This window comes from Enterobacter cloacae complex sp. ESBL7, from assembly GCF_041679625.1.
Classification (GTDB): domain Bacteria; phylum Pseudomonadota; class Gammaproteobacteria; order Enterobacterales; family Enterobacteriaceae; genus Enterobacter; species Enterobacter asburiae_B.
On sequence record NZ_JBGORN010000014.1, the window covers coordinates 1 to 57,192 of the forward strand.

Genomic DNA, 57,192 nt, shown 5'->3' on the forward strand with positions numbered 1-57,192 from the left:
TTGCCTGGCGGCTTTAGCGCGGTGGTCCCACCTGACCCCATGCCGAACTCAGAAGTGAAACGCCGTAGCGCCGATGGTAGTGTGGGGTCTCCCCATGTGAGAGTAGGGAACTGCCAGGCATCAAATTAAGTAGTAAGCCGGTGCATAAATCCGGTGGTTACAGCAGTCTTCGGTGGAGCGGTAGTTCAGTCGGTTAGAATACCTGCCTGTCACGCAGGGGGTCGCGGGTTCGAGTCCCGTCCGTTCCGCCACTTATTAAGACATTAAGCCTGCCTTGTTGGCAGGCTTAATGGCAAAAAACTTTAGGGGCGTAGCTCAGTTGGTAGAGCACCGGTCTCCAAAACCGGGTGTCGCGAGTTCGAGTCTCTCCGCCCCTGCCATATAGAATCCTTTGCTTCGGCAAAGGATTTTTTTTGCCTGAAACACGGCAGATAATTCTCTTCTTAATTTCAGCCAGCATCCCTGCTGGCTGATGCATCAATCCATTACATTGATTTTTAAAAGATCTTTTATCTGTGATTGCTTATCACTGTTTTGCAGCCAAATTGCATACAGCGGCCTGGTAAGCGTGGTGGAATCCATCACGGTGTGCAGCCCTGCTTTAGCGTCTGCCCAGCGAACAGGTAACCAGGTACAACCTTTCAGCAGGGGCAGCTGCTGACAGGCGATCTCTGCCGAGCTGGTCGTTAACTGCGGAACATCATCAGGTGCAATCAGTCCCGTCTCGTGCTGCTGAAAATCCGGTCCCCATTCCAGGCGTAAATAGGTCAGGTCTGCCTTCATCATCGAAGGTTCGGACGCATAAAGTGCCAGGCCAAACTGGCCCACAATCTGGCTGCTAAATTCGTCCATCTTGGGGGCTTCGGTTGTGATCAGAAGATCAAGCTGGCGTTCATGAAGTTGCTTAACCAGCGACTGCCGTTGCGCAATCCTGGCTTCAAATTGCAGGTGGCCATGTGAATGATACAGCCGGGTAAGCCACTGACTTAGCATGCATTCCCACAGAGAAGCGCTGGCTCCTATCGAGAACTCATTATGCCTCGAAGTATGTGCCACCTCTTTACGTGCCGCCTGCCAGGTATTCATGAGCGTTTCTGCGTACGGCAGCAGTTTCTCACCGGCAGGCGTTAAGCGAATATTGTTGCGATGGCGGGTAAAAAGATTCACACCCAGTTGATTTTCCAGCTGTCGAATACGAAAACTGACTGCTGACTGCGTCAGGTAAAGGGCTTCAGCTGCTCGCCCAAAGTGACGTGTTCTGCTCACTTCAAGGAAAGTTTTAAGCAATTCCGTATCCACATCTTTCTCCGCAAAATTATTTGTCGTTATGATTTAAATGTTTTGTTTTACACTCTGTCAAGCGTAACTAATACTCCGCGCCATAAATAGCTCGGCCAAAGAATTAGGAGCGTGTAGGATGGCGGAAAGCTTTACGACGACTAATCGTTTTTTCGACAATAAACATTATCCGCGCGGGTTCTCTCGTCACGGCGATTTCACCATCAAAGAAGCTCAACTGCTTGAGCGCCATGGTTATGCCTTTAACGAGCTGGATCTGGGTAAGCGTGAACCTGCAACCGAAGACGAAAAACAGTTTGTTTCTGTTTGCCGTGGTGAGCGTGAGCCGGAGTCTGAAGCTGAACGCGTATGGATCAAGTACATGGCGCGCATTAAGCGTCCTAAGCGCTTCCATACGTTGTCTGGCGGCAAGCCGCAGATGGAAGGTGCAGAAGACTACACCGAGTCTGATGACTAAAATGAAGAGAAGGGGCTACGGCCCCTTTTTTTATGCCAGCAATTTCTGCAAATGCAGCAGCAAACGATCGATAGCGCGGTAGCTCAGCGCCTCCTGCAAATGTTTTCTCTCAATGTCAGTGCACCCTTCTACGTCAGCAATAGTTCTGGCCACCTTCAGCAAACGCTGCCACGCACGTATGGAAAGCCCGAACCGCGTTAACGTCTCCTCCAGCCATCCCGCATCCTCAACGTTAAGTGAACAAAACTGCCGGATCCCCGCATTATCCAGCCGTGCATTCAGCCTGTTCTGACGAGCGTACTGCCGTGTCTGGGCTGCAATCACCCGTTCGCGTACCTCCGCTGAGCTTTCACCCGTTATGCCCGTTTGCCTGAGCAGACCCGGCGGGGGAAGGGGAATTTCGAGGGATAAATCGAAACGGTCGAGGAACGGGCCGGATAACTTACCCAGATAGCGCAACGTCTGCTCTGGTGTACAGCGGTTATGGTTGCCCTGGTAGTGACCCGTCGGGCTGGGATTCATCGCCGCGACCAGCTGAAACTGTGCGGGATAGCTTATTTTGGCTCGCGTGCGTGAGATATGTATCTCACCGGATTCAATGGGCTCTCTTAGTGCATCCAGCACACGGCGCTCAAATTCAGGCAGTTCATCAAGAAACAGAATGCCATTGTGTGCCAGCGAGATCTCTCCCGGCCCCGGAATCGCCCCGCCGCCGACCATTGCCGTCAGTGAAGCGCTATGATGCGGGGAACGAAAAGGACGACGGCGCCACTGTTTTTGCAACGACGTCGAACTGATAAGGCTATATATGGCGGCGCTTTCCAGCGCTTCATGATTATTGAGCGGTGGAAGTAACCCACTCAACCTGCTTGCCAGCATGGTTTTACCCGTACCTGGCGGCCCAATTAACAGAAGATTGTGTCCACCTGCAGCCGTAATCTCCAGCGCCCGTTTCCCTTGCTCCTGTCCCATAATCTCGCTGAGATCCTCTGGTGCATCCGCTATAACATCATCACACTCCTCCGGCTCGGACAGTTCATGTCGCCCTTCCAGCCAGGCACAAACTTCCTGTAAATGCCCGGCGATGAGACACCCCTTCTCGGCGATAAGACTCACTTCTGATGCGTTTTCATTGGCGACAATGATTTGCCGCCCTGCTCGTATGGCTTCCAGCGCTCCCGATATCGCACCGGGAACGCCTCTTAACGCGCCTGTGAGCGCGAGTTCGCCAACGAACTCATACGAGCCTAGCCGTGTCGTATTAAGCTGCTCAGAAGCCGCGAGAAGGGCAATTGCGATAGGTAAATCGTATCGTCCCCCCTCTTTAGGCAAATCGGCGGGGGCAAGGTTGATGGTGATCTTCTTCGCGGGGAAGGTATAACCGCTATTTATTATTGCGCTGCGAACGCGATCCCTGGCCTCTTTAACCGTCGTTTCAGGTAACCCGACAAGCGTGAGTCCGGGTAGCCCATTGCTCAAATGAACCTCGACGGAAATAAGCGGTGCCTTTACCCCGAGAGCCGCACGCGTATAAACAACTGACAGTGACATTTGCACTACCTCCTGGCGTGACTATGCCAGCACCTGCTTTGTCTGTTTAGCGTCATTTTGCGAATTTACGCCGCCTGTTCAGGGATTTTAAGCGCACACTGAAACCCTTGCATAACCGTGGAAGCCTCCTCGCAGAATGTAAAAAGCCCCGTTTTGACGCTAAGAACCGCAGTGAAAAAATGAAAAATATTCATTTTCTAATTTCCGTATATAAAACAACGGTTTTAAGAAATATGATTCGCGGCCTAATCAAATCCGTCATAAATAAATCTTGTGTTTGATTTAAAAACTGTGATAACTCTTTAGGTATTCCTTCGAACAAGATGCAAAAAGAACTGAAAATGACAGCCCTTCTACGAGTGATTAGCCTGGTCGTGATTAGCGTGGTGGTGATTATTATCCCACCGTGCGGGGCTGCACTTGGACGAGGAAAGGCTTAGAAATCAAGCCTTAACGAACTAAGACCCCCGCACCGAAAGGTCCGGGGGTTTTTTTATGACTAAAAAATGTAAATGAGGAGCAGAGAATGACGACTAGCACAAAATTCTGTTTCTCCCGATTTATGACGGGGAACTAACTATGAATGGGGCACAGTGGGTAGTACATGCGTTGCGCGCGCAGGGAGTCGAAACCGTATTCGGTTATCCGGGTGGCGCAATTATGCCGATTTACGATGCACTGTATGACGGCGGCGTGGAACATCTCTTGTGCCGACACGAGCAGGGCGCAGCGATGGCAGCCATCGGTTATGCCCGCGCGACCGGTAAAACCGGCGTGTGTATGGCGACTTCAGGCCCGGGCGCAACGAACCTGATCACCGGCCTGGCTGACGCGCTGCTGGATTCCGTTCCCGTTGTTGCCATCACCGGGCAGGTGGCGTCTCCGTTCATCGGTACCGATGCTTTCCAGGAAGTTGACGTCCTCGGTTTATCGCTGGCCTGCACCAAACACAGCTTCCTCGTCCAGTCTCTGGAAGAGCTGCCGCGCGTAATGGCAGAAGCGTTCGACGTGGCAAGCTCCGGTCGTCCCGGTCCGGTTCTGGTTGATATCCCGAAAGATATCCAGGTGGCACTCGGCGATCTGGAACCGCACTTCTCTACCGTTGAAAGCGACGATGCGTTTCCGGAAGCGGAAGTTGAAGAGGCCCGTCAGATGCTGGCCCAGGCGAAACAGCCGATGCTGTACGTCGGCGGTGGCGTAGGCATGGCGCAGGCCGTTCCAGCCCTGCGCGAATTTATCGCAACAACGCAGATGCCTGCGACCTGCACGCTGAAAGGTCTCGGTGCAGTCGACGCGGATTACCCCTACTATCTGGGCATGCTGGGGATGCACGGCACCAAAGCGGCAAACCTGGCGGTGCAGGAGTGCGATCTGCTCATCGCCGTAGGGGCCCGTTTTGACGACCGCGTCACCGGCAAGCTGAATACCTTTGCGCCGAACGCCAAAGTCATCCATATGGATATCGACCCGGCGGAGATGAACAAGCTGCGTCAGGCGCATGTCGCCTTGCAGGGCGATCTCAACGCGCTCTTACCGGCATTGCAGCAGCCGCTGGATATCAACGCATGGCGTCAGCACACCGCTGATATGCGCGCCGAGCACGCCTGGCGTTACGACCACCCCGGCGAGGCCATCTACGCGCCGCTGCTGTTGAAGCAGTTGTCCGACCGTAAACCGGCTGACAGCGTCGTCACCACCGACGTAGGCCAGCACCAGATGTGGTCCGCGCAGCACATGACCTACACCCGCCCGGAAAACTTCATCACCTCCAGCGGGTTAGGGACGATGGGTTTCGGTCTGCCGGCAGCCGTTGGCGCGCAGGTTGCCCGCCCGAACGATACCGTTATCTGTATCTCCGGTGACGGCTCCTTCATGATGAACGTTCAGGAGCTCGGCACCGTTAAGCGCAAGCAGTTGCCGCTCAAGATCGTGTTGCTCGACAACCAGCGTTTAGGGATGGTTCGCCAGTGGCAACAGCTGTTCTTCCAGGAGCGCTACAGCGAAACGACTCTCACCGATAACCCCGATTTCCTCACCCTGGCCAGCGCCTTCGGCATCCCTGGTCAGCACATCACCCGTAAAGATCAGGTTGAAGCGGCGCTCGACACCATGCTGAACAGCGATGGGCCTTACCTGCTTCATGTCTCAATCGACGAACTCGAGAACGTCTGGCCGTTGGTACCGCCTGGTGCCAGTAACTCACAAATGATGGAGAAATTATCATGATGCAGCATCAGGTCGCCGTACAGGCTCGCTTCAACCCGGAAACCTTAGAACGCGTTTTGCGTGTGGTGCGTCATCGTGGTTTTCAGATTTGCTCTATGAATATGGAGACGGCCACTGACGCCCGGAATATCAGTATCGAATTAACCGTTGCCAGCCCGCGGTCGGTCGACTTACTGTTTAGTCAGTTATCAAAGCTGGTAGACGTTGCCCATGTTGCCATCTGCCAGAGCACAACCACATCACAACAAATCCGCGCTTAAGCGTGACAGGACGAAAAAAATGACGACAAAAAAAGCTGATTACATTTGGTTCAACGGTGAGATGGTTCGCTGGGAGGACGCGAAGGTCCACGTGATGTCCCACGCGCTGCACTACGGTACCTCCGTATTTGAAGGCATCCGCTGCTACGATTCTCACAAAGGGCCAGTGGTGTTCCGCCATCGCGAACACATGCAGCGTCTGCATGACTCAGCCAAAATTTATCGTTTCCCGGTTTCACAAAGCGTCGACGAGCTGATGGAAGCCTGCCGCGACGTGATTCGCAAGAACAACCTGACCAGCGCCTATATTCGTCCGCTGGTGTTCGTGGGCGACGTCGGTATGGGTGTGAACCCGCCAGCCGGCTATACCACCGATGTGATCATTGCCGCGTTCCCGTGGGGTGCCTACCTGGGTGCAGAAGCCCTGGAGCAGGGGATCGACGCAATGGTCTCTTCCTGGAACCGCGTGGCGCCAAACACTATTCCGACCGCCGCGAAAGCAGGCGGTAACTATCTCTCTTCTCTGTTGGTCGGTAGCGAAGCGCGCCGCCACGGCTATCAGGAAGGTATCGCCCTCGACGTAAATGGCTACATCTCAGAAGGTGCGGGTGAAAACCTGTTTGAAGTGAAAGACGGCATTCTGTTCACGCCGCCGTTCACCTCGTCCGCACTGCCGGGCATCACCCGTGACGCCATCATCAAGCTGGCGAAAGATCTGGGTATCGAAGTGCGCGAGCAGGTGCTGTCCCGCGAATCCCTGTATCTGGCGGATGAAGTGTTCATGTCCGGTACGGCGGCTGAAATCACGCCGGTACGCAGCGTGGACGGTATCCAGGTGGGCGAAGGCCGCTGTGGCCCGGTCACCAAACGTATTCAGCAAGCGTTCTTCGGCCTCTTCACCGGCGAGACAGAAGATAAATACGGCTGGTTGGATCAGGTTAATCACTAAGCATAAATTTGGGACGGCACGCACCGTCCCATTAAATAGTCAGACGGGAGTCAATAAAGCATGCCTAAGTATCGTTCAGCCACCACCACCCACGGCCGTAATATGGCGGGAGCCCGCGCCCTGTGGCGCGCCACCGGAATGACCGACGCCGATTTCGGCAAGCCGATTATCGCCGTGGTGAACTCCTTCACCCAGTTTGTACCGGGCCACGTGCACCTGCGCGATCTCGGTAAGCTGGTTGCCGAGCAAATCGAAGCCTCCGGCGGCGTGGCAAAAGAGTTCAACACCATTGCGGTGGATGACGGTATCGCGATGGGGCACGGGGGCATGCTCTATTCACTGCCGTCGCGCGAGCTGATCGCCGACTCCGTAGAGTATATGGTGAACGCCCACTGCGCCGATGCGATGGTCTGCATCTCCAACTGCGACAAAATCACCCCGGGGATGCTGATGGCCTCCCTGCGCCTGAACATTCCGGTGATCTTTGTCTCCGGTGGTCCAATGGAAGCGGGGAAAACCAAGCTCTCCGACAAAATCATCAAGCTCGACCTGGTCGATGCGATGATCCAGGGCGCGGACCCGAAAGTCTCTGACGAGCAGAGCGATCAGGTGGAACGCTCCGCGTGTCCGACCTGCGGCTCCTGTTCCGGTATGTTCACCGCCAACTCCATGAACTGCCTGACCGAAGCGCTGGGCCTGTCTCAGCCGGGCAACGGTTCGCTGCTGGCGACCCACGCCGACCGTAAGCAGCTGTTCCTCAACGCCGGTAAGCGCATCGTTGAGCTGACCAAACGCTACTACGAGCAGGACGACGCCAGCGCGCTGCCGCGCAACATTGCCAGTAAAGCCGCGTTCGAAAACGCCATGACGCTGGATATCGCCATGGGCGGTTCCACCAACACCGTACTGCACCTGCTGGCCGCCGCGCAGGAAGCCGAAATCGACTTCACCATGAGCGACATCGATAAGCTCTCCCGCAAAGTCCCGCAGCTGTGTAAGGTCGCGCCGAGTACCCAGAAGTACCATATGGAAGACGTACACCGCGCGGGCGGCGTGCTGGGCATTCTGGGTGAGCTGGATCGCGCCGGTCTGCTGAACCGTGACGTGAAAAACGTGCTCGGGCTGACGCTGCCTGAGTCGCTGGACCAGTACGACGTCATGCTGACCAAAGACGACGCGGTGAAAAAAATGTTCCGCGCCGGCCCTGCCGGTATTCGTACCACCCAGGCGTTCTCGCAGGATTGCCGCTGGGACACTCTGGACGACGACCGCGCCGAAGGCTGCATCCGCTCGCTGGAACATGCCTATAACAAAGACGGCGGTCTGGCCGTGCTGTACGGTAACTTCGCGGAAAACGGCTGCATCGTGAAAACCGCAGGCGTGGACGACAGCATCCTGAAATTCACCGGTCCGGCGAAGGTATACGAAAGCCAGGATGAAGCGGTAGATGCGATTCTTGGCGGCAAAGTGGTGGAAGGCGACGTGGTTGTCATTCGCTACGAAGGGCCGAAAGGCGGTCCCGGTATGCAGGAGATGCTCTACCCAACCACCTTCCTGAAATCCATGGGACTCGGTAAAGCGTGTGCGCTGATCACCGACGGGCGTTTCTCCGGCGGTACTTCCGGCCTCTCTATCGGCCACGTTTCGCCAGAAGCGGCAAGTGGCGGCAACATCGCCATCATCGAAGATGGCGACCTGATCGAAATCGACATTCCGAATCGCGGCATTCAGCTGAAGCTGAGCGACCAGGAAATTGCGGCCCGTCGTGAAGCGCAGGAAGCCCGCGGCGATAAAGCCTGGACGCCGAAAGACCGCCAGCGTGAAGTCTCCTTCGCCCTGCGCGCCTACGCGAGCCTTGCCACCAGTGCAGATAAAGGCGCGGTGCGCGATAAATCTAAACTTGGGGGCTAATGATGGCCGAGTCACAACCCTTATCCGCCGCCCCTGAGGGGGCGGAATACCTGAGAGCGGTGCTGCGGGCGCCGGTCTATGAAGCCGTGCAGGTTACGCCCCTGCAGAAAATGGAAAAACTCTCTTCGCGCCTCGACAACGTCATTCTGGTGAAGCGCGAAGACCGCCAGCCGGTGCACAGCTTTAAGCTGCGCGGCGCCTACGCGATGATGGCCGGGCTGACCGACGAGCAGAAAGCGCGCGGCGTCATTACCGCGTCTGCGGGCAACCACGCCCAGGGCGTGGCGTTCTCGTCTGCCCGTCTGGGGCTGAAAGCGCTGATCGTGATGCCGGTTGCGACCGCAGATATCAAAGTCGACGCGGTGCGCGGTTTCGGCGGCGAAGTGCTGCTTCACGGCGCCAACTTTGACGAAGCCAAAGCCAAAGCGATTGAGCTGGCGCAGCAGCAGGGCTTTACCTGGGTGCCGCCGTTCGATCACCCGATGGTGATTGCCGGGCAGGGCACGCTGGCGCTTGAACTGCTGCAGCAGGATGCCCATCTCGATCGCGTCTTCGTTCCGGTTGGCGGCGGTGGTCTGGCCGCAGGCGTGGCGGTGCTGATCAAACAGCTGATGCCGCAGATCAAAGTCATTGCCGTTGAAGCGGAAGATTCTGCCTGCCTGAAAGCGGCGCTGGATGCCGGGCATCCTGTGGACCTGCCGCGCGTCGGGCTGTTTGCCGAGGGCGTGGCGGTGAAGCGCATTGGGGACGAAACCTTCCGCCTGTGCCAGGAGTATCTCGACGATATCGTCACGGTTGATAGCGATGCTATCTGCGCGGCGATGAAAGATCTGTTCGAGGATGTGCGCGCGGTGGCGGAACCGTCAGGCGCGCTGGCGCTGGCGGGGATGAAAAAATACATCGCGCAGCACAACATTCGCGGCGAGCGCCTGGCGCACGTGCTGTCTGGAGCGAACGTGAACTTCCACGGTCTGCGCTACGTTTCCGAGCGCTGCGAGCTGGGTGAACAGCGGGAAGCGCTGCTGGCGGTGACGATTCCGGAAGAGAAGGGCAGCTTCCTGAAGTTCTGCCAGCTGCTGGGCGGTCGTTCGGTGACGGAGTTCAACTACCGTTTTGCCGATGCCAAAGACGCCTGCATTTTTGTCGGCGTGCGTCTGAGCCGCGGCGTGGAGGAGCGCAAAGAGATCCTCAACCTGCTGCATGAGGGCGGCTACAGCGTGGTCGATCTCTCTGACGATGAGATGGCGAAGCTGCACGTGCGCTACATGGTCGGCGGGCGTCCATCGAAGCCGCTCAAGGAACGTCTGTTTAGCTTCGAGTTCCCGGAATCACCGGGCGCGCTGCTCAAGTTCCTGCACACGCTGGGCACGCACTGGAACATCTCTCTGTTCCACTACCGCAGCCACGGCACCGACTACGGCCGCGTGCTGGCGGCGTTCGAACTGGGCGAGCACGAGCCGGATTTCGAAACGCGGCTGAACGAGCTGGGCTATGAGTGTCACGACGAAACCCATAACCCGGCGTTCCGCTTCTTCCTCGCAGGCTAAGGGTTGAGCTGCGTGTAGGCCGGGTAAGTGCAGCGCCACCCGGCTTTAGTGGTTCGGCAATATCGTCCAGAACGCATCAATAAGCGGCTCATGCAGCCGCTTTTTTTGTGCGCACACGCCAAGCTCAAACGGCGTCTTCTCGTCGCTGCGCTCCAGAATCATCACGCGATTGCGCACCGGTTCCGGGCTGTTCTCCAGCACCACTTCCGGCAGAAGCGCCACGCCGCAGCCCAGCGCCACCATCGACACCATCGCCTCATGGCCGCTAACCGTGGCGTAAATCGACGGATTGCTGATTTTCTGACGGCGGAACCACAGCTCTATGCGGCGGCGCACCGGCCCCTGATCGGCCATGATAAACGGCACCGTCGACCAGTCCGGTTTTTCCACCGACACCTGGTTACGCACCGGGCAGGGCAGCGCCGGGGCAATCAGTACCACCGCCAGATTCTCCAGCATTGAGAATGCCACCGCGCCCGGCAGGGTTTCGGGTTTCCCTGCTATGGCGAGATCCGCTTCGCCCGTCACCACTTTTTCCATTGCGTCGGAGGCGTCGCCGGTGGTGAGCTTAATTTCAACCGACGGATGCGCCGCGCGGAAGCGGTCAAGGATGGGCGGCAGATGGCTGTAGGCGGCGGTCACGGAGCAGAAAATATGCAGCTCGCCGGAAAGCGACGGCCCCTGCTGGTCAATTGAGTGTCGCAGCTGCTGGTACTGTAGCAGCGTCTGCTGGGCAAAAATGCGCAGCTCTTCACCCGCTTCCGTGAGGGTGACGGTGCGGTTATCGCGCACGAACAGCGGCTGGCCGAGGTCCTCCTCAAGGCGCTGGATCTGGCGTGAAAGCGTGGAGGGGCTAACGTGCATCGCCCGGGCGCTGCGGCCAAAATGGCGGCTTTCCGCCAGGTGCAGGAACATTTTCAGATCGCGTAAATCCACCGATTCCACTCCCTCTTTTTACATTGCAAAAATTGCAATATGACGTTGTGAATATATCAATTTCCGCAATAAATTTCCTGTTGTAATGTGGGTACATTCTCGCTGAAACGCGAACCGAACAATAAGACACACAACATCACGAGGTATCACCCATGGCTAACTACTTTAATACACTGAACTTGCGCCAGCAGCTGGCGCAGCTGGGCAAATGCCGCTTCATGGCGCGCGATGAATTTGCCGATGGCGCGAGCTACCTTCAGGGTAAAAAAGTGGTCATCGTCGGCTGTGGCGCACAGGGTCTGAACCAGGGCCTGAACATGCGTGACTCCGGTCTGGATATCTCCTACGCCCTGCGCAAAGAAGCAATTGCCGAGAAGCGTGCTTCCTGGCGCAAAGCGACCGAAAACGGCTTCAAAGTGGGCACCTACGAAGAGCTGATCCCGCAGGCGGATCTGGTGGTTAACCTGACCCCGGACAAACAGCACTCTGACGTAGTGCGTTCCGTACAGCCGCTGATGAAAGACGGCGCCGCGCTGGGTTACTCCCACGGCTTCAACATCGTTGAAGTGGGCGAGCAGATCCGTAAAGACATTACCGTGGTGATGGTGGCGCCGAAATGTCCGGGTACGGAAGTACGTGAAGAGTACAAACGTGGCTTCGGCGTGCCGACCCTGATCGCAGTTCACCCGGAAAACGATCCGAAAGGCGAAGGCATGGCGATTGCCAAAGCGTGGGCAGCGGCGACCGGCGGCCACCGTGCGGGCGTGCTGGAATCTTCCTTCGTTGCCGAAGTGAAATCTGACCTGATGGGCGAGCAGACCATTCTGTGCGGCATGCTGCAGGCCGGTTCTCTGCTGTGCTTCGACAAGCTGGTGGAAGAAGGCACCGACCCGGCCTACGCGGAAAAACTGATTCAGTTCGGCTGGGAAACCATCACCGAAGCGCTGAAGCAGGGCGGTATTACGCTGATGATGGACCGTCTGTCCAACCCGGCAAAACTGCGTGCTTACGCGCTGTCTGAACAGCTGAAAACCATCATGGCACCGCTTTTCCAGAAACACATGGACGACATCATCTCCGGCGAATTCTCTTCCGGCATGATGGCGGACTGGGCGAACGACGATAAAAACCTGCTGACCTGGCGTGAAGAGACCGGTAAAACCGCGTTCGAAACCGCGCCACAGTACGAAGGTAAAATCGGCGAGCAGGAGTACTTCGATAAAGGCGTATTGATGATCGCGATGGTGAAAGCAGGCGTTGAGCTGGCGTTCGAAACCATGGTGGATTCCGGCATCATCGAAGAGTCCGCGTACTACGAATCTCTGCACGAGCTGCCGCTGATCGCGAACACCATCGCCCGTAAGCGTCTGTACGAAATGAACGTGGTGATCTCTGATACCGCAGAATACGGTAACTACCTGTTCTCTTACGCCTGCGTACCGCTGCTGAAAGAGTTTATGACCACTCTGCAGACGGGCGATCTGGGTAAAGCGATTGCGGAAGGTGCCGTGGATAACGCGCAGCTGCGTGATGTGAACGAAGCGATTCGCAGCCACCAGATCGAGAAAGTGGGTCACAAACTGCGTGGCTACATGACCGATATGAAGCGTATCGCGGTAGCGGGTTAACACCTGATGCGGGCTGATGCCCTCACCCTGCCCCTCTCCCACTGGGAGAGGGTGAAACATTCAAGGCCTTCTCTTAGAGAAGGCCTTGCTGTTTATTTCCGATACAGTACTTTAATAATGTGGTAGCCGAACTGCGTGTGCAGCGGGCCGGTTGGCTCCAGCACCGGGCAGGAGAACACCACTTTATCGAACGCCGGAACCATCTGGCCCTGGCGGAACTCACCCAGATCGCCGCCGCGTTTGCCTGACGGGCAGATGGAGTGCTTCTTCGCCAGCTTGCCGAAGTCGGCACCGTTTTTAATCTGCTCCAGAAGATCTAAAGCCAGTTTCTCTTCTTTAACGAGGATGTGCACTGCTGCTGCTGTTTTTGCCATGATCGTGCCTTGAATAGGTTGAAATAAATCGGGGCGCAATATACCACGCGTCAGCGGCGATAAAGCACCTTAATGATATGGTAGCCAAATTTGGTTTTTACCGGGCCGTAGGGCTTCAGGAGAGGGCAGCTAAAGACCGCCCGATCGAACGGGCCGACCATCGCACCTTGTTGAAACTCGCCGAGATCCCCGCCATTGCGCCCGGATGGGCATTTAGAGTAACGCTTCGCCAGATGATCAAAGCTGATGCCGCGCTCCAGCTTGGCCAGGATCTCCTGGGCCAGTTTCTCTTCTTTGACCAGAATATGCAGGGCTGCTGCGGTCTTTTTCATGGTTCTGCTCTACGGGTTAAACGCGATTTCTCCACTTTATCATTAGCCGGTAAATCTGCGCCCGGCTTTCTGCTACAATCCACACCCCGTTCGAAGATTGAGCAACACTCCCATGCGTTTAAACCCTGGACAACAACAAGCGGTCGAATTCGTTACTGGACCATGCCTGGTGCTGGCAGGGGCCGGTTCGGGTAAAACCCGCGTGATCACCAACAAAATCGCCCATCTGATCCACAACTGCGGGTATCAGGCGCGACACATTGCGGCGGTCACCTTTACCAATAAAGCGGCGCGCGAGATGAAAGAGCGCGTCGGTCAGACGCTGGGTCGTAAAGAGGCGCGCGGCCTGATGATCTCCACCTTCCACACGCTGGGGCTGGATATCATCAAACGCGAGTATGCGGCGCTGGGAATGAAGTCCAACTTCTCGCTTTTTGACGATACCGATCAGGTGGCGCTGCTCAAAGAGCTCACCGAGGGGCTGATCGAAGATGATAAAGTGCTGTTGCAGCAGCTGATCTCGACGATCTCGAACTGGAAAAACGATCTGATGACGCCGGCCCAGGCCGCGGCGATCGCCAAAGGCGAACGGGATCGGATTTTCGCCCACTGCTACGGTCTGTACGATGCGCATATGAAAGCGTGTAACGTGCTGGACTTTGACGATCTGATCCTGCTGCCCACGCTGCTGCTGCAGCGCAATGAAGAGGTGCGCGAGCGCTGGCAGAATAAAATCCGCTACCTGCTGGTGGATGAATATCAGGACACCAACACCAGCCAGTACGAGCTGGTGAAGCTGCTGGTGGGGCAGCGCGCGCGTTTCACCGTGGTAGGCGACGACGACCAGTCAATTTACTCCTGGCGCGGTGCACGCCCACAAAACCTGGTGCTGCTGAGCAAAGATTTCCCCGCCCTGCAGGTGATTAAGCTGGAGCAGAACTACCGCTCCTCCGGGCGTATCCTGAAGGCGGCAAACATCCTGATTGCCAATAACCCGCACGTGTTTGAGAAGCGTCTCTTCTCCGAACTGGGCTACGGCACGGAGCTGAAAGTGCTCAGCGCCAACAATGAGGACCATGAAGCGGAGCGTGTGACGGGCGAACTCATCGCTCACCACTTCGTCAACAAAACCGAATATAAGGATTACGCGATCCTCTATCGCGGCAATCACCAGTCGCGCGTCTTTGAAAAGATGCTGATGCAGAACCGCATTCCGTACAAAATCTCGGGCGGCACGTCGTTCTTCTCGCGGCCAGAAATCAAAGATCTGCTGGCCTATCTGCGCGTGCTCACTAACCCGGATGACGACAGCGCGTTTCTGCGCATCGTGAATACGCCTAAACGCGAGATTGGCCCGGCGACGCTGCAAAAGCTCGGCGAGTGGGCGATGACCCGCAACAAAAGTATGTTTACCGCCAGCTTCGACATGGGGCTGAGCCAGACATTAACCGGACGCGGGTATGACTCGTTAACCCGCTTCACCCACTGGCTCGGCGAAGTGCAGCGTCTCGCGGAGCGCGAGCCGGTGGCGGCAGTGCGCGATCTCATTCACGGCATCGACTATGAGTCCTGGCTGTATGAAACCTCAGCCAGCCCGAAGGCGGCTGAGATGCGCATGAAAAACGTTAACCAGCTCTTCAGCTGGATGACCGAAATGCTGGAGGGCTCTGAAATCGACGAGCCGATGACCCTGACGCAGGTGGTCATCCGCTTTACCCTGCGCGACATGATGGAGCGCGGCGAGAGCGAAGAAGAGGCCGATCAGGTTCAGCTGATGACGCTGCACGCGTCAAAAGGGCTGGAGTTCCCGTATGTGTATCTGGTCGGCATGGAAGAGGGATTGTTGCCGCACCAGAGCAGCATTGATGAAGACAACGTCGACGAGGAGCGTCGCCTGGCCTACGTGGGGATTACCCGCGCGCAGAAAGAGCTGACGTTCACGCTGTGTAAAGAGCGCCGCCAGTATGGTGAACTGGTACGCCCGGAGCCGAGTCGTTTCCTGCTGGAACTGCCGCAGGATGACCTGATCTGGGAACAGGAGCGCAAAGTGATTACCGCAGAAGAGCGGATGCACAAGGGTCAGGCTAACGTGGCAAACATCCGCGCCATGCTGGCAAAAGCCAAAGAGAAAGGATGAGTTCGAAGGGGTTGTAGGCCGGGTAAGGCGAAGCCGCCACCCGGCAATGTTCAGCGTATTACTTTACCTCAAGCACCCAGTGCACGTAGCTCTGCCACTGGCACTCCTGCTCGATCATCTCTGCCCCTAACGGGTGACGATCAATCCATTTCTCCGGCAGCGCCAGCGAAAGCTTCTCGTCATCGGCCACCAGATTAATGGCAGGCAGCAAATCATCGCGGCGGCGGCTGGCAAACAGGATCGCCAGACGCAGCAGGCGGCACAGATGCTCGGCCACGCGAGGCGGTACGGCGTTTTGCTGATGCAAAGAGGAGAGATCGACGGCGTTGGTCTGGTTCAGCAGCAGCGTGGCCAGCAATTTTTTCTGCGCAGGCGTATAGCCCGGTAAATCCAGGTTTCGCACCAGATACGCTGCATGAGCCGGTGCCTGCTTAAAATCAATGCTCAGCCCCACTTCATGTAGCGCACAGGCGCTCAGCAGTAAATCCCGGCTCAGATGGTCAAGATCCCAGACGTTAGCAACCTGATCGGCGAAGCGTGACGCCAGCTGCGATACGCGTCCGGCCTGATCGATATCAACCAGAAAACGACGCTGCACATTGCGCAGAGTACGGCTGCGGATATCCTGATCGACCGACAGATGTAACATCCCGTAGACCAGACCTTCGCGCAGCGCGCCGCCGGCCAGGGTCATACACTGGATGTTCAGCTCGGTGAAAATGGCGATAAGAATAGCCAGCCCGCTCGGGAAGACCAGCGCGCGTTCCAGCGTCAGGCCTTCAATTTCCAGCTCTTCCAGGCGTCCGCACTGAATGGCGCGCTGTTTAAGCTGCTGAAGTTTGGCAAGCGTAATCCGCTCGTCCATTCCCTGCGCCATCATGATTTCCTGCAGAGCCTGCACGGTACCCGAGGCACCCACGCAGACTTTCCAGCCGTGATAGCGCAGCTCGTCCATCACCGGGCGTAATACCTCGCGCGCGGCGTTTTCTGCCTCGTCGAAGTTCTCTTTCGCCAGGTTCCGATCGGTAAAGTAGCGCTCAAGCCAGGTCACGCAGCCCATCGACAGGCTGAACAGCGACGTTGCCTGCGCGCCGGTGCCGGTCACAAGCTCGGTACTGGCACCGCCGATATCCACCACCAGACGGCGATCGTCACCTCCCGTGGTGTGCGCAACGCCCTGGTAAATCAGGCGAGCCTCTTCTTCACCGCTGATAACCTGTACCGGACAACCCAGAATTTCCTGCGCTCTGGCAATGAAATCCACGGCGTTGACCGCCAGGCGGAGTGTCGCAGTGGCGACCACGGTGATTTGGGCGTGCGGGATATCCTGCAGACGTTCGGCAAAGAGCCGCAGACACTGCCAGCCACGTTCCATGGCTTCAGGGGAGAGGTGATTATCGCTGCTCAGGCCCGCCGCGAGGCGGACCTTGCGCTTGATGCGCGTCAGCGTTTGTATGCTTCCCGCCACCTCGCGCACAACCAGCATATGAAAACTATTCGAACCGAGATCAATTGCCGCATAAAGCGAGGTGGAGCTGAGCATATTTTCTTAACCTGAACGACGACGATTACGCGGCGCGCCACCTGAACGACGCGGACCATTGCCGGAGCGTGGGCGGGTTAGACGCTTAGGCGGCGGCAGTTCGCTTAACAACGCTTCCGGATTGTATTTGCTCTGCGGGATAGAGTGACCGATATACGTCTCAATGGCCGGGAGATTCAGCGCATACTCTTCGCACGCCAGGCTAATCGAGTGACCGCTTGCGCCCGCACGACCGGTACGACCGATGCGGTGTACGTAGTCTTCGCAGTCGTCTGGCAGATCGTAGTTAAAGACGTGCGTCACGGCCGGAATATGCAGACCACGAGCAGCAACGTCGGTTGCGACCAGAATATCGAGATCGCCACGGGTAAATTCTTCAAGAATACGCAGGCGTTTTTTCTGCGCCACGTCGCCGGTCAACAGGCCAACACGGTGGCCGTCTGCAGCCAGATGGCCCCAGATGTCTTCACAACGGTGTTTGGTGTTCGCGAAGATAATGGCGCGATCTGGCCACTCTTCTTCAATCAGCGTTTGCAGCAGACGCATTTTCTCTTCATTGGAAGGGTAGAAGAGCTCTTCTTTAATGCGGTGACCCGTTTTCTGCTCAGGTTCCACTTCTACATATTCGGCGTTGTTCATCTGTTCGAACGCCAGCTCGCGTACGCGATAAGAAAGGGTAGCGGAGAACAGCATGTTCAGACGCTGATTGGCCGGCGGCATGCGGCGGAACAGCCAGCGAATGTCTTTAATGAAGCCCAGATCGTACATGCGGTCAGCTTCATCGAGCACCACAACCTGGATTGCGCCGAGGTTAATGTGATTCTGTTTGGCGTAATCGATAAGACGGCCGGTGGTACCGATCAGGATATCCACACCGCTTTCCAGCACTTTCAGCTGTTTATCGTAGCCGTCGCCGCCATAGGCCAGGCCAAGCTTCAGTCCGGTAGACTGCGCCAGGGGTTCAGCGTCTGCGTGGATCTGTACCGCCAGTTCTCGCGTCGGTGCCATAATTAGCGCGCGCGGCTGGTTAACTTTGCGGTCTGCAATCGCTGGGTGAGAAAGTAAATAATGAAACGTTGACGTTAAAAACGCCATCGTTTTGCCGGTACCGGTTTGCGCCTGCCCGGCAACATCGCGACCGGCCAGCGTCAGCGGCAGCGCGAGGGCCTGAATGGGCGTGCAGTTATGAAACCCTTTATTTTCAAGGGCTTCAATCACCTTCGGGTGCAGCGCGAAGTCGGAAAACTTCTGTTCTGTTAAATGTGTTTTGCTCATAGTGTGGTAGAATATCAGCTTACTATTGCTTTACGAAAGCGTATCCGGTGAAATAAAGTCAACCTTTAGTTGGTTAATGCGACATCAACACGTCGTTGGTGGAGACAAAACCAACGTACCAGGCTTATTCCTGTGGAGTTATATATGAGCGATAAAATTATTCACCTGACTGACGACAGTTTTGACACGGACGTACTTAAGGCTGACGGGCTGATCCTCGTCGATTTCTGGGCTGAATGGTGTGGTCCTTGCAAAATGATCGCCCCGATTCTGGATGAGATCGCTGACGAATATCAGGGCAAACTGACCGTTGCCAAGCTGAACATCGACCAGAACCCGGGCACCGCACCAAAATACGGTATCCGTGGCATCCCAACCCTTCTGCTGTTCAAAAACGGCGAAGTGGCAGCGACCAAAGTGGGCGCGCTGTCCAAAGGTCAACTGAAAGAGTTCCTGGACGCTAACCTGGCGTAAGGTTTCTCCGCTGTGCGTTCAGGGCTCCCGGCTAAATGATGTGGAACTCTGGACGCCCGGCTGAAGTCGTGCTAAGTTAGCTATGACTTCGTTTTAAACATATCTTGTTGTTTGAATCTTGTTTTACCCGATACTTCCCGTTGTTAACATGAACAGTGCGTGAAGTGGCTAAATTCCGGGCTTGTCACTCAATCCGTCTTGTCGTTTCAGTTCTGCGTTCTTTCCCTGTGACCAGACAGCGAACAGACATGAGTTGATGGCCGCTAAACAGGCATGGATGACCCTGCCATACCATTCACAACATTAAGTTCGAGAATCACCCCGAGTTTAAGAACCCACACCATTATGAATCTTACCGAATTAAAGAATACGCCGGTTTCTGAGCTGATCACTCTCGGCGAAAATATGGGACTGGAAAACCAGGCCCGTATGCGCAAGCAGGACATCATTTTCGCCATCCTGAAGCAGCACGCTAAGAGTGGCGAAGATATCTTTGGCGACGGTGTGCTGGAGATATTGCAAGACGGATTTGGTTTCCTCCGCTCTGCAGACAGCTCCTACCTCGCCGGCCCTGACGACATCTACGTATCCCCCAGCCAAATCCGCCGTTTCAACCTCCGCACTGGTGACACCATTTCAGGTAAGATTCGTCCTCCTAAAGAGGGTGAACGCTACTTTGCGCTGTTGAAAGTCAATGAAGTTAACTTCGACAAACCGGAAAACTCGCGTAATAAGATCCTCTTTGAGAACTTAACGCCGCTGCACGCGAACTCTCGCCTGCGCATGGAGCGTGGTAACGGTTCAACTGAAGACTTAACCGCGCGTGTTCTGGATCTGGCATCACCAATTGGTCGCGGCCAGCGTGGTCTGATTGTGGCACCGCCGAAGGCGGGTAAAACCATGCTGCTGCAGAACATCGCGCAGAGCATCGCTTATAACCACCCAGACTGCGTGCTGATGGTGCTGCTGATCGACGAACGTCCGGAAGAAGTGACCGAGATGCAGCGTCTGGTTAAAGGTGAAGTGGTTGCTTCTACCTTCGACGAACCGGCATCTCGCCACGTTCAGGTTGCGGAAATGGTTATCGAGAAGGCGAAACGCCTGGTTGAGCACAAGAAAGACGTGATCATCCTGCTTGACTCCATCACCCGTCTGGCGCGTGCCTATAACACCGTGGTTCCGGCGTCCGGTAAAGTGCTGACCGGTGGTGTGGATGCTAACGCCCTGCATCGCCCGAAACGCTTCTTCGGTGCCGCACGTAACGTGGAAGAGGGCGGTAGCCTGACCATCATCGCCACGGCGCTGATCGATACCGGTTCTAAAATGGACGAAGTAATTTACGAAGAATTTAAAGGTACAGGTAACATGGAACTGCACCTTTCTCGTAAAATCGCTGAGAAACGCGTCTTCCCGGCTATCGACTACAACCGTTCCGGTACCCGTAAAGAAGAGCTGCTCACCACGCAGGAAGAGCTGCAGAAAATGTGGATCCTGCGCAAAATCATCCATCCAATGGGTGAAATTGACGCGATGGAGTTCCTCATTAACAAACTGGCGATGACCAAAACTAACGACGATTTCTTCGACATGATGAAGCGCTCGTAACGCAAATAAAGCCAGCGAACGCCACGTTTTTACGTGGCGTTTTTCTTTTATGGACTATACGCTAGTACCATCTACTCCCAATTTTGACCGGTCGGTGCGACAATAGGGTCGTTTGTGCAGCTAAAGAAATAATTGATTGAAAAATATACAAAGGGAGTAGTCAGAAGCCATCTTTATTACTTCTGAGGCTGTGGCTTCATGGTTATACTTCCAGGACTAACATTTGTTGAGAGCAATCCATTGTGAATCTATTCACCGCCGTTACTGAACTGATCAGTATTTTTTTATTCACAACCTGTTTTTTGTTCATTGCGCGCAAGGTGGCAAAACGAATAGGGTTGGTGGATAAGCCTAATTTTCGTAAACGCCATCAGGGACTTATTCCTTTAGTCGGCGGGATTTCTGTTTACGCAGGGATTTGCTTCACGTTTGGTATTGCCGATTATTATATCCCGCATGCCGCCCTCTACATTGCCTGCGCCGGTGTTCTGGTGTTAGTCGGGGCCCTTGATGACCGGTTCGATATTGCGGTGAAAATACGCGCCACCGTTCAGGCGGCCATTGGCGTGGTGATGATGGTAGTGGGCGGACTGTATCTGCGAAGCCTTGGCTATGTATTTGGCCCCTGGGAGTTAGTCCTGGGTCCATTTGGCTTCTTCCTGACACTCTTTGCCGTCTGGGCGGCAATCAATGCTTTCAACATGGTGGATGGCATTGACGGCCTGCTCGGTGGGTTGTCATCCGTCTCGTTCGCTGCTATCGGCATTATTTTATGGTTTGATGGTCAGTACAGTCTGGCAATGTGGTGTTTTGCCATGATTGCCGCCATTCTGCCTTATATCCTCTTAAATCTCGGTGTGCTGGGCCGTCGCTATAAAGTCTTTATGGGGGACGCGGGCAGTACGTTGATTGGTTTTACGGTTATCTGGATCCTGCTTGAAACCACACAGGGTCAAACCCATCCGATAAGCCCCGTAACCGCGCTGTGGATTATTGCCATTCCATTAATGGATATGGTGGCGATTATGTATCGCCGCCTGCGCAAGGGGATGAGTCCTTTCTCTCCTGACCGCCAACATATTCATCATCTCATCATGCGTGCAGGTTTTACATCTCGTCAGGCGTTTGTGCTGATTACGCTGGCCGCCGCTATTTTAGCCGCGATTGGTGTAGCTGCAGAATATTCTCATATTATTCCTGAGTGGGTTATGTTGGCATTATTCTTGCTGGCATTTTTCCTGTACGGCTACTGCATCAAGCGCGCATGGAAAGTAGCGCGATTTATTAAACGTCTTAAACGCAGGATGCGTCGTAAGAGTGGCAAAAATACAACATTAACTAAGTAAAACCGGGACTATGATGACTCAACCGTTGGCGGGAGCGAAATCAGTGGTAACTGAGAATGAACTGGATATTCGGGGTTTGTTTCGCGTGTTATGGGCAGGCAAACTTTGGATTGCGGGGATCGCGCTGGGGTTTGCACTGTTAGCGCTGGCCTATACGTTCTTTGCAAAACAAGAGTGGAGCGCCACGGCAATCACAGACAAGCCAACGGTTAACATGCTCGGGGGATATTATTCCCAGCAGCAATTCCTGCGTAACCTGGACATCAAAGCCAGTCTTGCAACGCCAGACCAGGCTTCCGTTATGGATGAAGCCTATAAAGAGTTTGTGATGCAGCTGGCTTCGTGGGATACCCGACGCGATTTCTGGTCCCAGACGGATTACTACAAGCAGCGCCGGGTTGATAATACAAAAGCCGACGCCGCCCTGCTGGACGATCTGATTAACAATATTCAGTTTATGCCGGGCGACGCGCTGCGTAACGTGAATGACAGCGTCAAGCTGATTGCAGAAACCGCGCCGGATGCCAACAACCTGTTGCGTCAGTACGTCGCGTTTGCCAGCCAGCGTGCCGCAAGCCATCTTAACGAAGAGCTTAAAGGTGCCTGGGCGGCTCGTACCATCCAGATGAAAGCCCAGGTGAAACGTCAGGAAGAGGTGGCGAATACCATTTTCGGTCGCCGCGTGCATAACATTGAGCAGGCGCTGAAAATTGCGGAACAGCGCAATATTTCCCGTACTGAGACTGACGTGCCGGCCGATGAGCTGCCTGATTCAGAGATGTTCCTCCTTGGTCGCCCTATGTTGCAGGCGCGTCTGGAAAACCTCCAGGCCGTCGGTCCTGATTTTGACCTCGATTACGATCAAAATCGCGCGATGCTCAATACGCTTAATGTAGGTCCATCTCTGGACCCGCGTTTTCAGACCTATCGTTATTTGCGAACGCCTGAAGAACCTGTAAAACGCGATAGTCCGCGTCGTGCATTCCTGATGATTATGTGGGGGATTGTAGGCGCACTGACGGGCGCTGGCGTGGCGTTAACGCGTCGTCGCAAAAACTAAGAACGCCGTCTACGATGAAGGCTGCGGCCTTCATCGCCTAATCGAAGAGAATCGATGTGAAAGTACTAACCGTATTTGGCACCAGGCCGGAGGCCATTAAGATGGCACCTCTGGTTCATGCGCTGGCCTGCGATCCTGATATTGAAGCGAAAGTGTGCGTCACTGCCCAACACCGTGAGATGCTCGATCAGGTTTTAACGCTCTTCTCCATCGTCCCGGATTACGACCTTAATATTATGAAACCGGGGCAAGGATTAACGGAAATAACCTGTCGTATTCTGCAAGAGCTAAAGCCGATCCTGGAGTCATTCAAGCCTGACGTGGTGCTGGTTCACGGTGACACCACCACAACCGTGGCGACAAGCCTGGCCGCGTTTTACCAGCGAATTCCCGTGGGGCATGTTGAGGCGGGTCTGCGTACCGGCAATCTTTATTCGCCGTGGCCGGAGGAGGCCAACCGCACGTTAACGGGTCATCTGGCGATGTACCACTTTGCGCCAACGGAAAACTCCCGTCAGAACCTGCTGCGTGAAAATATCGCCGATAACAAAATCTTTGTGACCGGCAATACGGTCATTGACGCGTTAATTTGGGTACGTGACCGCGTCCTGGCAAATAGCGATCTTCAGAAAGAGCTCGCTGCCCGCTATCCGTTCCTTCACAACGGTAAAAAAACCATTCTGGTTACTGGCCACCGTCGCGAAAGCTTTGGCCGGGGTTTCGAGCAAATCTGTCACGCGCTGGCTGAAATCGCCGCGCAGAACGATGATGTGCAAATTGTCTATCCAGTACACCTTAACCCTAACGTCAGCGAGCCGGTTAACCGGATCCTGGGCCATGTCGAAAATGTCCTTCTGATTGAACCTCAGGACTACATGCCGTTTGTCTGGCTGATGAACCACGCCTGGCTGATCCTCACCGATTCCGGCGGCATTCAGGAAGAAGCGCCATCCCTCGGCAAACCGGTGCTGGTGATGCGTGAAACGACCGAACGTCCTGAAGCCGTCAAAGCCGGTACGGTGCGGCTGGTCGGCACCAACGCGCAGCTCATCGTCGAAGAGGTCACGCGCCTGCTGCATGACGATGAAGCGTATCAGGCGATGAGCCGGGCTCATAATCCGTACGGAGACGGGCAGGCCTGTGGCCGTATTTTGCATGCACTTAAACACAATCGGGTATCGCTATGAGTTTTACTACCATCTCTGTCATCGGTCTTGGCTACATTGGCTTGCCTACTGCGGCCGCGTTCGCCTCTCGTCAGAAACAGGTTGTCGGTGTGGATATCAACGCACGGGCGGTAGAAACCATTAACCGTGGCGAGATTCATATTGTGGAGCCCGATCTTGACCGCGTGGTGAAAGAGGCGGTGGAGGGGGGCTTCCTGCGTGCCAGCACGACGCCAGTTGAAGCGGATGCCTATCTGATTGCCGTCCCCACTCCATTTAAAGGCGACCACGAGCCCGACATGGCGTTCGTCGAGGCGGCGGCAAAATCCATCGCGCCTGTGCTGAAGAAAGGGGCGCTGGTGATCCTGGAATCAACCTCTCCGGTCGGCGCTACCGAGCAGATGGCACAGTGGCTGGCCGACGCGCGCCCTGATTTAAGCTTCCCGCAGCAGGCGGGTGAACAGGCGGATATCAACATCGCCTACTGTCCGGAGCGCGTGTTACCGGGTCAGGTCATGGTCGAACTGATTAAAAACGACCGCGTCATTGGCGGTATGACGCCCGTCTGTTCCGAACGTGCCAGCGCGCTGTACAAGATTTTCCTGGAAGGTGAGTGCGTGGTGACCAACTCCCGCACCGCCGAGATGTGCAAGCTGACGGAGAACAGCTTCCGCGACGTCAATATCGCCTTTGCGAACGAACTGTCGCTGATCTGTGCCGATCAGGGGATTAACGTCTGGGAGCTGATTAGTCTGGCGAATCGCCATCCGCGCGTGAATATTCTCCAGCCAGGTCCGGGCGTGGGCGGACACTGTATCGCCGTCGACCCGTGGTTTATCGTGGCGCAAAATCCGGCGCAGGCGCGTCTGATTCGCACCGCGCGTGAAGTGAACGACAGCAAGCCTCACTGGGTACTCAATCAGGTTAAAGCGACGGTAGCGGATTGTCTGGCAGAGAGCGGCAAGCGCGCCAGCGAGCTGAAAATTGCCTGCTTTGGTCTGGCATTCAAACCCAATATTGACGATCTGCGTGAAAGCCCGGCGATGGAAATTGCTGAGATGATTGCCGAATGGCACAAGGGTGAAACGCTGGTGGTTGAGCCGAATATCCATCAATTGCCGGCAAAACTGGCGGGACACTGCACGCTGACGGCGCTGGACGACGCGCTGGCGACGGCGGACGTGCTGGTGCTGCTGGTGGATCATAAAGAGTTTAAAGCAACGTCCGGCGATGCCGTTCGTCAGCAGTATATTGTGGATACCAAAGGTGTCTGGCGTTGAACAGCCTGAATGGGGTGCTCGAGTCCCTGCAGTGGGAGAGTGCCTTTTTCGGCCTGCCGTCGGCCATCGTGCGTCTGCGTGATGATGCGTCGGTGCTGGCTGAACCGGATTTTATCGCCTGGCAACGGGTGCAGGCTAAGATCCCGGCGGAGCGAGCCGATCTGCTTGATGCGCTCCAGCAACACGGCTTTCAGCTGGTTGAAGGTGAGGTAGACCTTTCCATTAACCTTACCCGGCACGATGCGTCCGGCGCGGAAATTGCAAGAGAGCAGGACATCCCCGTGCTGCGGCAGATGGCGGCCCAGGCATTTGCTCAGAGCCGCTTTCGTGCGCCCTGGTATGCACCTGACGATAGCGGACGTTTCTATGCCCAGTGGATAGAAAATGCGGTCAAAGGCACCTTTGACCACGTCTGCCTGGTTTTTCGTGCAGTGGACGGTCAAATCCAGGGGTTCGTCTCGCTGCGTAAGCTCAACGAGCGCGAGGCGCGTATCGGCTTATTAGCCGGGCGCGGCATGGGTGAAAAACTCATGCAGGCGGCGCTGCACTGGGCGCAGCAGCAACAGCTTGCGACGCTGCGGGTCGCGACCCAACTGGGCAACACCGCCGCGCTTAAACGTTATATTGCGAGTGGTGCCAACATCGACGCCACCGCCTACTGGTTATACAGGTGACAAGATGATTCCATTTAACGCACCACCCGTTGTCGGAACTGAACTCGACTATATGCAGTCTGCCATGGGCAGCGGCAAACTCTGTGGTGACGGCGGTTTTACCCGTCGCTGTCAGCAGTGGATGGAACAGCGTTTTCGCAGCGCCAAAGTGCTGCTGACCCCATCCTGTACGGCATCGCTGGAAATGGCGGCGCTGCTGCTGGATATCCAGCCCGGTGATGAAGTGATTATGCCGAGCTATACCTTCGTTTCCACCGCAAACGCCTTTGTCCTGCGCGGAGCGAAAATCGTCTTTGTGGATATCCGCCCGGACACCATGAACATTGATGAGACGCTGATTGAAGCGGCGATCACCGACAAAACGCGCGCGATCGTGCCGGTTCACTACGCGGGCGTGGCCTGTGAAATGGACACCATCATGGCCATCGCCAAAAAACATAATCTTTTCGTGGTGGAAGATGCCGCGCAGGGCGTGATGTCCACCTACAAGGGACGCGCACTGGGCACGATCGGCCACATCGGCTGCTTTAGCTTCCACGAAACCAAAAACTACACGGCGGGTGGAGAAGGTGGCGCGACGCTGATTAACGACCGGGCTCTCGTGGAGCGTGCGGAGGTGATCCGCGAAAAAGGCACCAACCGCAGCCAGTTCTTCCGGGGACAGGTAGATAAATACACCTGGCGCGATATCGGCTCCAGCTATCTGATGGCGGATCTGCAGGCGGCGTATCTGTGGGCGCAGCTGGAAGCGGCGGAACGTATCAACCTTCAGCGTCTTTCCCTGTGGCAAACGTATTACGATGCGCTTGAGCCTCTGGCCAAAGCCGGGCGTATTGAGCTGCCGACCATCCCGGCAGATTGCGTCCACAACGCGCATATGTTCTACATCAAGCTGCGCGATAACGACGACCGCAGCGAGCTCATCGCCTGGCTGAAAGAGGCCGAAATTATGGCGGTGTTCCACTACATCCCGCTGCACTCCAGCCCGGCCGGCGAAGCGTTTGGCACGTTCGCGGGTGAAGATCGTTACACCACGAAAGAAAGTGAGCGTTTGCTTCGCCTGCCACTGTTCTACAACCTCGCGCCTGTTAACCAGCGTACGGTGATTAATACCCTTCTGAGTTATTTCGGCTGATATGTCTCTGGCAAAAGCATCGGTGTGGACCGCCGCGTCCACGCTTGTAAAAATTGGCGCCGGGCTACTGGTCGTCAAGCTGTTGGCCGTCTCATTTGGCCCCTCTGGTGTCGGGCTGGCAGGTAATTTCCGCCAGCTTGTCACCGTCCTTGGCGTGCTGGCCGGCGCCGGTATCTTCAACGGCGTCACCAAATACGTTGCTCAGTATCACGATGATGCGGCTCAGCTGCGCAGGGTGGTGGGTACCTCTTCGGCGATGGTCACGGGTTTTTCGACCCTGATGGCGATTGTCTTTCTGCTGGCGGCGGCGCCCATCAGCCAGGGATTGTTCGGGCACACCCATTATCAGGGGCTGGTGCGTCTGGTCGCGTTGGTTCAGATGGGCATTGCCTGGGCTAACCTGCTGCTGGCGCTGATGAAAGGTTTTCGTGATGCCGCCGGGAACGCGCTTGCCTTAATCCTGGGCAGCGTCATCGGCGTGATTGCCTATTACTTTTGCTATCGCCTGGGCGGCTATGAAGGCGCACTGCTGGGGCTGGCGCTGGTCCCGGCACTGGTTGTTGTGCCTGCGGCATTGATGCTGATGCGTCGGGGCGTCATCCCTCTGAGCTACCTGAAACCGCAATGGGACACGATGCTTGCCAGCCAGCTGGGTAAATTTACCCTGATGGCGCTCATCACCTCCGTCACGCTGCCGGTAGCCTACGTGATGATGCGAAATTTGCTGGCGGCGCATTATAGCTGGGATGAAGTGGGGATCTGGCAGGGCGTAAGCAGTATTTCCGACGCCTATCTCCAGTTTATTACGGCTTCCTTTAGCGTTTACCTGCTGCCAACCTTATCGCGTCTGACGTCCAGACAGGATATTACCCGTGAGATTTTCCGATCGCTGCGCTTTGTGCTGCCAGCCGTCGCGGCGGCCAGCTTTACCGTCTGGCTACTGCGCGATGTCGCTATCTGGCTGCTGTTCTCGGCGAAGTTCACCGCCATGCGCGATCTCTTTGCCTGGCAGCTGGTGGGTGATGTGCTGAAAGTGGGTGCTTACGTTTTCGGCTATCTGGTGATTGCAAAAGCGTCCCTGCGGATGTATATCCTGGCGGAAATTAGCCAGTTTGCGTTACTGACAGCATTTTCACACTGGCTGATACCCGCGCACGGTGCGCTGGGGGCGGCTCAGGCCTACATGGCAACCTATATCGTTTATTTCGCTGCCTGTTGCGGCGTATTTTTATTGTGGCGTAAACGCGCATGACTGCACTGATTCACATCCTGGGATCGGATATCCCACACCATAACCAGACCGTTTTGCGGTTCTTCAACGACGAGCTCGCATCGGGTAATCCTGATGCGCGTGAGTTTATGGTTGCAGGTCAGGATAAGGGCCTGAGCGAGGCGTTTCCGGCGCTGACGATTCGCTTCTGGCCGGATAAGGCCGCGCTGGCGAAGGCGGTCGTTGCCAGAGCCAAGGCGGATCGTAAGCAACGTTTCTTTTTCCACGGGCAGTTCAATACCGGCCTGTGGCTGGCGCTGCTCAGCGGGGGGATTAAACCCTCCCAGTGCAGCTGGCATATCTGGGGAGCCGATCTCTACGAAGTCTCCCGCGGCTGGAAATTCCGTCTTTTCTATCCGCTGCGCCGCATGGCGCAGGGGCGCGTGGGCTGTGTGTTTGCCACCCGTGGCGATCTCAACTATTTTGCTAAACAGCACCCGAACGTGCGCGGAGAACTACTCTATTTCCCAACCCGCATGGATCCGGCGCTGAACGCCATGGCGAATGACGCGGTGCGTGAAGGCAAGCTAACGATCCTGGTGGGGAATTCCGGCGATCGCAGTAACGAACACGTCGCGGCGCTCAGGGCGGTGCATCAGCAGTTTGGCGACACGGTGAACGTGGTGGTGCCGATGGGCTATCCTGCCAACAACGACGCCTATATTGCTGAGGTTCGCCAGCAGGGACTTGCGCTGTTTAGTGCAGAAAATCTGCACATCCTCAGCGATAGGCTGGAATTTGATGAGTATCTTGCGCTGCTGAGAAAATGCGATCTTGGCTATTTCATCTTCGCCCGACAGCAGGGAATCGGCACGCTGTGTCTGCTGATTCAGGCGGGTGTACCGTGCGTGCTCAACCGCGACAACCCGTTCTGGCAGGACATGGCCGAGCAGCATATTCCGGTGCTGTTTACCTCAGACACGCTGAATGTCGAGGTGGTACGGGAAGCCCAACGCCAGCTCACGCTGGTGGATAAAAATAGCATCGATTTTTTCAGCCCGAATTACCTCACGCCGTGGCGCCGCGCGCTGCGTACCGCTTCAGGAGACAAAGCATGAGTCAGTTGCAATTCAGCGGCTTACTGGTTGTCTGGCTTCTGAGCGCCCTGTTTATCGCCACGCTTACCTGGTTTGAATTCCGCCGGGTGCGGTTCAACTTTAACGTATTCTTCTCGTTACTGTTTCTGCTGACCTTCTTTTTCGGCTTCCCGCTGACCAGCATTCTGGTCTTCCGTTTTGACGTGAGCGTCGCACCGCCGGAAATCCTGCTCCAGGCGCTTCTGGCGGCGACCTGCTTCTATGCCGTCTACTACGTCACCTATAAAACGCGTCTGCGTTCAGCGCAGGCTGCAGTCCCGCGTCGGCCGCTTTTTACCATGAATCGGGTGGAAACCCACCTGACGTGGGTGATGCTGATGACCATCGCCCTGGTCAGCGTCGGTATCTTCTTCATGCATAACGGCTTTCTGCTGTTTAAGCTCCACTCCTACAGCCAGATTTTTTCGGCCGAAGTCTCGGGCGTGGCGCTTAAGCGTTTCTTCTACTTCTTCATTCCGGCGATGCTGGTGGTCTTTTTCCTGCGTCAGGACAGCAAAGCGTGGCTGTTCTTTCTGGTCAGCACCGTCGCGTTTGGCATTCTGACCTACATGATTGTGGGCGGCACGCGCGCGAACATCATCATCGCCTTCGCCATCTTCCTGTTTATCGGCATCATCCGCGGCTGGATCTCGCTGTGGATGCTGGTTGCGGCAGGCGTGTTTGGCATTGTCGGGATGTTCTGGCTGGCGCTGAAGCGCTACGGGATGAACGTGGCGGGCGATGAGGCGTTTTACACGTTCCTCTACCTGACGCGTGATACCTTCTCGCCGTGGGAAAATCTGGCATTGCTGCTGCAAAACTACGACAAGATTGATTTCCAGGGGCTGGCGCCGATTGTTCGCGACTTCTACGTCTTTATCCCTTCCTGGCTATGGCCGGACCGGCCTGGCGTGGTGCTTAACACGGCAAATTACTTTACCTGGGAAGTGCTGAACAACCATTCCGGTCTGGCAATCTCGCCAACGCTGATTGGTTCCCTGGTGGTGATGGGGGGCGCGTGGTTCATTCTGCCCGGTGCAGTTGCCGTGGGGCTGATTATCAAGTGGTTCGACTGGCTTTATCTGCGCGGCAACGAAGAGACAAACCGCTATAAAGCCGCCATTTTGCACAGTTTCTGCTTTGGTGCCATTTTCAATATGATCGTTCTGGCGCGCGAAGGGCTGGACTCGTTCGTTTCGCGCGTGGTGTTCTTCATGGTCGTTTTCGGCCTCTGCCTGTTGCTGGCCAAACTGTTGTACTGGCTGTTTGACAGCGCAGGTCTTGTGCGCAAGCGCGAGCGGCAGGGCAGCACAACGCTGTCGCAAGTCTGAGTAAGGATAGTAATGACTGATAAAATTTCTGCACCGCGCTACGCGCTACGTGGCCTGCAGCTTATTGGCTGGCGCGACATGCAGCACGCGCTGGACTTTCTGTTCGCCGACGGCCAGATGAAATCCGGTACGCTGGTGGCCATCAACGCGGAAAAAATGCTGGCGGTTGAGGATAATGCGGAAGTCAAAAGCCTGATTGAAGCGGCTGAATTTAAATACGCGGACGGGATCAGCGTGGTCCGCTCTATCCGTAAAAAGTATCCTGACGCTAATGTATCCCGCGTGGCGGGGGCCGATCTCTGGGAGCAGCTTATGGCCCGCGCAGGTGCGCAGGGTACGCCCGTGTTCCTGATTGGCGGAAAGCCGGAAATACTGGCCCAGACGGAGGAGAAACTGCGTCGTCAATGGAATGTTAATATTGTCGGCAGCCAGGATGGTTACTTCAAACCGGAAGATCGACAGGCTCTGTTTGAGCGCGTTCGTGACAGCGGGGCGAAAATTGTCACCGTGGCGATGGGCTCCCCGCGCCAGGAGATCCTGATGCGCGACTGCCGTCTGGTCTGTCCGGATGCTCTCTATATGGGCGTCGGCGGCACGTACGACGTCTTTACCGGCCACGTTAAGCGTGCGCCAAAGGTCTGGCAAAATCTGGGGCTGGAGTGGCTGTACCGCCTGCTATCGCAACCGACGCGCATTACACGACAGATCCGTCTGCTTCGCTACCTCGCCTGGCATTACACCGGCAAAATGTAATCAAAATGTAGCGCGATATGCTATTCGCGCTGCAACTTGCCTGCAAAACTGCTGATAATCTGTGCAATGCATTCATTTTTTTAATGCATCGTTTGCCATTTGGCAGATTTTAGGAAACCATTCGCTCCGTATTTTAGTACCCCTAAAAAACAATACCCGGTATTAAGCCGGGAAACAGCAAACACAATCGAGGATCTATGGCAGAGAAACAACCGGAGCTACAGCGTGGGCTGGAAGCTCGTCATATTGAACTGATAGCGCTGGGCGGCACTATCGGCGTGGGCCTGTTTATGGGCTCCGCAAGCACGCTCAAATGGGCAGGCCCTTCCGTATTACTGGCGTATATTATCGCCGGGCTGTTTGTTTTCTTCATTATGCGTTCCATGGGCGAAATGCTCTTCCTGGAGCCGGTAACCGGCTCTTTCGCCGTTTACGCGCATCGCTATATGAGCCCGTTCTTCGGCTACCTGACGGCCTGGTCATACTGGTTTATGTGGATGGCGGTGGGCATCTCAGAGATCACCGCGATAGGGGTCTACGTCCAGTTCTGGTTCCCGGACATGGTCCAGTGGATACCCGCGCTCATTGCCGTGGGGCTGGTGGCGCTGGCAAACCTGGCAGCCGTGCGCCTTTACGGTGAAATTGAGTTCTGGTTCGCAATGATCAAAGTCACCACGATTATCGTGATGATTGTCGTCGGTCTGGGCGTGATTTTCTTCGGCTTTGGCAACGGTGGACACGCTATCGGCTTTGGCAACCTGACCGAAAACGGCGGCTTCTTCGCCGGCGGCTGGAAGGGCTTCCTGACGGCGCTGTGTATCGTTGTAGCCTCGTATCAGGGCGTGGAGCTGATCGGTATTACCGCCGGTGAAGCGAAAAACCCGCAGGTCACGCTGCGTAGCGCGGTGGGCAAAGTGCTGTGGCGTATCCTGATTTTCTATGTGGGCGCGATCTTCGTCATCGTGACCATCTTCCCGTGGAACGAAATTGGCACGACGGGTAGCCCGTTTGTATTAACCTTCGCCAAAATTGGTATCACGGCGGCGGCGGGTATCATCAACTTTGTGGTCCTGACGGCAGCGCTGTCAGGCTGTAACAGCGGGATGTACAGCTGCGGGCGTATGCTCTATGCGCTTTCGAAGAATAACCAGCTGCCTGCGGCGATGAGTAAAGTCTCACGTGCCGGCGTACCGGTGGCGGGTGTGGCGGTCTCCATTGTAATCCTGCTGATTGGCTCTTGCCTGAATTACATCATTCCTAACCCGCAGCGCGTGTTCGTTTACGTCTACAGCGCCAGCGTACTGCCGGGCATGGTGCCGTGGTTTGTTATCCTTATCAGCCAGCTGCGTTTCCGTCATGCGCATAAAAAAGCGATTGAAAGCCATCCGTTCCGCTCAATTCTGTTCCCCTATGCGAACTATTTGACGATGGCGTTCCTGATTTGCGTATTAATCGGCATGTACTTTAATGAAGATACCCGCATGTCGCTGTTTGTCGGGATGATCTTCCTGGCGGCTGTGACGGCCGCATATAAGCTTTTTGGCCTGGGTCGCCGCGGCACCACGCAGAAAGTGGAGGAATAAGCGGCAAAATGTGCAAACCATAACCAAACGCGCATTTTTTTCAAAAAAGCACTAGACAGCGGGGACGGAGGTACGTAATATCCAGCCCCGCAACGGCGCTAAGCGCCCGTAGCTCAGCTGGATAGAGCGCTGCCCTCCGGAGGCAGAGGTCTCAGGTTCGAATCCTGTCGGGCGCGCCATTTTAGTCCCGGCGCTAGAGCTGCGGTGGTCTGAGAAGTAGTCAGTACCGCGTGAAAGAATACAGTGGTGGCTATAGCTCAGTTGGTAGAGCCCTGGATTGTGATTCCAGTTGTCGTGGGTTCGAATCCCATTAGCCACCCCATTATTTGAAAGAGTTGTGAATTGCGAAGGTGGCGGAATTGGTAGACGCGCTAGCTTCAGGTGTTAGTGTCCTTTGGATGTGGGGGTTCGAGTCCCCCCCCTCGCACCACGACTTTTTAAATGAATTGAACTAAAAATTCAAAAAGCAGTACATCGGCGAGTAGCGCAGCTTGGTAGCGCAACTGGTTTGGGACCAGTGGGTCGGAGGTTCGAATCCTCTCTCGCCGACCAATTTTGAACCCCGCTTCGGCGGGGTTTTTTGTTTTCTGCGATTCTTCATCCCTGTCGTTATTCCCCAACCACGTCCTTTTTCATTGTCGCAATCCTGCGACATCCAACTCATTGAAAATTAAACAAATAACCATTTATGGGTTTTGCTGTCTCCTCCTGGCGACATATTCCCGCCTTTTCCCGCTACGTTGTAGCGCTTAAGGCGGCGCTTAGCAGAATAATTTCCTTTTATCTTAAAATGTTGCGTCATGTAAAAGTTCTGGGTGTTATGTTGGCACGTTACGTGCAATAATATGCGTGTAGATGCTCATTCCATCTCTTATGTTCGCCTTAGTGCCTCATAAACTCAGGAATGACGCAGAGCCATTTACGGTGCTTATCGTCCACTGACAGATGTCGCTTCGGCCTCATCAGACACCATGGACACAACGTTGAGTGAAGCACCAAATATGTTGTCTTACAGACCTGTTTTAACGCCTGCTTTTATAGCAGGCGTTTTTTTATGCCTTATTCCCGATACAGGCGCATGATCAGGGCAACCATCAGCAGGGCCGATGCAGAAACAGCATAGAGCGCCTGTACGGAGCCAAACCCTGAAGCCACCGCCGCTGCAATGCCGGTGAAAAGAGAGGCGCTGAGCGTTTGCCAGCGCCAGGCTTTACCGCTGGCCGAAGCGGTTTGCGTGAGAGAAAAACTACTGAGTACCCCAAACGTGCCCGCTGCGAAGAGAACATTCGAGGCCAGATGCGCGATAAAGATCATCCCCAGCGCACATATCGTCCACCCGGACAAAAACGGCAGCATGCCATAAGCGGCCAGAAAGATACTCAGGCAAACGATTATTCGCGGCGTGTGGGCCGCAAAGCGCGTCAGGCTCTCTTTTTTTAGCAGCAGGGGGCCACAAAGCTGCCCCAGACTCCTCGCGAAAAGTAGAGGCAAAGCAAGGCCCGCCGCATCCTGAGGACGGAGCTGCTGGGCCAGTGCAGGAAGAAGCGCCATGGCCGGTGAGCCGACGGCGGCCAGCGCCGGCAGGATGAGCAGACTGCGTTTTTGCCGAACGGTCAACGCCTGCCAGCGTAATGTTGCAGAAACTCCCCTTTCCATAGCGGTGGGATGTGGTGCCGGAGAAAACCGGCGTCCAGCCAGCCATAGCAGTACTAATGAGCCCAGAAAGCTGGCGGCATCAATAGCCAGCAGGGTAAACACGGATGTCTTCTGAAACAGCACCACGCCGAGTCCGGTCCCTAACAACACCTGAGAAGCAAAAATCACATTTTCCAGACAGGTTGCAGCGGGCAGCTCCGCTTCGCTGAGACCGCGCTTAAAGAGCAATGTCAGCGCGGGCCAGCTCATCCCGCTGAGCAGGGCTTCGGTGGATTGCACGGCGAGCAATGCGGCAACGCTGTGATAACCCACGCCAAGCAGGGGAAAGAGCAGGGCGAGCAAGCCCAGCACCTCGGTCAGTATCAGCAGCGATATCGGCGAAAAGCGCGAGCACAGTTTTTCGCCTAAGATGCTGCCGATGAACCCTGGTACCGTAGCGAAAAGAAAAGCGAGAGTGAGCAGAGCGGGCGGGGCTGACCACGCCAGCAGCAAACCGAAGACCACGACCTGGGTTAAGCCATTCCCCAGCGAAGAAAAGATAAAAGCACAGGCAAGCAGGCGCAGCCAGCGGTGGCAGCGCAGCGCCTGGATAAGCGCATACAAAAGCGAGTTCATGGAGATTTCCTTTCAAAAACGATTTAGTCCACGCTGCAAAATGTGCGCGTGTGTGAAAAAAGGTTAATGAAAAGACATCGTTACATTGGCGGGTTCGTTTGCAGATGTGTGTGTAAAGAATGTAGCAGGAGAAAGGCGATAAAAAAAGGAGGCCATCTGGCCTCCTTTTTATTTACTGCTGCGTACCGTTATTTTGCAGCGTTAACAGCAACCCATCACGCCGCATGGCGGCTGCCTCTTCCGGCTTGTGCTGCTTGTCCAGCGTATCGGCAAGCCACGCGTAATCAAACGCGTCCGGACGCTGCTTCAGCGCCGCGCGGAAGGCGAGGCTCGCCTCCTGCCATTCTCCGTGCTTCATCAGCGACTGACCGAGCGTGCTCCACAGCAGCGGGCGGTCACCGACGGTTTTAATCTGCTGACGCAGCACTTTTTCGATTTGCTCAGGATTATTGGTTTTCAGACGCGGGATCACCATCACCAGACGATCGTCATACTGGCGCTTCAGGCCATCGAGAAGGATCTCCTGAGCCGTGTCATGATCGTCACATTCAATAAGATGTTCCGCCATGGCGACCTGCAGAGGAACCTGCTGGCGCGTCTTACGGCTCTGATTCTTCCACCACGTTTTCAGACCGTCGCTGCCCAGGTCGGCGCGCGCCTGATCCATCAGGCCAATCCATGCAAGACGCTGAAGCTCATCACGATGTTCATCGTCGCCCACCTCGGCCTTCGCCATCGACGGAATGATGTCCAGCAGCGAACCCCAGGCGCCGGTACGAATATACGCCTGCTCGGCAAGACGCAGCACTTCCGGATGACGTGGCGCAACTTCCAGCAGGCGATCGATACCGTGACGCGCCGCGTGATTTTCATTGCGCGCCAGCTGCAGGCGAACGCGCGTGATTTCTACAGGAATCGGGTCGCCGTGGGCCAGCTCTGCCGCCCGCTCCAGATGCTGATTGGCGCGGGCTTCGTCACCGCGCTGCTGCGCCGCTTCGGCAGCGAGCAGATAATTCACCACCGGCTGTTCGGCATGATCGGCGTTTTTCGACATCAGCTTTTCAACCTGCTGATAGTCACCCTCGGCAAGCTTAAGCAGCGCCTGTTCGGTCTGCTTGCGGGCGCGGCGGCGTTTGCGGCCAACGAACCAGCCGCGCGTGTGGGCTCCGGTGCGGAAAATGCGGCGCAGGATCCACTCAATCGCAAACAGCACCACCACGCCGAGGATCAGAATGATCGTCAGGCCGGTTACGCTGGTTTCAATGTTGTAGTTATCCGTCTGGATCAGGACGTAACCCTGATGACCCGCAAGCATAGGTCCCAGCACGATCCCGGCGATCAGCAGGATGAAGAGTAAGAGAACTTTTAGCATCATTACTCTCCTTGTGGTGCGCTTTCAGGCGCCGGAACCGGAGCAGGTTCCGCTCCGCCTGACGGCTCTGCCGGTACGCCCGGCTGCGCCAGCAGGTTACGTACGCGCGTCTGCATCAGTTTCTCCAGAATCGGCTGGCTGGCCAGCTTATCCGGCACGTTCATGGTGATGTTCTGCTGGCTCAGCTTATCAATGTCTTCGAGGAAGGCGGTGGTCGTCGCATCATCGGTGTTGTAGTAGGCGCGGACCCACGTCGAGACGTTATCCAGCGCCTGTTTGTACGTCTCTTCCTGATGACGCGGCACGGCCTGAGCCGCTACCAGCAGGCGGGAACGGATGTTCTCGCGCAGATAGATATCCTGGTTCGGCGCCAGCAGCGGCACGGCGGTTTCGTCGCGACGGCGGATAGTGATGAAGCTGTCCATAAAGTTCTGCCAGCTTTTCTGCAGGTTTATGCGCCATTCGCTCAGGGAGCTGGAAAGCTCGGTACCGTCGGAATCCATCGGGGAGTCGTCGTCGTTATTATCCGCCAGCTGCAGGTTATCAATTTGATTCGACAGCTGGTTCACCTTGAGGATAATGCCGTCGTAATCCACCTGCGAGACGGCGGAGAGGCTGGCGATGTCCTCGGTGATCGCGCGACGGGCCGTGATAAGGCTCGGGTCGTTCATGTCTGCCAGGCTCGCATCGGCGCTTTTCAGCAGCGCCGCGGCGGTGGTGACGTCCTGATCGCTCCAGAGCTTACGCCCGGCGAGCTTCACCAGGAAGTCAGCCTGCGAGAGCAGCCAGGTTTTGGCATCGGTACCGGAAATCGTAGCGACTTTCTGCTGCACGTCGCCCAGTTGTTTAGCCAGCTCTTCCTGTTTGCTGTTCGCCTCGGCAAGCGCGGCGGCCTGCTGCTTAATCACCGTTTCCAGCTCGGTTTTCTGCGTCTCCTGCGCTTTTTGCAGGGCAGTGAGCTGATTCACCAGCGCATCGCTGGTGGACGTCTGATTCGCACCCTGTTGCTTCACCAGGCCGTACAGGCCAACCCCTGCTGCCAGCGCAATAGCGATGGCAATCGCGCTCAGCGCGAGGCTCGTTTTGTTGCTGCCGTTTTTCTTCTCAGCGGTTTTCTCTGTCGTCTCTGGCTGTGGCGTCGTTTCCACAGTCTCCCTGGTCTCTTCAACCACGGCGGAGGATTTGTCGTGTTCCGTCATTATGGCTTCCCATTTGAGAGTTATTGTAATGCGCGCAGCAGCGCATCGTTGTCGGCGTTATCAGCGATCCGAATATCCTGCCAGCCCAGTTCCCGGGCCTGGTTCGCCAGACGCTCACTGACGACCAGAAGCCGACAGCGGAGTAACCAGTTTTCGCGATACCAGAGCGGTATCAGCGACCAAAGCTGTTGTAACATTTCACCGCTGGTGACCACCAGCGTATTAATGCCGCGCGCGTGCCAGCGCATCGCCTCTTCCGCGCCATCGTAGTGTTTTGCACAGCGCTGATAGCACTCAATGAACGTCACGTCTGCACCACGTTCACGCAGCGTTTCGCCCAGCAGTTCGCGGCCACCGTTGCCGCGCAAAATGAGCGCACGCTTTCCGGCAATAGTTTGTAATTCAGGTAATTGTAGCAAGACTTCGCTGATTTCCCGATCTAACGGGTAACGAACGTCCGCGCTGCTTACGGTATGCAGCGCCAGTGCCGTTGTGCGGCCAATCGCGAAATAGCGGGGGGCAAGTGGCCAGGCCAACCCCTGCTGTTGCAGCTGCGCGTGGGCAAATTCCACGGCATGTTGCGACAGCGCAAACAGCAGGTCGCCTTCCTGAAGGGTATTCATCTGGTCGGCGAGCGCGGAGAGCTCCCGACCGGGGGAGAATTCAATGAGCGGAAAACTCCAGGCCACCTGCCCCAGTGTGCGCAGACGGCTCACTAACTGCTCTCCTGCGGGAGAAGGGCGGGTGACAAGAATACTCATGCAGGGGGCTCTCCATTATAAACGTCAGCCAGAATCTCGCGGGCGCCGTTATCCAGCAGTTCTTCCGCCAGCGACACGCCAAGCTGCTCGGCATCTTGCGCTTTACCGCGACGTTCGCCGCGTACCATCTGGGAACCGTCCGGAGCGCCCACCAGCGCGCGCAGCCACAGCTCACCTTCTGTTAATTCAGCATAGCTGCCAATCGGTACCTGACATCCTCCTTCGAGGCGGGTATTCATCGCACGCTCGGCTTTTACGCGGATAGCGGTCTCGTCATGGTTCAGCGGTGCGAGCAGTTCGCGGGTACGCGCATCGTCCAGACGGCACTCGATGCCGACGGCACCCTGGCCCACGGCCGGCAGCGACAGCTCTGGCGGCAACGCCACGCGAATGCGTTCCTCCAGCCCCAGACGCTTGAGGCCGGCAACGGCGAGGATAATGGCATCGTAATCGCCGTTATCCAGCTTGCCCAGACGCGTGCCGACGTTACCGCGCAGCGAGCGAATGATCAGGTCAGGACGGCGCTCTGCCAGCTGACACTGACGGCGTAAACTGGACGTGCCAACCACGCTACCCTCCGGCAGCGCGTCGAGCGAGTCATAGTGGTTAGAGACAAACGCATCGCGCGGATCTTCGCGCTCGCAGATGGTCACCAGCCCCAGCCCTTCCGGGAACTCGACGGGCACGTCTTTCATTGAATGTACGGCGATATCGGCGCGGTTCTCAAGCAATGCCAGTTCCAGTTCTTTGACAAACAGGCCTTTGCCGCCCACTTTCGCCAGGGGCGTATCGAGGATCACGTCACCGCGCGTGACCATCGGCACCAGCTCGACGCGCAATCCACTGTGGCAGGCTTCAAGGCGCTGCTTCACATAATGTGCCTGCCAGAGCGCGAGGGGGCTTTGGCGTGTGGCAATTCTCAAAACATTGTCTAACATGCTTGTTACCGTCATTATCAATCGCTAACCATCCTAACATTGTTGACTCTGGGATGGCAGTTTTACGGTTGATGAAGCGTGAGAGGGACAAGGCGGCGTATTCGTCAGCCAGAGCCGTATTCAGGAATTTACACGTACAGAACGGTGCTACACTTGTATGTAGCGCATCTTTCTTTACGGTCAACCGGCAAGGTGTTAAATTGATCACGTTTTAGACCATTTTTTCGTCGCTACCACCAAAAATGATAAGGGCGAAAAAGGGTAACGGTTATCTTTTTGAAATACTGCGGGTCCGCTGTTATTCGTGTTTTGAATAGCTTGCGACACCCGGAAACATCAGGCGATACGTCTTGTACCTCTATATTGAGACTCTGAAACAGAGACTGGATGCCATTAATCAACTGCGTGTGGATCGCGCGCTTGCTGCCATGGGCCCTGCTTTCCAGCAGGTATACAGTCTGCTGCCGACATTATTGCACTATCACCATCCGCTGATGCCTGGCTACCTTGACGGTAACGTTCCCCAGGGCATTTGCCTTTTCACGCCTGATGAAACCCAACAGCATTACCTCAACGAACTGGAACTCTACCGCGGCATGCCGCCACAGGAGTCTCCAAAAGGTGAACTGCCGATTACCGGCGTTTACTCTATGGGGAGCACCTCATCGGTAGGGCAAAGCTGTTCTTCGGACCTGGACATCTGGGTCTGCCATCAGTCATGGCTCGATAACGACGAGCGTCAGCTGCTGCAACGCAAGTGCAGCCTGCTGGAGAGCTGGGCGGCCTCGCTCGGCGTGGAAGTAAGCTTTTTCCTGATTGATGAAAACCGTTTCCGCCATAACGAAAGCGGCAGTCTGGGTGGTGAGGACTGCGGCTCGACTCAGCACATCTTACTGCTGGATGAATTTTACCGTACTGCTGTGCGTCTGGCCGGGAAGCGTATTCTGTGGAATATGGTCCCTTGCGAAGAAGAAGAGCATTACGATGACTACGTCATGTCGCTTTACGCGCAGGGCGTACTGACGCCAAACGAATGGCTGGATCTTGGCGGCCTCAGCTCTCTGTCAGCCGAAGAGTACTTTGGCGCAAGCCTCTGGCAGCTCTATAAAAGTATCGACTCACCGTACAAAGCGGTGCTGAAAACGCTGCTGCTGGAAGCCTATTCCTGGGAATACCCTACGCCGCGCCTGCTGGCGAAAGATATCAAGCAGCGTCTGCACGACGGGGAGATCGTCTCCTTCGGGCTGGATGCTTACTGCATGATGCTGGAGCGCGTGACCGAATACCTGAAAGCCATTGATGACACCACGCGTCTTGACCTGGTGCGTCGATGTTTCTATCTCAAAGTCTGTGAGAAATTGAGCCGCGAGCGCGCCTGCGTGGGCTGGCGTCGTGAAGTGGTCAGTCAGTTAGTGAAAGAGTGGGGATGGGACGAAGCGCGTCTGTCCATGCTCGACAACCGGGCCAACTGGAAAATCGATCAGGTGCGTGAAGCGCACAACGAACTGCTCGATGCGATGATGCAAAGCTACCGTAACCTGATCCGCTTTGCGCGCCGTAACAACCTCAGCGTTTCCGCCAGCCCGCAGGACATCGGGGTATTAACCCGTAAGCTGTACGCCGCGTTTGAAGCGCTGCCGGGCAAAGTCACCCTGGTTAACCCGCAGATTTCGCCAGACCTGTCAGAACCGAACCTGACCTTTATCTACGTGCCGCCGGGCCGCGCAAACCGCACCGGGTGGTATCTGTATAACCGTGCGCCAAGCATGGACTCAATCATCAGCCATCAGCCGCTGGAGTATAACCGCTACCTGAACAAGCTTGTGGCCTGGGCCTGGTTTAACGGCCTGCTGACCTCGCGCACGCGCCTGTTTATCAAAGGCAACGAGGTGGTTGATCTCGCTAAGCTGCAGGAGATGGTCGCGGATGTGTCGCACCACTTCCCGCTGCGTCTGCCCGCCCCAACGCCGAAAGCGCTCTACAGCCCGTGCGAAATTCGCCATCTGGCGATTATCGTCAACCTGGAATACGACCCGACGGCAGCCTTCCGCAATCAGGTGGTTCACTTTGACTTCCGCAAGCTGGACGTCTTCAGCTTTGGCGAGCAGCAAAACTGCCTGGTAGGCAGCGTGGATCTGCTGTACCGCAACTCGTGGAACGAAGTGCGTACCCTGCATTTCAACGGCGAGCAGGCGATGATCGAAGCGCTGAAAACGATTCTCGGCAAGATGCACCAGGATGCCGCACCGCCGGACAGCGTTGAGGTGTTCTGCTACAGCCAGCACCTGCGCGGTTTAATTCGTACCCGCGTGCAGCAGCTGGTTTCTGAGTGTATCGAACTGCGTCTCTCCAGTACCCGTCAGGAAACCGGACGCTTTAAAGCGCTGCGCGTTTCCGGTCAGACCTGGGGCCTGTTCTTCGAACGCCTGAACGTGTCGGTACAGAAGCTGGAAAACGCCATCGAGTTCTACGGCGCGATTTCACACAACAAGCTGCATGGCCTGTCGGTGCAGGTGGAAACCAACCACGTTAAGCTGCCGCAGGTGGTGGACGGATTCGCCAGCGAAGGGATTATTCAGTTCTTCTTTGAAGAGTCGGGCGACGATGCCGGGTTCAACATCTACATTCTGGATGAAACCAACCGCGCCGAGGTGTATCACCACTGTGAAGGCAGTAAAGAGGAGCTGGTGCGCGACGTCAGCCGCTTCTACTCCTCTTCGCACGACCGTTTCACCTATGGCTCAAGCTTTATCAACTTTAACCTGCCGCAGTTCTACCAGATTGTGAACGTCGACGGACGTACGCAGGTGATCCCGTTCCGTACCCAGGCCGTAACGCCTGCCGCGCCTGCCAATCAGGACACCGCGCCGCTGTTGCAGCAGTATTTCTCCTGAGCCTTTTCGCTCGCCCGGTGGCGGCTACGCCTTACCGGGCCTACAACAGCTCGAACCCGTAGGCCGGGTAAGCGCAGCGCCACCCGGCAACAAAACTACCTGAAACTCACAGCCTCACCCGCCTGCGCGGTCGCCGCCTGTTCCAGCAGATCCCAGAACGGTACGCCGCTGCGGTCGCAAACCCATTCCCCGTCCTTCAGATCGAAATGATAGCCGCCCTGTTTCGCGGCCAGCCAGACCTGGTGAAGCGGCTCCTGGCGGTTAATAATAATTTTGCTGCCATTTTCGAAGCTCAGGGTCAGAATGCCGCCGTTGATTTCACAATCGATATCGCTGTCGCCGTCCCAGTCGTCAAGACGCTCTTCGATGGTCATCCACAGGTTGTCGGCAAGGCGATGGAATTCACTGTCGTTCATGGTTTTGTTCCTGTTTTTCGTGATGCCGGCAGTATAACCCTAAATAATTCCCGTTGCAGGAAAGCGGCAAACTCTTGCTTTTGTGTCTTCTCCTGCGATGATAGAAACAGATTTGAACTTACGGGCAACTTTATAATGAAAAACGCTTTCCGAACGCTTGCCGTTCTCATCACGCTGTTTAGCCTGACTGGCTGCGGACTGAAGGGACCACTGTACTTCCCACCTGCGGATAAAACCGCGCCGCCGCCGACGAAACCCGTGCAAAGCGGCATTGAGTCCACCACGCCAAATACTAACGATCGTGGCGACAACGGTGGCCCGACTCAGGTTAATCTCTGACGACAACGTTCTGTACCCGCGCAATGGAGCAAATGATGCAGTTCTCTAAAATGCATGGCCTTGGCAACGATTTTATGGTCGTCGACGCGGTAACGCAGAATGTGTTTTTCTCCCCGGAACTGATCCGTCGCCTGGCGGATCGGCATCTGGGCGTGGGGTTCGATCAGCTGCTGGTGGTTGAGCCACCGTACGATCCCGACCTCGATTTCCACTACCGTATTTTTAACGCGGACGGTAGCGAAGTTAACCAGTGCGGCAACGGCGCGCGCTGTTTTGCCCGCTTTGTCCGCCTGAAAGGGCTGACCAACAAGCGTGATATTCGCGTCAGCACGGCCAATGGCCGCATGGTGCTCAGCGTGACCGATGATGAGCTGGTGCGCGTGAACATGGGCGAGCCTAACTTCGAGCCCTCCGTCGTGCCGTTTCGCGCAAACAAAGCGGAAAAGACCTATATTATGCGTGCGGCCGAGCAGACAGTATTGTGCGGCGTCGTCTCAATGGGTAACCCACACTGCGTGATTCAGGTTGATGATGTGGAAACCGCCGCGGTCGAAACGCTCGGCCCGGTGCTGGAAAGCCATGAACGTTTTCCGGAGCGCGCGAACATCGGCTTTATGCAGGTGGTGAAGCGCGAGCACATTCGCCTGCGGGTTTACGAGCGCGGCGCGGGCGAGACTCAGGCCTGCGGAAGCGGCGCCTGTGCTGCGGTGGCCGTTGGCATCTCTCAGGGGTTACTGGCTGAAGAGGTTCGCGTGGAATTACCGGGCGGTCGGCTTGATATCGCCTGGAAAGGACCGGGTCATCCACTGTATATGACTGGCCCGGCGGCACATGTCTATGACGGGTTTATCCATCTATGAAACAACCAGGGGAAGAACTGCAGGAAACAGTGACGGAACTGGACGACAGAGCTGTTGTTGATTATCTGCTGCGCAATCCTGAGTTTTTTATTCGTAATGCACGCGTCGTCGAAGAGATGCGCGTGCCGCATCCGGTTCGCGGGACCGTGTCGCTGGTCGAATGGCACATGGCGCGCTCGCGCAACCACATCAATCAGCTTGAAGAGAATATGACGCTGCTGATGGAGCAGGCCAGCACCAACGAAAGCCTGTTCTATCGTCTGCTGCACCTGCAGGCGCGTCTGGCGTCGGCGCACAGTCTTGACGAGTTCCTCAGCCGCTTCCACCGCTGGGCTCGTGAGCTTGGGCTGGCGGGCGCGACGATTCGCCTGTTCCCGGACCGCTGGCGCATTGGCGCACCGTCGGGGTTCACCCATCTGGCGCTCAGCCGTCAGGCGTTTGAACCGCTGCGCATTCAGCGTCTGGGCCATGAGCACCACTATCTGGGGCCGCTGAACGGGCCTGAGCTGCTGGTGGTGTTACCGGAAGCCAAAGCGATTGGCTCGGTGGCGATGTCGCTGATGGGGCGCGATGGCGATCTGGGAGTCATGTTATTTACCAGCCGCGATGCGCATCACTATGAGCAGGGGCAAGCCACGCACCTGCTGCAGGAGATCGCCCTGATGCTGCCCGAGCTGCTGGAGCGCTGGATTGAGCGCGTATGATGGACGGACTGCTCGCCACTGACGTCTCGCGCTTTCTGCGCTATCTGGGCGTGGAGCGTCAGCTTAGCCCCATTACCCTGCTTAACTACCAGCGTCAGCTTGATGCCATCATGCAGATCGCCGACGAAATCGGCCTGAAAAGCTGGCAACAATGTGACGCTGCGACGGTACGCGGGTTCGTCGTGCGTAGCCGTAAAAAAAATCTCAGCCCGGCAAGCCTGGCGCTCAGGCTCTCAGCGCTGCGCAGTTTCTTCGACTGGCTGGTCAGCCAGGGGGGCTTAAAAGCCAACCCGGCAAAGGGGATCGCCACGCCGAAAGCGCCGCGCCATCTGCCTAAAAATATCGACGTTGACGACGTAAACCGCCTGCTGGATATCGACCTTAACGATCCGCTCGCCGTGCGCGACCGCGCGATGCTGGAGGTGATGTACGGTGCCGGGCTGCGTCTGTCCGAGCTGGTTAATCTTGATATCAAACACCTCGATCTGGAGTCCGGTGAAGTGTGGGTGATGGGCAAGGGCAGCAAAGAGCGCCGCCTGCCGATTGGCCGCAATGCGGTTTCCTGGATTGAGCACTGGCTTGACCTGCGCGGGCTGTTTGGCAGCGAAGAGGATGCGCTGTTCCTGTCGAAGCTCGGCAAACGGATCTCGGCGCGTAACGTGCAGAAGCGCTTTGCGGAGTGGGGCATTAAGCAGGGGCTGAACAGCCACGTTCATCCGCACAAGCTGCGCCACTCCTTTGCGACACACATGCTTGAGTCGAGCGGCGATCTGCGCGGCGTGCAGGAACTGCTTGGCCACGCGAACCTGTCGACCACACAAATCTATACCCACTTAGACTTCCAACACCTTGCCTCGGTGTATGACGCGGCGCATCCACGCGCCAAACGGGGGAAATAATGCGTTTTTACCGCCCACTTGGTCAGATCTCGGCCCTGACGTTTGACCTTGATGACACCCTTTACGACAACCGCGAGGTGATCCTGCGTACCGAGCAGGAGTCGCTGGCGTTTGTGCAGAACTACCATCCCGCGCTGAAAGCGATACAGAACAAGGACTTTCAGAAGCTGCGTCAGTCCCTGCGGGAGACCGAGCCGGACATTTACCACGACGTGACCGAATGGCGTCGTCGTGCGGTTGAGCAGGCGATGCTTAATGCCGGCCTGAGCGCGCAGGACGCGGCCATCGGTGCCGAAGCGGCCATGGAAAACTTTGCCAAATGGCGCAGTCGTATCGACGTGCCGCAGGAGACCCACGACACGCTGGCGAAGCTTGCCGAAAAGTGGCCGCTGGTGGCCATCACCAACGGCAATGCCCAGCCCGAGCTGTTTGGCCTCAGCGATTACTTTGAATTTGTGCTGCGCGCGGGCCCGCACGGGCGCGCGAAGCCGTTTAATGATATGTACCATCTGGCGGCGGATAAGCTTAACCTGCCGCTGGGTAACATTCTGCACGTGGGGGATGACCTGACCACGGACGTGGCCGGTGCTATTCGCTGCGGGATGCAGGCCTGCTGGATCAAGCCGGAAAATGCGGAGCTGATGACCGCAACCGACAGCCGTCTTCTGCCGCACGTGGAAATTTCACGGTTGGCATCCCTCACGACGCTGATATAATCACCAGTAATATTGTATAAATTACCAGGGGTTTGCAGTTGTAGGCCCGGTAAGCGAAGCGCCACCGGGCGCTTCGCTGTGTTCCTGAATACTATGTGACGGTGCCAATGGACGTTTCTTACCTGCTCGACAGCCTTAATGACAAACAGCGTGACGCGGTTGCCGCCTCGCGCACCAACATGCTGGTGCTGGCTGGGGCGGGCAGTGGTAAGACGCGCGTGCTGGTTCACCGTATCGCCTGGCTGCAGAGCGTGGAGAACTGCTCCCCGTACTCCATCATGGCGGTGACGTTTACCAACAAGGCGGCAGCAGAGATGCGCCACCGTATCGCTCAGCTGATGGGCACCAGCCAGGGCGGCATGTGGGTTGGCACCTTCCACGGCCTGGCGCACCGCCTGCTGCGCGCGCACCATATGGACGCCAACCTGCCGCAGGATTTCCAGATCCTCGACAGCGAAGACCAGCTCCGCTTGCTGAAGCGCCTGATCAAGGCGATGAACCTCGACGAGAAGCAGTGGCCGCCGCGTCAGGCGATGTGGTACATCAACGGCCAGAAGGACGAGGGGCTGCGCCCGCACCACATTCAGAGCTTCGGCAACCCGGTCGAGCAGACCTGGCAGAACGTTTACAAGGCCTATCAGGAAGCGTGCGATCGCGCCGGTCTGGTGGATTTCGCCGAGCTGCTGCTGCGCGCCCACGAGCTGTGGCTCAACAAGCCGCACATCCTGCAGCACTACCGCGAACGCTTCACCAATATCCTGGTGGACGAATTCCAGGATACCAACAACATCCAGTACGCGTGGATCCGCCTGCTGGCCGGTGATACCGGCAAGGTGATGATCGTGGGCGATGATGACCAGTCGATCTACGGCTGGCGCGGGGCGCAGGTAGAAAATATCCAGCGCTTCCTCAACGATTTCCCCGGCGCGGAAACCATCCGTCTGGAGCAGAACTACCGTTCAACCAGCAACATCCTGAGCGCGGCCAACGCCCTGATTGAAAACAACAACGGGCGTCTGGGTAAAAAGCTGTGGACCGACGGCGTCGACGGCGAACCGATTTCGATTTACTGCGCCTTCAACGAGCTCGACGAAGCCCGCTTCGTGGTGAACCGCATCAAAACCTGGCAGGACAACGGCGGCGCGCTGGAGCAGTGCGCCATTCTCTACCGCAGCAACGCCCAGTCGCGCGTGCTGGAAGAGGCGCTGCTGCAGGTGAGCATGCCGTACCGCATTTATGGCGGCATGCGCTTCTTCGAGCGCCAGGAAATCAAAGATGCGCTGTCGTATCTGCGCCTCATTGCGAACCGTAACGACGACGCGGCGTTTGAACGCGTGGTCAATACGCCGACCCGCGGGATTGGCGACCGCACGCTGGACGTTGTGCGTCAGGCCTCGCGCGATCGCCAGCTGACGCTGTGGCAGGCGTGCCGCGAGCTGCTGCAGGAAAAAGCGCTCGCCGGACGTGCCGCCAGCGCATTACAGCGCTTCCTTGAGCTGATTGACGCTCTGGCGCAGGAAACCGCCGACATGCCGCTGCACGTGCAGACCGACCGGGTGATTAAAGACTCCGGCCTGAGAACCATGTACGAGCAGGAGAAAGGCGAGAAGGGCCAGACCCGTATTGAGAACTTAGAGGAACTGGTCACGGCAACGCGCCAGTTCAGCTACAACGAAGAAGACGAAGATCTGATGCCGCTGCAGGCGTTCCTCTCCCACGCCGCGCTGGAAGCGGGTGAAGGGCAGGCGGACACCTGGCAGGATGCGGTTCAACTGATGACCCTGCACTCCGCCAAAGGCCTGGAGTTCCCGCAGGTGTTTATTGTCGGGATGGAAGAGGGGATGTTCCCGAGCCAGATGTCGCTGGATGAAGGCGGACGTCTGGAAGAGGAGCGTCGTCTGGCCTACGTGGGCGTGACGCGCGCGATGCAAAAGCTGACGCTAACCTACGCCGAAACCCGCCGTCTGTACGGCAAAGAGGTTTATCACCGTCCATCGCGCTTTATAGGCGAACTGCCGGAAGAGTGCGTGGAAGAGGTGCGTCTGCGGGCGAGCATCAGCCGTCCGGTCAGCCATCAGCGCATGGGCTCGCCGATTGCGGAAACCGACACCGGCTACAAGCTAGGCCAGCGCGTGCGCCATTCGAAGTTTGGCGAAGGCACCATTGTGAATCTGGAAGGCAGCGGCGAGCACAGCCGTCTGCAGGTGGCGTTCCAGGGGCAGGGGATCAAATGGCTGGTGGCGGCCTATGCGAAGCTGGAAACAGTCTAACATTCAGAAAAATATCATTATTTTGTAATAATCTGCTAGCCTTATACAGCGAAGGTCAATTAATGCCCTTCAGCGTTCCGTTGCGTGTTGACGCCACAGTTATAGCTGGCGTAACATGCGCGCACGATTACGCTAAGAGGACATTCGCCTTGGACACACCCAGTAGATACTGGCTCAATTCCCTGTCATCCAGGAACAACTCCTAAGGCTATCTCCTCTTGCTGATGGCCTTAGTGGTTGTCAGCGACCTGCATTATTCCCGTCGCGCTGAGTCAGGCTGTTTAATGGTCTGAAACCCAATTTGTTTCTGTGTGCCCACCGAACTGTCCGATATTTTTTGCATTGGGAGTCCCGGTCATGTTGAGCGCATTTCAACTCGAAAATAACCGACTGACTCGGCTTGAAGCCGAAGAGTCACAGCCCCTCATTGATGCCGTATGGGTGGATCTGGTCGAGCCGGACGACGATGAACGCCTTCGCGTACAATCTGAACTGGGGCAAAGCCTGGCAACCCGCCCGGAACTGGAAGACATCGAAGCATCCGCGCGTTTTTTTGAAGACGAAGACGGTCTGCATATTCACTCCTTCTTCTTCTTTGAAGATGCGGAAGACCACGCGGGTAACTCCACCGTGGCGTTTACCATTCGCGACGGCCGTCTGTTTACCCTGCGCGAGCGCGAGCTGCCGGCATTCCGCCTCTACCGCATGCGCGCCCGCAGCCAGGCAATGGTGGACGGTAACGCTTACGAGCTGCTGCTCGATCTGTTCGAGACCAAAATTGAACAGCTGGCGGACGAAATTGAAAACATCTACAGCGATCTGGAAAAGCTGAGCCGCGTGATCATGGAAGGCCATCAGGGCGATGAATACGACGAAGCGCTCTCCACGCTGGCGGAGCTGGAAGATATCGGCTGGAAGGTGCGCTTGTGTCTGATGGATACCCAGCGCGCGCTGAACTTCCTGGTGCGCAAGGCGCGTCTGCCGGGCGGTCAGCTGGAGCAGGCGCGTGAGATCTTACGCGATATCGAATCCCTGCTGCCGCACAACGAATCTCTGTTCCAGAAGGTGAACTTCCTGATGCAGGCGGCGATGGGCTTTATCAACATCGAGCAGAACCGCATCATCAAGATCTTCTCGGTGGTGTCCGTGGTGTTCCTGCCGCCGACGCTGGTGGCGTCCAGCTACGGGATGAACTTTGAGTTTATGCCGGAGCTGAAGTGGAGTTTTGGCTACCCGGGGGCGATTATCTTCATGATCCTCGCGGGGCTGGCGCCGTATCTGTACTTTAAGCGCCGGAACTGGCTGTAAAAATCTGGCGGGTGGCGCTTCGCTAACCCGCCCTACGATCGAATTCCCTCTCCCAGTGGGAGAGGGTTAGGGTGAGGGCAACATCACAACCCTTTGCGCACCCTGCGCTGGGTATAAATCGCATCCGCAACAAAGATTGCCAGCGCCACCCAGATAAAGGCGAACGTCACCATCTTATCCGCCCCCGGCACCTCACCGTAGAACACCACCGCCAGCAGGAACATCAGCGTCGGGCCAATGTACTGGAAGAAGCCCAGCGTGGAGAGACGCAGGCGCGTCGCGGCACCGGTGAAGCACAGCAGTGGAATGGTGGTCACCACGCCCGCCGCCATCAGCATCAGGTTCAGCGACCACGGGTTGCTGCCCATATGGCTGGTGGCGCTGTCGGCGATGCCGAAGAGATAAATCGCCGCCACGGGCAGCAGCCACAGGGTTTCAAACAGCATCCCCGTCTGCGCTTCCACCGCAATCTTCTTACGCACCAGGCCGTAGAACGCAAAGCTGAACGCCAGGCCGAGGGCAATAATCGGCAGCGAGCCGAAGGTCCAGAGCTGCACCAGTACGCCGCAGAAGGCCAGAATCACCGCCACCCACTGCATCCGGCGGAAGCGCTCACCGAGGAAAATCATCCCCAGCACGATATTCACCAGCGGGTTAATGAAGTACCCCAGGCTCGCTTCGAGCATGTGATGGTTATTCACCGCCCAGATAAACAGCAGCCAGTTGCCGCCAATCAGCACCGCGGAGAGCGCCAGCAGGAAAATCTTTTTCGGGGTTTGCAGCAGCGTTTTGACGCCCGACCACTGACGGCTGAGGCTCATCAGTGCAATCATAAAGAAGAATGACCAGATAACGCGGTGAGTCAGGATCTCATCGGCCGGAACGTAGGCGATAAGCTTGAAATACGCCGGGGCGATACCCCAAATAAAATAAGCGGCAAGGGCGAGTAAAACGCCCTGCCGCGTCTGTTTAGCATCCATCGGGAAAATCCGTTACAAAAAAGTGAATTAATTTTACCCGATTTTTCCGCCTCAACCCACCATATAAGTGGCGGTTGCGCTGGCGATATACACCTGCTCTTCGTTGTGTAATTCAACGCGCGCCACGGCAACTTTATTTCCCGCGCGCAGCAGGCTGCTGGTACAGGTAAAGCGATTTCCGCGCCCCGGGCGAAGATAGTCGACGCGCAAATCAATGGTGCCCATGCGCGCCAGACGCTGGCGGAGTTCGTCTTCGTTGATGGTGTCATGGCGGGTCAGCGTGCTGCCCACGCAGACCAGACCTGCCGCCACGTCCAGCGCGGAGGCAATCACGCCGCCGTGCAAAATGCTTTGCGCCCAGTTACCCACCATCATCGGCTGGTTGTTGAAGCTCAGCTGGGCAAAATCTTTCTCGTAACGCTCCAGCTCCAGTCCCAGCGCGCGGTTAAACGGCATATGGTAAACAAAAATCTCGCCCACGAGTTTTAACACTTCTTCGGCGGTAAGCATGGCTGACATGAGGCATCACATCCTTATTGTTAACGAAATGTTGATTTTATGCCTCAGCAACAAGGAATTCCACTTTCAGAAACGAGGATGCAGCAGTTGTCGCAGAAGTCTGTAGAATGTTCGCCACATAACTATTCAGCTAATTTTACTCTTTTGCAGGAGAACACCACCGATGCGGACGTATCTGGCCTGGTTACTGGCGGCGGTTGCGCTGCCCCTCACAGCATATGCGCAGGAAGCGACGATCAAAGAGGTGCATGATAAACCTGCCGTTCACGGTAGCATTATCGCGAACCTTCTTCAGGAGCATGACAATCCGTTCACGCTCTATCCGTATGACACCAACTACGTGATTTACACCCAGACCAGCGATCTTAACAAAGAGGCGATAAGCTCCTATAACTGGTCTGATAATGCGCGTAAAGATGAGGTGAAGTTCCAGCTCAGCCTGGCGTTCCCGTTCTGGCGCGGTATTCTGGGGCCGAACTCGGTGCTCGGGGCGTCTTACACGCAGAAATCCTGGTGGCAGCTCTCTAACAGCGGAGAGTCCTCGCCGTTCCGTGAAACCAACTATGAGCCGCAGCTGTTCCTCGGTTTTGCAACGGATTATGAGTTTGCGGGCTGGACGCTTCGTGACGTCGAAGTGGGCTTTAACCACGATTCCAACGGTCGCTCTGATCCTACCTCGCGCAGTTGGAACCGTGCCTATACGCGTCTGATGGCGCAGAACGGTAACTGGATGGTGGAAGTGAAGCCATGGTATGTGGTGGGCGAAACCGATGACAACCCGGATATCACCAAATATATGGGCTACTACCAGCTCAAAGTCGGCTATCAGTTGGGTGATGCCGTGCTCAGCGCCAAAGGCCAGTACAACTGGAACACCGGCTACGGCGGTGCGGAAGTGGGCTTAAGCTATCCAATGACGAAGCATGTCCGTATCTATACGCAGGTGTACAGCGGTTACGGCGAGTCGCTTATCGATTACAACTTCAACCAGACCCGCGTCGGCGTGGGCGTGATGCTGAACGATATTCTCTAGGCTGTTCGAATGTTTTTGCGTTAAACGTTGAAGTTTCTCTCTCAGGCGCTGAAAATAGCGCCTGTTTCATTTCTGGCATATGGGGTTAACGTGGCGCAGGCGGAAGTATTGAATCAGGAGTCGCTGGCTAAACAGGTTTTGCATGAAACCTTTGGCTACCAGCAGTTCCGCCCCGGCCAGGAAACCATCATTGAAACGGTGCTGGAAGGTCGTGATTGCCTGGTGGTGATGCCGACCGGTGGCGGCAAGTCCCTCTGTTATCAGGTGCCCGCGCTGGTGCTTAACGGCCTGACGGTCGTGGTATCCCCCCTTATTTCTCTGATGAAAGACCAGGTTGACCAGCTGCTCGCCAACGGCGTGGCGGCGGCCTGTCTCAACTCGACCCAAACCCGGGAGCAGCAGCAAGAGGTGATGGCCGGTTGTCGTACCGGGCAGATCCGCCTGCTGTATATCGCGCCGGAACGCCTGATGCTGGATAACTTCCTCGATCACCTGGCGCACTGGAACCCGGTCCTGCTGGCGGTGGATGAAGCGCACTGTATTTCCCAGTGGGGGCACGATTTCCGCCCGGAATACGCCGCTCTCGGCCAGCTGCGTCAGCGCTTCCCCGAGCTGCCGTTTATGGCGCTTACCGCCACGGCGGATGACACCACCCGTCTGGACATCGTTCGTCTGCTCGGGCTGAACGACCCCTATATTCAGGTCAGCAGCTTCGACCGCCCTAACATCCGCTATATGCTGATGGAAAAATTCAAGCCGCTGGATCAGCTCCTACGCTACGTCCAGGAGCAGCGCGGCAAGTCCGGCATCATCTACTGTAACAGCCGTGCGAAGGTGGAAGACACCGCCGCGCGTCTGCAAAACCGCGGCTTTAGCGCCGCCGCCTATCACGCCGGATTAGAGAACCACATCCGCGCCGACGTGCAGGAGAAATTCCAGCGTGACGACCTGCAGATCGTGGTCGCAACGGTGGCGTTTGGGATGGGGATCAACAAGCCCAACGTGCGCTTTGTGGTGCACTTCGACATCCCGCGCAATATCGAATCCTACTATCAGGAAACCGGCCGCGCCGGGCGTGACGGTCTGCCTGCGGAAGCGATGCTGTTTTACGATCCGGCCGATATGGCGTGGCTGCGCCGCTGTCTGGAAGAGAAGCCGCAGGGACAGCTGCAGGATATCGAGCGCCACAAGCTCAACGCGATGGGCGCGTTTGCCGAAGCGCAAACCTGCCGCCGTCTGGTACTGCTCAACTACTTTGGTGAAGGCCGCCAGGAGCCGTGCGGCAACTGCGATATCTGCCTCGATCCGCCGAAACAGTACGATGGCCTGATGGACGCGCGTAAAGCGCTCTCGACCATTTACCGTGTGAATCAACGCTTCGGGATGGGCTACGTGGTGGAGGTGCTGCGCGGGGCCAATAACCAGCGTATCCGCGATATGGGCCACGACAAGCTGCCGGTCTACGGTATTGGCAAGGAGCAGAGCCACGAACACTGGGTGAGTATCATTCGCCAGCTGATCCACCTCGGCTTCGCCACGCAGAACATTGCCCAGCACTCCGCCCTGCAGCTGACCGAGGCGGCGCGTCCGGTCCTGCGCGGTGACGTTGAACTCAAGCTCGCCGTGCCGCGCGTCATCGCCCTGAAGCCACGCGTGATGCAGAAATCCTACGGCGGCAACTACGACCGCAAGCTGTTCGCCAAACTGCGCAAGCTGCGTAAGGCCATCGCCGACGAAGAAAACATCCCGCCTTACGTGGTGTTCAACGACGCGACGCTGATTGAGATGGCCGAGCAGATGCCGCTCAGCGCCAGCGAAATGCTCAGCGTCAACGGCGTGGGAACGCGCAAGCTGGAGCGCTTCGGTAAAGAGTTTATGGCGCTCATCCGCTCTCACGCCGACGGTGATGATGAGGAGTAGTCAGCCGGGCGAAAAAGTGCCAGGATGATGACTCACTAAATTATTTCCCCGCGAGCTAATTATGTTAATGCTATTTCTCACCGTGGCGTTAGTGCACATCGTTGCGCTGATGAGCCCCGGCCCGGACTTTTTCTTCGTATCACAAACGGCCGTCAGCCGCTCCCGCAAAGAGGCGATGATGGGCGTGCTCGGTATCACCATGGGCGTTATGGTCTGGGCGGCCGTTGCGCTGCTCGGTCTGAACCTTATCCTGGCGAAGATGGCCTGGCTGCATAACATCATTATGGTCGGCGGCGGGCTGTACCTGTGCTGGATGGGCTACCAGATGCTGCGCGGGGCGTTGAAGAAAGAAGAGAAAAAACCGCAAGAGCCAAAGGTGGAGCTGGCAACGGGCGGCCGCAGCTTTGTAAAAGGGCTGCTGACCAATCTGGCGAACCCAAAAGCGATTATCTATTTCGGCTCGGTGTTCTCGCTGTTTGTCGGCGATAGCGTCGGTGCGGGCGCACGCTGGGGCATCTTCCTGCTGATCGTCGTTGAAACCTTTGCTTGGTTTACCATCGTAGCCAGCCTGTTCGCCTTACCGGCAATGCGCCGCGGCTACCAGCGTATCGCGAAGTGGATTGACGGCTTCGCCGGCGCGCTGTTCGCCGGCTTCGGCATTCATCTCATCATTTCTCGCTAAGCGTGACGCGCTGACGCAAGCAGCGCGCCAACCAGCATAAACAGCGAACCAAAGACTTTATTCAGGGCCTTCATCTGCTTAGGCCCTTTAATCCACGCCGCAATTCGCTGCGCCAGCGTCGCGTAACCAATCATCACGATGATGTCGACGATAATGGTGGTCGCGCCGAGCACCACGTACTGCATCACCTGGGGCTGATGCGGAACGATAAACTGCGGGAACAGCGCGGCGAGGAAAACGATGCTCTTCGGGTTGGTCAGGTTGACGAACACCGCGCGCTTAAACAGATGGCCGCGGTTTTGCGTCTGAGCGAGCGTATTCAGGTTGATGGAGCCTGCCGCGCGCCACTGCTGGATGCCGAGCCAAATCAAATACGCTGCCCCGGCCCATTTCAGCACCTCAAAGGCCAGCACGGAGCGGGAGAACAGGGTCCCCAGACCGATCCCGACCAGCACAATATGAATGCCCAGCCCGGTCTGCAAACCGGCAATCGACGCCGCCGCACCGCGATAGCCGTGGTTGATGGAGGTGGTCATGGTGTTAATGGCACCCGAACCCGGAGAAAGGCTGAGGATAATGGATGTCAGCAGGTAGGCGAACCACCATTCGAAGGTCATTTGAAACTCCCGAACCGTCTATTTTTATGCCACAATACGCTATTATTGAGTCATTTTGTGACCGGTGACGAAAAAAACGATATTCCCTGGATTACGTGAGTGGAAACCCAATGTTTCAGCAGAAAAAGGACTGGGAAACACGAGAAAACGCTTTTGCTGCTTTCTCTATGGGGCCGCTGACCGATTTCTGGCGGCAGCGTGAGGAAGATGAGTTTACGGGCATCGGGGGCGTCCCGGTGCGTTTCGTTCGTTTCCGAAATGAAAAAAATGACCGGGTGATAGTGGTCTGCCCTGGGCGTATTGAAAGCTACGTTAAATATGCCGAGCTGGCCTATGACTTGGTCCATATGGGGTTCGATGTCCTGATCATCGACCATCGTGGACAGGGGCTGTCCGGACGTATGCTGCCGGACACGCACCGTGGGCACGTCGATCGCTTCAGCGATTACGTCGACGATTTTGCCGCGTTCTGGCAGCAGGACGTTCAGCCCGGCCCCTGGCGCAAGCGGTATATTCTTGCGCACTCCATGGGCGGCGCCATTTCGACGCTGTTTTTGCAGCGTTACGCGCACCAGTGCGACGCCATTGCGCTCACCGCGCCGATGTACGGTATCGTGATCCGTTTTCCTGACTGGATGGTGCGCCATCTTCTTGACTGGGCTGAGGGCCATCAGCGCATTCGTGAAGGTTACGCCATTGGCACAGGACGCTGGCGCGCGCTGCCGTTCGCCATCAACGTCTTAACCCACAGCCGGCAGCGTTATCGCCGCAACCTGCGCTTTTATGCCGATGAACCGCGCTTGCGCGTCGGCGGCCCGACCTGGCACTGGGTGCGGGAGGGGATTCTGGCCGGTGAGCAGGTGCTGGCGGGCGTAGGCGATGATGACACGCCGACGCTTCTGATCCAGGCGGAAGAAGAGCGTGTGGTGGATAACCGCATGCATGACCGCTATTGTGAACTGCGCGCTGCAGCCGGTCACCCTTGTGAAGGGGGTAAACCGCTGGTCATTAACGGCGCGTTCCATGAGATCCTTTTTGAAAAGGACGCTATGCGCTCAGTCGCGCTTAACGCCATTGTTGAATTTTTCAACAGGCATAATTGATTCTTGTTTTCCACCAGAGGTTGAAATCCCTATGTACCAGGTTGTTGCATCTGATTTAGATGGCACGCTGCTTTCCCCCGACCACACCCTGTCGCCTTACGCGAAAGAGACCTTAAAACTCCTGACTGCCCGTGGCGTGAACTTTGTGTTCGCCACCGGCCGCCACCACGTGGACGTGGGGCAGATCCGCGATAATCTTGAGATCAAATCGTA

At 56.5% G+C, this 57,192-nt stretch carries 53 protein-coding genes, 6 tRNA genes and 1 rRNA gene (1 of these 60 only partly in view); 44 read left to right on the plus strand and 16 right to left on the minus strand.

All coding sequences use genetic code 11. From position 1 onward, the window contains the following. Positions 1-3: 3 nt before the first annotated feature. From rrf to ACERY3_RS23440, 3 genes are all read left to right on the plus strand, one after another. A 5S ribosomal RNA gene (gene rrf / locus ACERY3_RS23430) occupies positions 4-119 on the plus strand. Positions 120-174: 55 nt separating this feature from the next. After that, a tRNA-Asp gene (locus ACERY3_RS23435) sits at positions 175-251 on the plus strand. Positions 252-304: 53 nt separating this feature from the next. Then, positions 305-380: transfer RNA gene (locus ACERY3_RS23440), tRNA-Trp, on the plus strand. Between the two features lie 97 nt (positions 381-477). On the opposite strand, the gene hdfR is transcribed toward ACERY3_RS23440, so the two are convergent. Continuing rightward, on the minus strand, positions 478-1,299 hold the full coding sequence (gene hdfR, locus ACERY3_RS23445) for an HTH-type transcriptional regulator HdfR (RefSeq protein WP_064673099.1): 822 nt from the start codon (positions 1,297-1,299) through the stop codon (positions 478-480). 118 nt (positions 1,300-1,417) lie between these two features. On the opposite strand from hdfR, the gene ACERY3_RS23450 reads away from it, so the two are divergent. Continuing rightward, the gene (locus ACERY3_RS23450; RefSeq protein WP_023309658.1) at positions 1,418-1,756 is read left to right on the plus strand and encodes a DUF413 domain-containing protein; all 339 of its coding nucleotides are present in this window, start codon (positions 1,418-1,420) and stop codon (positions 1,754-1,756) included. Positions 1,757-1,786: 30 nt separating this feature from the next. Here ACERY3_RS23450 and ACERY3_RS23455 read toward each other — a convergent pair whose 3' ends face one another. Then, on the minus strand, positions 1,787-3,307 hold the full coding sequence (locus ACERY3_RS23455) for a YifB family Mg chelatase-like AAA ATPase (protein WP_048975639.1): 1,521 nt from the start codon (positions 3,305-3,307) through the stop codon (positions 1,787-1,789). Between the two features lie 341 nt (positions 3,308-3,648). Between ACERY3_RS23455 and ilvL the strand changes: the two genes are divergently transcribed. From ilvL to ilvA, 7 genes are all read left to right on the plus strand, one after another. Continuing rightward, the gene (gene ilvL, locus ACERY3_RS23460) at positions 3,649-3,747 is read left to right on the plus strand and encodes an ilv operon leader peptide (RefSeq protein WP_001311244.1); all 99 of its coding nucleotides are present in this window, start codon (positions 3,649-3,651) and stop codon (positions 3,745-3,747) included. Between the two features lie 86 nt (positions 3,748-3,833). After that, complete coding sequence (ilvX, locus tag ACERY3_RS23465) at positions 3,834-3,884, plus strand: peptide IlvX (RefSeq protein ID WP_166792073.1); 51 nt, start codon at positions 3,834-3,836, stop codon at positions 3,882-3,884. Between the two features lie 2 nt (positions 3,885-3,886). Then, positions 3,887-5,533: an acetolactate synthase 2 catalytic subunit gene (gene ilvG, locus ACERY3_RS23470; RefSeq protein ID WP_373226587.1), complete on the plus strand. Its 1,647-nt coding sequence runs from the start codon at positions 3,887-3,889 to the stop codon at positions 5,531-5,533. Then, positions 5,530-5,793: an acetolactate synthase 2 small subunit gene (gene ilvM / locus ACERY3_RS23475; protein ID WP_024907956.1), complete on the plus strand. Its 264-nt coding sequence runs from the start codon at positions 5,530-5,532 to the stop codon at positions 5,791-5,793. Before ilvG ends, ilvM begins: the two co-directional genes overlap by 4 nt. A 19-nt stretch (positions 5,794-5,812) precedes the next feature. Beyond that, positions 5,813-6,742: a branched-chain-amino-acid transaminase gene (gene ilvE / locus ACERY3_RS23480; protein ID WP_023309654.1), complete on the plus strand. Its 930-nt coding sequence runs from the start codon at positions 5,813-5,815 to the stop codon at positions 6,740-6,742. A gap of 60 nt (positions 6,743-6,802) precedes the next feature. Further along, a complete protein-coding gene (ilvD, locus tag ACERY3_RS23485; RefSeq protein ID WP_373226590.1) occupies positions 6,803-8,653 on the plus strand; it encodes a dihydroxy-acid dehydratase in 1,851 nt (616 codons plus the stop codon). A gap of 2 nt (positions 8,654-8,655) precedes the next feature. Then, positions 8,656-10,200, plus strand: a complete 1,545-nt coding sequence (ilvA, locus tag ACERY3_RS23490; protein ID WP_096150382.1) for a threonine ammonia-lyase, biosynthetic — start codon at positions 8,656-8,658, stop codon at positions 10,198-10,200. 45 nt (positions 10,201-10,245) lie between these two features. Here ilvA and ilvY read toward each other — a convergent pair whose 3' ends face one another. After that, complete coding sequence (ilvY, locus tag ACERY3_RS23495; protein ID WP_023333829.1) at positions 10,246-11,136, minus strand: HTH-type transcriptional activator IlvY; 891 nt, start codon at positions 11,134-11,136, stop codon at positions 10,246-10,248. A gap of 152 nt (positions 11,137-11,288) precedes the next feature. On the opposite strand from ilvY, the gene ilvC reads away from it, so the two are divergent. After that, the gene (ilvC, locus tag ACERY3_RS23500; RefSeq protein ID WP_023333828.1) at positions 11,289-12,764 is read left to right on the plus strand and encodes a ketol-acid reductoisomerase; all 1,476 of its coding nucleotides are present in this window, start codon (positions 11,289-11,291) and stop codon (positions 12,762-12,764) included. A 92-nt stretch (positions 12,765-12,856) separates the two neighbouring features. On the opposite strand, the gene ppiC (ACERY3_RS23505) is transcribed toward ilvC, so the two are convergent. Both ppiC (ACERY3_RS23505) and ppiC (ACERY3_RS23510) read right to left on the minus strand, forming a co-directional pair. After that, entirely contained in the window at positions 12,857-13,138 is a 282-nt protein-coding gene (ppiC, locus tag ACERY3_RS23505) for a peptidylprolyl isomerase PpiC (RefSeq protein ID WP_023309650.1), read from the minus strand. Between the two features lie 50 nt (positions 13,139-13,188). Then, positions 13,189-13,470 carry a peptidylprolyl isomerase PpiC gene (gene ppiC, locus ACERY3_RS23510; RefSeq protein WP_023309649.1) on the minus strand — a complete coding sequence of 94 codons (282 nt, stop codon included), beginning with the start codon at positions 13,468-13,470 and terminating at the stop codon, positions 13,189-13,191. 112 nt (positions 13,471-13,582) lie between these two features. Between ppiC (ACERY3_RS23510) and rep the strand changes: the two genes are divergently transcribed. Further along, positions 13,583-15,607 (plus strand): DNA helicase Rep, encoded by a 2,025-nt coding sequence (rep, locus tag ACERY3_RS23515; protein WP_058841021.1) that lies wholly within the window; start codon positions 13,583-13,585, stop codon positions 15,605-15,607. Between the two features lie 58 nt (positions 15,608-15,665). Here the strand turns inward: rep and gppA are convergent, their stop codons facing one another. Next, positions 15,666-17,150 carry a guanosine-5'-triphosphate,3'-diphosphate diphosphatase gene (gene gppA / locus ACERY3_RS23520; protein WP_033146916.1) on the minus strand — a complete coding sequence of 495 codons (1,485 nt, stop codon included), beginning with the start codon at positions 17,148-17,150 and terminating at the stop codon, positions 15,666-15,668. A gap of 6 nt (positions 17,151-17,156) precedes the next feature. Further along, the gene (rhlB, locus tag ACERY3_RS23525; RefSeq protein ID WP_023309646.1) at positions 17,157-18,425 is read right to left on the minus strand and encodes an ATP-dependent RNA helicase RhlB; all 1,269 of its coding nucleotides are present in this window, start codon (positions 18,423-18,425) and stop codon (positions 17,157-17,159) included. A gap of 144 nt (positions 18,426-18,569) precedes the next feature. Between rhlB and trxA the strand changes: the two genes are divergently transcribed. From trxA to ACERY3_RS23610, 17 genes are all read left to right on the plus strand, one after another. After that, the gene (gene trxA / locus ACERY3_RS23530; RefSeq protein ID WP_006179218.1) at positions 18,570-18,899 is read left to right on the plus strand and encodes a thioredoxin TrxA; all 330 of its coding nucleotides are present in this window, start codon (positions 18,570-18,572) and stop codon (positions 18,897-18,899) included. 345 nt (positions 18,900-19,244) lie between these two features. After that, the gene (rho, locus tag ACERY3_RS23535) at positions 19,245-20,504 is read left to right on the plus strand and encodes a transcription termination factor Rho (protein WP_008501566.1); all 1,260 of its coding nucleotides are present in this window, start codon (positions 19,245-19,247) and stop codon (positions 20,502-20,504) included. A 242-nt stretch (positions 20,505-20,746) separates the two neighbouring features. Continuing rightward, entirely contained in the window at positions 20,747-21,850 is a 1,104-nt protein-coding gene (gene wecA / locus ACERY3_RS23540; RefSeq protein WP_167819341.1) for a UDP-N-acetylglucosamine--undecaprenyl-phosphate N-acetylglucosaminephosphotransferase, read from the plus strand. A gap of 13 nt (positions 21,851-21,863) precedes the next feature. Further along, complete coding sequence (gene wzzE, locus ACERY3_RS23545) at positions 21,864-22,910, plus strand: ECA polysaccharide chain length modulation protein (RefSeq protein WP_033146914.1); 1,047 nt, start codon at positions 21,864-21,866, stop codon at positions 22,908-22,910. A 56-nt stretch (positions 22,911-22,966) separates the two neighbouring features. Then, positions 22,967-24,097, plus strand: a complete 1,131-nt coding sequence (wecB, locus tag ACERY3_RS23550; protein ID WP_024907964.1) for a non-hydrolyzing UDP-N-acetylglucosamine 2-epimerase — start codon at positions 22,967-22,969, stop codon at positions 24,095-24,097. After that, positions 24,094-25,356, plus strand: a complete 1,263-nt coding sequence (gene wecC / locus ACERY3_RS23555) for a UDP-N-acetyl-D-mannosamine dehydrogenase (protein ID WP_318592678.1) — start codon at positions 24,094-24,096, stop codon at positions 25,354-25,356. Before wecB ends, wecC begins: the two co-directional genes overlap by 4 nt. Beyond that, complete coding sequence (gene rffC, locus ACERY3_RS23560) at positions 25,353-26,030, plus strand: dTDP-4-amino-4,6-dideoxy-D-galactose acyltransferase (protein ID WP_373226592.1); 678 nt, start codon at positions 25,353-25,355, stop codon at positions 26,028-26,030. Before wecC ends, rffC begins: the two co-directional genes overlap by 4 nt. Before the next feature lie 4 nt (positions 26,031-26,034). After that, positions 26,035-27,165 carry a dTDP-4-amino-4,6-dideoxygalactose transaminase gene (gene rffA / locus ACERY3_RS23565; protein WP_023309640.1) on the plus strand — a complete coding sequence of 377 codons (1,131 nt, stop codon included), beginning with the start codon at positions 26,035-26,037 and terminating at the stop codon, positions 27,163-27,165. A 1-nt stretch (position 27,166) separates the two neighbouring features. After that, a complete protein-coding gene (gene wzxE, locus ACERY3_RS23570) occupies positions 27,167-28,417 on the plus strand; it encodes a lipid III flippase WzxE (RefSeq protein WP_058841026.1) in 1,251 nt (416 codons plus the stop codon). Further along, on the plus strand, positions 28,414-29,493 hold the full coding sequence (locus tag ACERY3_RS23575) for a TDP-N-acetylfucosamine:lipid II N-acetylfucosaminyltransferase (protein WP_373226593.1): 1,080 nt from the start codon (positions 28,414-28,416) through the stop codon (positions 29,491-29,493). Before wzxE ends, ACERY3_RS23575 begins: the two co-directional genes overlap by 4 nt. Further along, positions 29,490-30,842, plus strand: a complete 1,353-nt coding sequence (gene wzyE, locus ACERY3_RS23580; protein WP_058841028.1) for an ECA oligosaccharide polymerase — start codon at positions 29,490-29,492, stop codon at positions 30,840-30,842. Before ACERY3_RS23575 ends, wzyE begins: the two co-directional genes overlap by 4 nt. A gap of 12 nt (positions 30,843-30,854) precedes the next feature. After that, a complete protein-coding gene (gene wecG / locus ACERY3_RS23585) occupies positions 30,855-31,595 on the plus strand; it encodes a lipopolysaccharide N-acetylmannosaminouronosyltransferase (protein WP_058841029.1) in 741 nt (246 codons plus the stop codon). 197 nt (positions 31,596-31,792) lie between these two features. Next, a complete protein-coding gene (locus ACERY3_RS23590) occupies positions 31,793-33,178 on the plus strand; it encodes an amino acid permease (RefSeq protein ID WP_023309635.1) in 1,386 nt (461 codons plus the stop codon). Positions 33,179-33,280: 102 nt separating this feature from the next. Next, positions 33,281-33,357 (plus strand) — tRNA-Arg (locus ACERY3_RS23595). A 67-nt stretch (positions 33,358-33,424) separates the two neighbouring features. Continuing rightward, positions 33,425-33,500, plus strand: a tRNA-His gene (locus ACERY3_RS23600). A gap of 22 nt (positions 33,501-33,522) precedes the next feature. Beyond that, a tRNA-Leu gene (locus tag ACERY3_RS23605) sits at positions 33,523-33,608 on the plus strand. Between the two features lie 45 nt (positions 33,609-33,653). Then, positions 33,654-33,730: transfer RNA gene (locus ACERY3_RS23610), tRNA-Pro, on the plus strand. A 507-nt stretch (positions 33,731-34,237) separates the two neighbouring features. Here ACERY3_RS23610 and ACERY3_RS23615 read toward each other — a convergent pair. The 5 genes from ACERY3_RS23615 to hemC all read right to left on the minus strand — a co-directional run bounded on the left by ACERY3_RS23615 (position 34,238) and on the right by hemC (position 39,719). After that, positions 34,238-35,449 (minus strand): hypothetical protein, encoded by a 1,212-nt coding sequence (locus tag ACERY3_RS23615; RefSeq protein ID WP_058841030.1) that lies wholly within the window; start codon positions 35,447-35,449, stop codon positions 34,238-34,240. Between the two features lie 172 nt (positions 35,450-35,621). Then, positions 35,622-36,821 carry a protoheme IX biogenesis protein HemY gene (gene hemY / locus ACERY3_RS23620; RefSeq protein ID WP_008501551.1) on the minus strand — a complete coding sequence of 400 codons (1,200 nt, stop codon included), beginning with the start codon at positions 36,819-36,821 and terminating at the stop codon, positions 35,622-35,624. Positions 36,822-36,823: 2 nt separating this feature from the next. Beyond that, a complete protein-coding gene (gene hemX / locus ACERY3_RS23625; protein ID WP_058841031.1) occupies positions 36,824-38,020 on the minus strand; it encodes a uroporphyrinogen-III C-methyltransferase in 1,197 nt (398 codons plus the stop codon). A 20-nt stretch (positions 38,021-38,040) separates the two neighbouring features. Beyond that, positions 38,041-38,781, minus strand: coding sequence for a uroporphyrinogen-III synthase (gene hemD, locus ACERY3_RS23630; RefSeq protein ID WP_047059115.1), 741 nt, complete (start codon positions 38,779-38,781; stop codon positions 38,041-38,043). After that, positions 38,778-39,719 carry a hydroxymethylbilane synthase gene (gene hemC / locus ACERY3_RS23635; RefSeq protein WP_373226594.1) on the minus strand — a complete coding sequence of 314 codons (942 nt, stop codon included), beginning with the start codon at positions 39,717-39,719 and terminating at the stop codon, positions 38,778-38,780. Before hemC ends, hemD begins: the two co-directional genes overlap by 4 nt. Positions 39,720-40,069: 350 nt before the next feature. On the opposite strand from hemC, the gene cyaA reads away from it, so the two are divergent. Next, positions 40,070-42,613, plus strand: a complete 2,544-nt coding sequence (gene cyaA / locus ACERY3_RS23640) for a class I adenylate cyclase (protein WP_023309629.1) — start codon at positions 40,070-40,072, stop codon at positions 42,611-42,613. Between the two features lie 95 nt (positions 42,614-42,708). Here cyaA and cyaY read toward each other — a convergent pair whose 3' ends face one another. After that, positions 42,709-43,029 (minus strand): iron donor protein CyaY, encoded by a 321-nt coding sequence (gene cyaY / locus ACERY3_RS23645; protein WP_023333807.1) that lies wholly within the window; start codon positions 43,027-43,029, stop codon positions 42,709-42,711. 135 nt (positions 43,030-43,164) lie between these two features. Here cyaY and ACERY3_RS23650 point away from each other — a divergent pair, with 135 nt between their 5' ends. From ACERY3_RS23650 to corA, 8 genes are all read left to right on the plus strand, one after another. Continuing rightward, a complete protein-coding gene (locus ACERY3_RS23650) occupies positions 43,165-43,368 on the plus strand; it encodes a lipoprotein (RefSeq protein ID WP_014885650.1) in 204 nt (67 codons plus the stop codon). Between the two features lie 35 nt (positions 43,369-43,403). Then, entirely contained in the window at positions 43,404-44,228 is an 825-nt protein-coding gene (gene dapF, locus ACERY3_RS23655; RefSeq protein WP_008501545.1) for a diaminopimelate epimerase, read from the plus strand. Next, positions 44,225-44,932 (plus strand): DUF484 domain-containing protein, encoded by a 708-nt coding sequence (locus ACERY3_RS23660; protein WP_023309626.1) that lies wholly within the window; start codon positions 44,225-44,227, stop codon positions 44,930-44,932. Before dapF ends, ACERY3_RS23660 begins: the two co-directional genes overlap by 4 nt. Continuing rightward, positions 44,929-45,831, plus strand: a complete 903-nt coding sequence (xerC, locus tag ACERY3_RS23665) for a tyrosine recombinase XerC (protein WP_033146901.1) — start codon at positions 44,929-44,931, stop codon at positions 45,829-45,831. Before ACERY3_RS23660 ends, xerC begins: the two co-directional genes overlap by 4 nt. Continuing rightward, positions 45,831-46,547 carry a 5-amino-6-(5-phospho-D-ribitylamino)uracil phosphatase YigB gene (yigB, locus tag ACERY3_RS23670; RefSeq protein WP_033146900.1) on the plus strand — a complete coding sequence of 239 codons (717 nt, stop codon included), beginning with the start codon at positions 45,831-45,833 and terminating at the stop codon, positions 46,545-46,547. Before xerC ends, yigB begins: the two co-directional genes overlap by 1 nt. Positions 46,548-46,654: 107 nt before the next feature. After that, positions 46,655-48,817, plus strand: a complete 2,163-nt coding sequence (gene uvrD / locus ACERY3_RS23675) for a DNA helicase II (RefSeq protein WP_033146899.1) — start codon at positions 46,655-46,657, stop codon at positions 48,815-48,817. A 149-nt stretch (positions 48,818-48,966) separates the two neighbouring features. Next, positions 48,967-49,023: a YsgD/CorL family protein gene (gene ysgD / locus ACERY3_RS23680; protein ID WP_212743980.1), complete on the plus strand. Its 57-nt coding sequence runs from the start codon at positions 48,967-48,969 to the stop codon at positions 49,021-49,023. Between the two features lie 151 nt (positions 49,024-49,174). Continuing rightward, on the plus strand, positions 49,175-50,125 hold the full coding sequence (gene corA, locus ACERY3_RS23685; RefSeq protein WP_008501540.1) for a magnesium/cobalt transporter CorA: 951 nt from the start codon (positions 49,175-49,177) through the stop codon (positions 50,123-50,125). A gap of 83 nt (positions 50,126-50,208) precedes the next feature. Here the strand turns inward: corA and rarD are convergent, their stop codons facing one another. Continuing rightward, positions 50,209-51,105: an EamA family transporter RarD gene (gene rarD, locus ACERY3_RS23690; protein WP_023309622.1), complete on the minus strand. Its 897-nt coding sequence runs from the start codon at positions 51,103-51,105 to the stop codon at positions 50,209-50,211. A gap of 51 nt (positions 51,106-51,156) precedes the next feature. Continuing rightward, positions 51,157-51,624 carry an acyl-CoA thioesterase YigI gene (gene yigI, locus ACERY3_RS23695; protein ID WP_008501538.1) on the minus strand — a complete coding sequence of 156 codons (468 nt, stop codon included), beginning with the start codon at positions 51,622-51,624 and terminating at the stop codon, positions 51,157-51,159. Between the two features lie 163 nt (positions 51,625-51,787). On the opposite strand from yigI, the gene pldA reads away from it, so the two are divergent. The 3 genes from pldA to rhtC all read left to right on the plus strand — a co-directional run bounded on the left by pldA (position 51,788) and on the right by rhtC (position 55,259). Beyond that, positions 51,788-52,657, plus strand: coding sequence for a phospholipase A (gene pldA, locus ACERY3_RS23700; protein ID WP_023333803.1), 870 nt, complete (start codon positions 51,788-51,790; stop codon positions 52,655-52,657). 90 nt (positions 52,658-52,747) lie between these two features. After that, complete coding sequence (recQ, locus tag ACERY3_RS23705; protein WP_029741834.1) at positions 52,748-54,577, plus strand: ATP-dependent DNA helicase RecQ; 1,830 nt, start codon at positions 52,748-52,750, stop codon at positions 54,575-54,577. A 61-nt stretch (positions 54,578-54,638) separates the two neighbouring features. After that, positions 54,639-55,259: a threonine export protein RhtC gene (gene rhtC / locus ACERY3_RS23710; RefSeq protein ID WP_025757538.1), complete on the plus strand. Its 621-nt coding sequence runs from the start codon at positions 54,639-54,641 to the stop codon at positions 55,257-55,259. Here rhtC and rhtB read toward each other — a convergent pair. Continuing rightward, positions 55,256-55,876 (minus strand): homoserine/homoserine lactone efflux protein, encoded by a 621-nt coding sequence (rhtB, locus tag ACERY3_RS23715; protein WP_008501533.1) that lies wholly within the window; start codon positions 55,874-55,876, stop codon positions 55,256-55,258. The genes rhtC and rhtB overlap by 4 nt on opposite strands. 110 nt (positions 55,877-55,986) lie before the next feature. Here rhtB and pldB point away from each other — a divergent pair, with 110 nt between their 5' ends. After that, positions 55,987-56,979, plus strand: coding sequence for a lysophospholipase L2 (gene pldB / locus ACERY3_RS23720; RefSeq protein WP_033146896.1), 993 nt, complete (start codon positions 55,987-55,989; stop codon positions 56,977-56,979). Between the two features lie 31 nt (positions 56,980-57,010). Next, on the plus strand, positions 57,011-57,192 hold the beginning of the coding sequence (gene yigL / locus ACERY3_RS23725; protein WP_047652228.1) for a sugar/pyridoxal phosphate phosphatase YigL. 619 nt of this gene lie beyond the right edge of the window; 182 of the gene's 801 nt are visible here — the first part of the coding sequence; the start codon lies at positions 57,011-57,013; its stop codon lies beyond the right edge, outside the window.

Excerpts from the sequence above, each read along its gene's own strand:
- ACERY3_RS23575 (WP_373226593.1), top strand. The coding sequence starts at position 28,414 with ATGACTGCACTGATTCACATCCTGGGATCGGATATCCCACACCATAAC.
- dapF (WP_008501545.1), top strand. The coding sequence starts at position 43,404 with ATGCAGTTCTCTAAAATGCATGGCCTTGGCAACGATTTTATGGTCGTC.
- wzxE (WP_058841026.1), top strand. The coding sequence starts at position 27,167 with ATGTCTCTGGCAAAAGCATCGGTGTGGACCGCCGCGTCCACGCTTGTA.
- ACERY3_RS23450 (WP_023309658.1), top strand. The coding sequence starts at position 1,418 with ATGGCGGAAAGCTTTACGACGACTAATCGTTTTTTCGACAATAAACAT.
- ilvL (WP_001311244.1), top strand. The coding sequence starts at position 3,649 with ATGACAGCCCTTCTACGAGTGATTAGCCTGGTCGTGATTAGCGTGGTG.
- uvrD (WP_033146899.1), top strand. The coding sequence starts at position 46,655 with ATGGACGTTTCTTACCTGCTCGACAGCCTTAATGACAAACAGCGTGAC.
- pldA (WP_023333803.1), top strand. The coding sequence starts at position 51,788 with ATGCGGACGTATCTGGCCTGGTTACTGGCGGCGGTTGCGCTGCCCCTC.
- wecG (WP_058841029.1), top strand. The coding sequence starts at position 30,855 with ATGACTGATAAAATTTCTGCACCGCGCTACGCGCTACGTGGCCTGCAG.
- ACERY3_RS23590 (WP_023309635.1), top strand. The coding sequence starts at position 31,793 with ATGGCAGAGAAACAACCGGAGCTACAGCGTGGGCTGGAAGCTCGTCAT.
- rep (WP_058841021.1), top strand. The coding sequence starts at position 13,583 with ATGCGTTTAAACCCTGGACAACAACAAGCGGTCGAATTCGTTACTGGA.
- ilvA (WP_096150382.1), top strand. The coding sequence starts at position 8,656 with ATGGCCGAGTCACAACCCTTATCCGCCGCCCCTGAGGGGGCGGAATAC.
- yigB (WP_033146900.1), top strand. The coding sequence starts at position 45,831 with ATGCGTTTTTACCGCCCACTTGGTCAGATCTCGGCCCTGACGTTTGAC.
- gppA (WP_033146916.1), bottom strand. The coding sequence starts at position 17,150 with ATGCTCAGCTCCACCTCGCTTTATGCGGCAATTGATCTCGGTTCGAAT.
- ilvC (WP_023333828.1), top strand. The coding sequence starts at position 11,289 with ATGGCTAACTACTTTAATACACTGAACTTGCGCCAGCAGCTGGCGCAG.
- ilvE (WP_023309654.1), top strand. The coding sequence starts at position 5,813 with ATGACGACAAAAAAAGCTGATTACATTTGGTTCAACGGTGAGATGGTT.
- wzyE (WP_058841028.1), top strand. The coding sequence starts at position 29,490 with ATGAGTCAGTTGCAATTCAGCGGCTTACTGGTTGTCTGGCTTCTGAGC.
- ACERY3_RS23650 (WP_014885650.1), top strand. The coding sequence starts at position 43,165 with ATGAAAAACGCTTTCCGAACGCTTGCCGTTCTCATCACGCTGTTTAGC.
- ACERY3_RS23455 (WP_048975639.1), bottom strand. The coding sequence starts at position 3,307 with ATGTCACTGTCAGTTGTTTATACGCGTGCGGCTCTCGGGGTAAAGGCA.
- pldB (WP_033146896.1), top strand. The coding sequence starts at position 55,987 with ATGTTTCAGCAGAAAAAGGACTGGGAAACACGAGAAAACGCTTTTGCT.
- cyaY (WP_023333807.1), bottom strand. The coding sequence starts at position 43,029 with ATGAACGACAGTGAATTCCATCGCCTTGCCGACAACCTGTGGATGACC.
- corA (WP_008501540.1), top strand. The coding sequence starts at position 49,175 with ATGTTGAGCGCATTTCAACTCGAAAATAACCGACTGACTCGGCTTGAA.
- hemC (WP_373226594.1), bottom strand. The coding sequence starts at position 39,719 with ATGTTAGACAATGTTTTGAGAATTGCCACACGCCAAAGCCCCCTCGCG.
- yigI (WP_008501538.1), bottom strand. The coding sequence starts at position 51,624 with ATGTCAGCCATGCTTACCGCCGAAGAAGTGTTAAAACTCGTGGGCGAG.
- ilvD (WP_373226590.1), top strand. The coding sequence starts at position 6,803 with ATGCCTAAGTATCGTTCAGCCACCACCACCCACGGCCGTAATATGGCG.
- hemX (WP_058841031.1), bottom strand. The coding sequence starts at position 38,020 with ATGACGGAACACGACAAATCCTCCGCCGTGGTTGAAGAGACCAGGGAG.
- ilvM (WP_024907956.1), top strand. The coding sequence starts at position 5,530 with ATGATGCAGCATCAGGTCGCCGTACAGGCTCGCTTCAACCCGGAAACC.
- ACERY3_RS23660 (WP_023309626.1), top strand. The coding sequence starts at position 44,225 with ATGAAACAACCAGGGGAAGAACTGCAGGAAACAGTGACGGAACTGGAC.
- ppiC (WP_023309649.1), bottom strand. The coding sequence starts at position 13,470 with ATGAAAAAGACCGCAGCAGCCCTGCATATTCTGGTCAAAGAAGAGAAA.
- rhtC (WP_025757538.1), top strand. The coding sequence starts at position 54,639 with ATGTTAATGCTATTTCTCACCGTGGCGTTAGTGCACATCGTTGCGCTG.
- rhtB (WP_008501533.1), bottom strand. The coding sequence starts at position 55,876 with ATGACCTTCGAATGGTGGTTCGCCTACCTGCTGACATCCATTATCCTC.
- ppiC (WP_023309650.1), bottom strand. The coding sequence starts at position 13,138 with ATGGCAAAAACAGCAGCAGCAGTGCACATCCTCGTTAAAGAAGAGAAA.
- rarD (WP_023309622.1), bottom strand. The coding sequence starts at position 51,105 with ATGGATGCTAAACAGACGCGGCAGGGCGTTTTACTCGCCCTTGCCGCT.
- hemY (WP_008501551.1), bottom strand. The coding sequence starts at position 36,821 with ATGCTAAAAGTTCTCTTACTCTTCATCCTGCTGATCGCCGGGATCGTG.
- wzzE (WP_033146914.1), top strand. The coding sequence starts at position 21,864 with ATGACTCAACCGTTGGCGGGAGCGAAATCAGTGGTAACTGAGAATGAA.
- trxA (WP_006179218.1), top strand. The coding sequence starts at position 18,570 with ATGAGCGATAAAATTATTCACCTGACTGACGACAGTTTTGACACGGAC.
- rho (WP_008501566.1), top strand. The coding sequence starts at position 19,245 with ATGAATCTTACCGAATTAAAGAATACGCCGGTTTCTGAGCTGATCACT.
- hemD (WP_047059115.1), bottom strand. The coding sequence starts at position 38,781 with ATGAGTATTCTTGTCACCCGCCCTTCTCCCGCAGGAGAGCAGTTAGTG.
- wecC (WP_318592678.1), top strand. The coding sequence starts at position 24,094 with ATGAGTTTTACTACCATCTCTGTCATCGGTCTTGGCTACATTGGCTTG.
- rffA (WP_023309640.1), top strand. The coding sequence starts at position 26,035 with ATGATTCCATTTAACGCACCACCCGTTGTCGGAACTGAACTCGACTAT.
- rhlB (WP_023309646.1), bottom strand. The coding sequence starts at position 18,425 with ATGAGCAAAACACATTTAACAGAACAGAAGTTTTCCGACTTCGCGCTG.
- ilvG (WP_373226587.1), top strand. The coding sequence starts at position 3,887 with ATGAATGGGGCACAGTGGGTAGTACATGCGTTGCGCGCGCAGGGAGTC.
- ACERY3_RS23615 (WP_058841030.1), bottom strand. The coding sequence starts at position 35,449 with ATGAACTCGCTTTTGTATGCGCTTATCCAGGCGCTGCGCTGCCACCGC.
- xerC (WP_033146901.1), top strand. The coding sequence starts at position 44,929 with ATGATGGACGGACTGCTCGCCACTGACGTCTCGCGCTTTCTGCGCTAT.